Source organism: Streptomyces sp. NPDC091292, from assembly GCF_044757265.1.
In the GTDB taxonomy this organism is placed as follows: domain Bacteria; phylum Actinomycetota; class Actinomycetes; order Streptomycetales; family Streptomycetaceae; genus Streptomyces.
This window is the reverse complement of sequence record NZ_JBIVUQ010000001.1, coordinates 365705-423375: the sequence shown is the minus strand read 5'-3', so window position 1 is coordinate 423375 and position 57671 is coordinate 365705. Positions and strand designations below refer to the sequence as shown.

Genomic DNA, 57671 nt, shown 5'->3' with positions numbered 1-57671 from the left:
ACGACCGCGATCTGCTCGTCAACGAGATCGGGCCGCTGACCCAGACCGCGCCGGTACCGGACGGCCCGCTGCTGCTGCTCGTGGAGGCGGACGGCCCCTGGTCGCTCGCCGCCCGCCCGCTGCCGGTGTTCGACCAGGGCGCCGCCCAGCTCTCCGGCGTCTACCAGGGCCGGGGCCAGGCCACTGTCACCCTGGTCAACCCGTCCCCGGGCAGCCCGGCCCTGCTCGACTACGAGCTGACGGGCGACGGCGCGCTCTTCGGGTACACGGTCGTGGTGCTCGACGAGTACGACGACGAGGACACCTTCCTGCGGGGGCAGAACAACGGCGAGCGGGGCCGCACGCTGCTGTTCCGCGAGGGCGAGAGCGAGCAGCGGCTCCGGATCACGGACGCGCGGGAGTGGAAGCTGCGGCTGGTGCCCCTGGACCAGGCGCCCGCGCTGTCCGGCGCGGTGGAGGGCACGGGAAGCACCGTGTTCCGTTACGACGGTCCGCCCGCGCTCCTCGATCTGCGGCGGCTCACGTCGGACGACGACCCGCTGAGCGTGCACACGGCGCAGCCGGAGGGCCGCAAGGCGATCTCCGCGGACACGACGGGCCGCCGTCCGGTCACCGGGCCGCTGTGGGTGCCGGACACCGGCCACTGCCTTGTCCTGATCACCACCGGGGACCGGACCGGCTGGCGGGCCGAGCCCCAGCCCCTCTCCGGGGCCCCGGTCCTGGACGGGTCCGTGTCGGGCACCGGATACGGCGTGGTGCACAACCCCGGCCCCGAGACCGACGTCATGCTCACGCACCAGGGGCGCGGCACGCTGGACCTGATGGTGCTGTGGGAGCTGGACGCCCGGCTTGAGCCGGTGCGCCGGATCAGCCTGGGCCCGGGGCTCCAGCGGGTGCCGAGCGGGTATCTCCAGGTCCGGACCTCGGGCAAGTGGACCATCGAGGCCCGGAAGTGACACGGGAGTGATCACAGCCCCCGCCCCCGGCCCGTCCCACTCCCCGGGCAATGGATTGGACAGGCGGGCCGGGGACAGACGCATGATGGAAGCGTTCGCCCATGTCGTAGGCGTTGGAGGAGTCACCGTGAGGGTCGGAATCGTCGGAGCCACCGGTCAGGTCGGCACAGTCATGCTCAGGATCCTGGCCGACCGGCAGGTCCCGGTCGACGAGCTGCGCCTGTTCGCCTCGGCGCGCTCGGCCGGCTCCACGCTCGACTGGAAGGGCACCCCGGTCACCGTCGAGGACGCCTCAACGGCCGACTACAGCGGCCTGGACATCGTGCTGTTCTCGGCGGGCGGCGCGACCTCGCGGGCGCTGGCCGAGAAGGTCGCCGGACAGGGCCCCGTGGTGATCGACAACTCCTCCGCGTGGCGCCGCGACCCCGAGGTGCCGCTGGTCGTCTCCGAGGTGAACCCGCACGCCGTGGCGGACCGCCCGAAGGGGATCATCGCCAACCCGAACTGCACCACGATGGCCGCGATGCCCGTCCTCAGGCCGCTGCACGAGGAGGCGGGCCTCGAAGCGCTCGTCGTCGCGAGCTACCAGGCGGTGTCGGGATCCGGGCTCGCCGGGGTCGCCGAGCTGCACGGACAGGTCCAGAAGGTCGCGGCCGACGCGGACAAGCTGACGCACGACGGCGAAGCGGTCGACTTCCCCGAGCCCGCCGTCTACAAGCGGCCGATCGCCTTCAACGTGCTGCCGCTGGCGGGCGCGCTCGTGGACGACGGCTCCTTCGAGACCGACGAGGAGCAGAAGCTCCGCAACGAGTCCCGCAAGATCCTGGAGATCCCGGACCTGAAGGTCTCCGGCACCTGTGTCCGGGTCCCGGTCTTCTCGGGCCACTCCCTCCAGATCAACGCCCGCTTCGCCCGCCCGATCGGTGTGGAGCGCGCGTACGAGCTGCTGGCCGCCGCGCCGGGTGTGGAGATCTCCGAGATCCCCACCCCGCTCCAGGCCGCGGGCCGTGACCCCTCCTACGTGGGCCGTATCCGCGCCGACGAGACCGTCGAACACGGCCTCGCGCTGTTCGTGTCGAACGACAACCTCCGCAAGGGCGCCGCGCTGAACGCGGTGCAGATCGCGGAGCTGGTCGCGGCGGAGCTGAAGGGCGCGTAAGCGCTGCCCCCGGCCCTGCCCCCCGCACCACCCACCCCAGGGGCGGTCCCCCACGACGGGACCGCCCCTTCCCTCGCCCGGCGCGCCCTTCCCTACGCGTGGAAGGATGACCGGCAAATGTCGCATACCGAGGAGATGACCGCGTGCCTGGCACAAACCTGACCCGCGAAGAGGCTCAGCAGCGGGCGAAGCTGCTCACCGTGGAGGCGTACGAGATCGACCTCGATCTCAGCGGTGCGCAGGGTGAGGGAGGAACGTACCGGTCCGTGACCACGGTGCGCTTCGACTCCGCCGAGTCAGGCGCCGCGTCCTTCATCGACCTGGTCGCGCCGACGGTCCACGAGGTCACCCTGAACGGTGACCCGCTCGACCCGGCCGAGGTCTTCGCGGACTCCCGTATCGCCCTGCCCGGCCTGCTCGAAGGCGCCAATGTGCTGCGCGTCGTGGCCGACTGCGCGTACACGAACACCGGTGAGGGTCTGCACCGGTTCGTGGACCCGGTCGACCAGCAGGCGTACCTCTACACGCAGTTCGAGGTCCCGGACGCGCGGCGCGTGTTCGCGTCCTTCGAGCAGCCCGACCTGAAGGCCACCTTCCAGTTCACCGTGAAGGCGCCGTCCGGCTGGACCGTCATCTCCAACTCGCCGACGCCCGAGCCCAAGGACGACATCTGGGTCTTCGAGCCGACGCCGCGGATCTCGTCGTACATCACGGCGCTGATCGTCGGCCCGTACCACAGCGTGCACAGCGTGTACGAGAAGGACGGGCAGTCCGTGCCGCTGGGCATCTACTGCCGTCCCTCGCTCGCCGAGTTCCTCGACTCGGACGCGATCTTCGAGGTCACCCGGCAGGGCTTCGACTGGTTCCAGGAGAAGTTCGACTACGCGTACCCGTTCGCCAAGTACGACCAGCTGTTCGTCCCGGAGTTCAACGCGGGCGCGATGGAGAACGCGGGCGCGGTCACCATCCGCGACCAGTACGTGTTCCGCTCGAAGGTGACGGACGCGGCGTACGAGGTCCGCGCCGAGACCATCCTCCATGAGCTGGCCCACATGTGGTTCGGCGACCTGGTGACGATGGAGTGGTGGAACGACCTGTGGCTGAACGAGTCGTTCGCCACGTACACGTCGATCGCCTGCCTCGCGTACGCGCCGGGTTCGCGCTGGCCGCACTCCTGGACGACGTTCGCCAACTCCATGAAGACCTGGGCGTACCGGCAGGACCAGCTCCCGTCGACGCACCCGATCATGGCCGAGATCAACGACCTGGACGACGTCCTCGTCAACTTCGACGGCATCACGTACGCGAAGGGTGCCTCGGTACTCAAGCAGCTCGTCGCCTACGTCGGCATGGACGAGTTCTTCCAGGGCGTGCAGCGGTACTTCAAGGCGCACGCGTACGGCAACACGCGCCTGTCCGATCTGCTCGGCGCGCTGGAGGAGACCTCGGGCCGCGATCTGAAGAACTGGTCGAAGCTGTGGCTGGAGACGGCCGGCATCAACATCCTGCGCCCGGAGATCGAGACGGACGCGAACGGCACGATCACCGCGTTCGCGGTACGCCAGGAGGCCCCGGCTCTCCCGGCCGGCGCCAAGGGCGAGCCGACGCTCCGCCCGCACCGCATCGCGATCGGCTTCTACGACCTCGACGCGGACGGCAGGCTGGTGCGCGGTGAGCGCGTCGAACTGGACGTCGACGGCGAGCTGACCGCCGTACCGCAGCTCGTCGGCAAGGCCCGTCCGGCGGTCGTCCTGCTCAACGACGACGACCTGTCGTACTCCAAGGTCCGCCTCGACGAGGCATCCCTCGCCTTCGTCACCGAGCACCTGGGCGACTTCGACGCCTCGCTGCCGCGCGCCCTGTGCTGGGCGTCGGCGTGGGACATGACGCGCGACGCCGAACTGGCCACGCGCGACTATCTGGAGCTGGTCCTGTCCGGGATCGGCAAGGAGTCCGACATCGGCGTCGTGCAGTCCCTGCACCGCCAGGTGAAGCTCGCCCTCGACCTGTACGCGGACCCGGCCTGGCGTGAGGCCGGTCTGACCCGCTGGACGGAGGCGACGCTGGCGCATCTGCGGGCCGCCGAGCCGGGCAGCGACCACCAGCTCGCCTGGGCGCGCGCCTTCGCGGCGACGGCCCGTACGCCGGAACAGCTCGACCTCCTGGAGGGCCTGCTCCACGGCGAGCAGTCGATCGAGGGCCTGACCGTCGACACCGAGCTGCGCTGGGCGTTCGTCCAGCGGCTCGCCGCCGTGGGCCGCTTCGACGAGGCGGAGATCGCCGGGGAGTACGAGCGGGACAAGACGGCCGCCGGTGAGCGGCACGCGACCACGGCCCGCGCGTCCCGGCCGACGCCGGAGGCCAAGGCGGAGGCGTGGGAGTCGGTCGTGGAGTCGGACAAGCTCCCGAACGCCGTGCAGGAAGCCGTCATCGGGGGCTTCGTCCAGACGGACCAGCGCGAACTGCTCGCCCCGTACGCGGAGAAGTACTTCGCTTCGGTCAAGGACGTGTGGGACACCCGCTCGCACGAGATCGCCCAGCAGATCGCGGTGGGCCTCTACCCGGCTCTCCAGGTCGACCAGTCCACCCTGGACACCACGGACGCCTGGCTCACCTCGGCCCACCCGAACGCGGCCCTCCGCCGCCTGATCTCGGAATCACGGGCAGGCGTGGAGCGGGCGCTGAGGGCCCAGGCGGCCGACGCGCGCGCGTAAGCCAGGGAGCAGGTCGCCCGGCACACACACCAAGGGCGGCGGCCACCGTGTTCACACGGTGACCGCCGCCCTCGGCGTACGGTTTCGGGTGGGCCGCCGGCCCCGCCGTCAGCCCTGCCGTCAGCCCTGCTTCTGCTGCTTGCGCGACTTGTCGCCGACCACCACGAGGCCCGCGATGAGCAGGAACAGCCCGATCGGGATCGCGACATAGAGGCCGAGCGTCTCGGCCACGCTCAGACCGGGGCCCGGGTCGTCACCGGCGTCGCGGGTCAGCGCGAGCGCGGGAGACGACATCAGCAGCATCATCAGCGTCGTACCGGAAGCCAGGGCGCCGGCGCGCAGGGCGTTCTTCTTGTCCACGGTGCAAACGTAGCGAACCCCCGGACCGGACGCGCGCCCGGGGTCCCGTACACGCCCGGTCACTCCCCGAAGGCTCACTCCCTGAACACTCATTCCTTGAAGGCTCACTCCTTGAAGACGTCCATCAGCGCGTGGAGGCGCGGTGAGGAGGCCAGGTCCTCCAGGGTGACCGGGCGGCCCTCGGCGTCGGCGATGGGCAGACGCCAGTTCGGATACTCGTCCCAGGTGCCCGGAATGTTCTGCGGGCGGCGGTCGCCGACGCCGTCCGGGAGCCAGACGCCGACCATCCGCGCGGGGGTGCGCAGCAGGTACCGGTGGACGGCCCGTACCGCTGCCTCCTCCGCGTCGCCGGACAGCGCGCCGCCCACGCCCTCGGGCATCAGGCCGAGCCGGGAGAACAGGGCCAGCCACTCCCCGGCCTCCGCGGCGGCCTCGGCGCGCTCCGTGGCGAGCGGGCGGGTGAGCAGGCCGAGCCGGTCGCGCAGCTCGACGTGCTCGCCGCTGAGCCGGGCCGCCGTGGACGGCAGGTCGTGCGTGGTGGCGGTGGCCAGGCAGTCCGTACGCCAGCTCTCCGGCGGCAGCGGTCGCCCGGTGCCGTCCCAGTCCCGCTCGAACCAGAGCACCGAGGTGCCGAACACGCCGTGCGCGCGCAGCGCCTCGCGGACGCCGGGTTCGACGGTGCCCAGGTCCTCACCGATGACGAGGGCGCCGGCCCGGTCCGCCTCCAGGGTGAGGACGGCGAGCATGGCTTCGGCGTCGTAGCGGACGTAGGTGCCCTCGGTCGGCGGGCGGCCCTGGGGCACCCACCAGAGCCGGAACAGGCCCATCACATGGTCGATCCGCAGGGCGCCCGCGTGCTGGAACAGGGCGCGCAGGAGCCGTCGGTAGGGGGCGTAGCCGGAGGCGGCGAGGCGGTCGGGGCGCCAGGGCGGCAGGCCCCAGTCCTGGCCGCGCGCGTTGAACGCGTCCGGGGGCGCGCCGACGGACATGCCGTCGGCGAGGTACTCCTGCTGTGCCCAGGCGTCGGAGCCGTCCGGGTGCACGCCCACGGCGAGGTCGTGGACCAGGCCGATCGGCATGCCCGCGTCGCGCGCGGTGCGCTGCGCGGTGCCGAGCTGGGCGTCGGTGAGCCAGGCGAGCCGGGAGTGGAAGTCGACGCGGTCCATCAGCTCGCCGCGCGCGCGGGCGGTCTCCGGGGAGCGCGGGTCGCGCAGCCCTTCGGGCCACTGGTGCCAGTCGGCGCCGTGCGCCTCGGCGAGCGCGCAGTAGGTGGCGTGGTCCTCCAGGGCCTCGCCCTCGCGCGCGAGGAAGTCCCAGTACGCGGCGAGCCTGCCGGGCCCGAGCGGCACCCGTCTGATCAGCTCCAGGGCCTGCCGCTTGAGGTCCCAGACGGCGTCGCGGTCGATCAGCGCGTCCTTGTCGAGGACGGAGGCGCGCAGGGTCGCGGCCCGCTCGGCCAGGTCGTCGGCGCGCTCGCGGTCGGCCCGGTCCAGATACGCGTACTCGGGGATGTCCTCGACCCGAAGATGGACGGGGTCGGCGAAGCGGCGGGACGACGGGCGGTAGGGCGAGGGGTCCGTGGGCGGGCCGGGTACGGCCGCGTGCAACGGGTTGACCTGGATGAATCCGGCGCCGAGCGAGCGTCCGGCCCAGGCCGCCAGTTCGGCGAGGTCGCCGAGGTCGCCCATGCCCCAGGAGCGCCGGGACAGCAGCGAGTACAACTGGACGAGCAGGCCGTACGCGCGGTCGCCGGGGTCGGGGACGCGGGCGGGGGCGACGACGAGGTGCGTCTGCGCGGTGCGGCCGTCGGGCGCGGCGGCCGTGAGGGTGTGCACGCCCGGGGGGAGCGGGGCGGATTCCAGGCCGCCGACGGCGAGGTCCGTGGGCGCCTCGGCGTGTTCCGGTGTGACCTGGACGCGGGTGCCCGACGGGAGTGCCGTGAGCGCGTCGGGCGGGCTGCCGGGCCACCACACGAGGGTGGGCGGCAGGAGCCGTTCGGCCAGTTCGCGTTCGCGGTCGGCGAGGGCTGCCTCGACGGCTTCCGGGGTGCTGACGTCGACGCCCAGGGCGGTCAGGGCAGCGCGCACGGCGGCGTCGGACGCGGACACGGTGTCGTCGGGCGACGGGGCGTACGACGTGGCGACGCCGTAGAGGCCGGCGAGCCGGGACAGGGGCATCTAGGCCACCGACGGGTCCTGGCCTGCGGCCGTCGTGAGGGAGGTGGGCTCGCTGGTCAGCGGGAGGACGTCGGCGAGTGGGGGTTCGCTGGTGAGCGGGGCCGTGTCGGCGAGCGGGGGTTCGCTGGTCAGGGGCGGCTCGGCCCAGGCGCCCTCGGCGGTGGACGTGCCCTCGGCCTCGGAGACTCCGACGGCGGACGAGAAGGGGCAGCGGTCGTCGGACGCCGTGGCCTGGGCGGGGACGACCGCGAGGGTCGGGGCCTGCGGCTCATCCGGATGTTTGGACAGCGCCGAGAGCAGAAGGTGCGCCGATGCGGCCACGGGTGGCCTCCTTGTCGTGGGTGAGGTGCGTGATCCCGGTGCGGTGCGGTGATCCGGATGCGGTGCGGTGATCCGGGGTCAGGCAGGACCTACCCAGGCATCGCCGCCGCAGACGTGTCCCGTCCGATATCCGTCCATCGGTGTCGGTTCATCGGTGTCGGTTCATCGGTATCCCCCGGTGTCGTCCGGTAAGCCTCACTCCCCCGGACCGGGTGATTCCGCGCACAGCCGTCGAGGGTCCGCGCGCACGTCGGCGGGCGACCGTTCGCCGGTGTTCACAGGAACGGTCCCCGGGATGACAAAGGCCCGGATCCGTCAGGCAGAAATGCCGTCGATCCGGGCCATGGCGTCTTCCGCGCCATACGGCTCCAGGTAGGGCAACCAGCGCGGGTCCCTATGGCCCGTGCCGATGATGCGCCACGCGAGACCGGTGGGCGGGGCGGGTTTGTGGCGCAGGCGCCAGCCGATCTCGACCAGGTGCCGGTCGGCCTTGACGTGGTTGCAGCGGCGGCAGGACGCCACCACGTTGTCCCAGGCGTGCTGACCTCCGCGGCTGCGCGGAATGACGTGGTCGACGCTGGTTGCGACGCCACCGCAGTACATGCACCGGCCGCCGTCCCGGGCGAACAGGGCGCGCCGGGTCAGAGGAACGGGCCCCCTGTAAGGGACCCGGACGAACCGCTTGAGCCGGACCACGCTGGGTGCTGGAACAGTGATGGTCGCGCTGTGCATGAAGGCGCCGGATTCCTCCAAGGCGACTGCCTTGTTCTCCAGGACGAGGACGAGAGCGCGGCGGAGCGGTACGACGCCGAGTGGCTCGTACGACGCGTTGAGGACCAGGACATGCGGCACGGATGCCTCCTATTACGCCGGCGGCGCGTGGCTCGCGCCGGGACGATCTGCTGACCAGTCTCCCCTCATGCCTGGTCGTAGCGCCACCACCTCCTGGTAACGGGGTGAAGGAGTTTTCCGTTCCCGGGCCCGCCGTCGGCGTGTCGCACGGCTCCCACCTGTTGTTCCTGGCGGGTTCTCCGGGGCCGGGCGCGCGCCGGGCGCGGGAAATGTGCGGTCGGTCACGCGTATGACCGTCCGGGAGCGGCCCTTTACCGTTCCGCCGCAGGTGAGGAGGGTCTCTCCGTAGAACATGACAACGATCGGCACACGATGCCCCGTTAGTGTGGTGAGCCTGCCCGCGGCGCGCGAGCCCCCGTACCGCCGTCCCCCTGGCGCGGGCAGTCCGCTACGCCTGGAGGTACCTGCCGTGTTCTCGTCCGTCCTGACGGCTGCCGGATCCGATCCGGACCCCGTCACCCTGGAGGACGCCCAGGAGCATGCGACGAACGCCGCGAGCTGGGTCGAGCAGAACTGGTCGACCTGGCTGAGCATCGGGCTGCGCATCGTGCTGATCCTCGCCATCGCCGTGGTGCTGCGGGTGGTGATACGGCGGGCGATCACCAAGCTGATCGACCGGATGAACCGGACCGTGCAGGCCGTGGACGGCACCGCGCTCGGCGGGCTCCTGGTGAACGTGGAGCGGCGCCGGCAGCGCTCGCAGGCCATCGGCTCGGTGCTGCGTTCGGTGGCGTCGTTCCTGATCCTGGGCACGGCCGCGCTGATGGTCCTGGGCACCTTCCAGATCAATCTCGCGCCTTTGCTCGCGTCGGCCGGTGTCGCGGGTGTCGCGATCGGTTTCGGCGCGCGCAACCTGGTGACCGACTTCCTCTCCGGCGTCTTCATGATCCTGGAGGACCAGTACGGGGTCGGCGACACGATCGACGCGGGTGTCGCGTCGGGCGAGGTCATCGAGGTGGGGCTGCGCGTGACGAAGCTGCGCGGCGACAACGGGGAGATCTGGTACGTCCGCAACGGCGAGGTGAAGCGGATCGGCAACCTCTCTCAGGGCTGGTCGACGGCGGGCGTCGATGTGACGGTCCGCCCGGACGAGGACCTGGACCGGGTGCAGGAGAAGCTCATCGAGGTGGGCGCGGCGATGGCCAAGGACGAGCCGTGGAACGAGCGGCTGTGGGGCCCGGTGGAGGTCCTCGGCCTGGACAGCGTGCTGCTCGACCAGATGGTGGTGCGGGTCTCCGCGAAGACCATGCCGGGCAAGTCCCTGAGTGTGGAGCGGGAGCTGCGCTGGCGGATCAAGCGGGCGTTCGACGAGGCGGGCATCCGGATCGTGGGCGGGCTCCCGCTCCAGACGGAGACCGAGGCGGTGGCCGATCCGGCGGCCGGGACGGCGGCACCGTCCGCGTACGCGTCGGCGACCTCACCGCAGTCGCTGGCCGCTTCGCCGATACCGCCGACCAATCTGGCCAAGTAGCCGCCGCAGCCCATAGGCCCGTACGACACTCACACCCCCCGACGCCTCCGCAGGTAACGACTTGGTTGCCGTGGAGGCGTCGGCCGTTGACGGGACTCTTGCGCGCGGCCTACCTTCCTCCCACCGAATAGGAAACTTTCCTAACAGATCTTCGAGTGGGAAGGGCAGGTGTCGTCGCCCATGGCGGGAACGGCCGGAACCCCGGGCACACCGCGCGTCCTGCGCACCATGAACGACCGTGCCGCCCTCGACCTGCTGCTCAGCCAGGGCCCCCTGTCCCGCACCCGGATCGGCAAGCTCACCGGCCTGTCGAAGCCGACCGCCTCCCAACTGCTCGCCCGCCTCGAAGCCGCGGGGCTCGTCCTGGCCACCGGCACCACCGAGGGCCGGCCGGGACCGAACGCGCAGCTCTACGCGGTGAACCCGCACGCGGCCCACGCCGCCGGGCTCGATGTGAACCCCGAGCGGATCCGCGCCGCCGTCGCCGACATCACCGGGCGCACGGTCGGCGAGTACGAACTGCGCACCCCGGGACGCCACTCCTCCGTCCCCGTGGTCCGCCTGGTCACCGACGCGCTCGACGGCGCAGTCAAGGCCGCCGGGCTCGCCCGCGCCGATCTGCACCGCGTCACCATCGGCACCCCGGGCGCCTTCGACCCGAACACCGGCCGCCTGCGGTACGCCTCGCACCTGCCGGGCTGGCACTCGCCGACCCTCCTGGACGAGCTGGCGGCGGCCCTGCCGATGCCCGTCGAGTACGAGAACGACGTGAACCTCGCCGCCATCGCCGAACAGCGCCTCGGCGCGGCGCACGGGCACGAGAACTTCGTCCTGCTGTGGAACGAGGGCGGACTCGGCGCCGCGCTCGTCATCGGCGGGCGGCTGCACCGCGGCTGGACCGGCGGCGCCGGCGAGGTCGGCTTCCTGCCGGTGCCCGGCGCACCCCTGGTCCGCCAGGTGACCCGGGCGAACAGCGGCGGCTACCAGGAGCTGGCCGGCTCCCAGGTGGTCCCCCGCCTGGCCCGCGAACTCGGCATCACCCCGGTGCCGAGCGGCCCGTACGCGGAGGTCGCCGCCGCCCTGATCGCCCAGGCGGCACGGGTGAACGACGGCCCGCACCGACGGCTCCTGGAGATCTACGCCACCGGCCTCGCGACCGGTCTTGCCTCGCTCGTCTCGGTGCTCGACCCGGAACTCGTCGTCCTCAGCGGCGCCCTGTTCACGGCGGGCGGCGAGGCCCTGCGGGAGCTGGTGCAGGCCGAACTGGACGAACTCGCGGCGGTCCGCCCCCGGCTCGTCGTGGGTGAGGTCGCCGAGCATCCCGTGCTGCGCGGGGCGCTGGAGAGCGCCCTCGCGGCCACCCGTGACGAGGTCTTCGACACCTCGCGCTGAACCAGATTTTTCCCGCCCACCCACCCCGATTTGTCCCGCACCGCCCCGTCCGTAGGGAGACACCGCCATGTCCGGTAAGCGCCGGAAGGCGGCGGCAGCGCTCGCCGCATCCGCCTCGATAGCCCTTCTCGCCACGGCCTGTACGGGCCAGTCCAGCTCCGGCGCGACCGACGACGCGTCCAAGAAGACGACGATCACCTTCTGGCACGGCTGGAGCGCCGAGTCCGAGGTGAAGGGCGTCCAGGCGAACGTGGACGCCTTCATGAAGGCCCACCCCAACATCAAGGTGAAGGTCGTCGGCAACATCAACGACGACAAGATCAACCAGGCGCTGCGCGCGGGCGGTTCGTCCGCCCCGGACGTGGTGTCGTCCTTCACCACCAACAACGTCGGCAAGTTCTGCTCGTCGGGTGCCTTCGTCGATCTGGCGCCGTTCTTCGAGAAGTCGGGCATCGACCCGGAGAAGACGTTCCCGAAGCCGATGAACGAGTACACGCAGTTCGACGGCAAGCGGTGCACGGTGCCGCTGCTCGGTGACGCGTACGGCCTCTACTACAACAAGGACGCCTTCAAGGCCGCCGGTATCGACGCGCCGCCGAAGACCTGGTCGGAGTTCGAGGCCGACGCGAAGAAGCTGACGAAGACCAAGGGCGATTCGTACGAGCAGCTCGGGTTCATGCCGAACTACCACGGCTACGAGACGACGACCGAGCACCTCTTCGGGCAGTGGTCGCCGACGTACTTCGACGCCGACGGCAAGTCGAACGTCGCCAAGGACCCAGCGTTCGAGAAGGGCTTCACCTTCCAGAAGAAGCTGGTCGACGGGTTGGGCGGGTACCAGAAGCTGGAGAAGTACCGGGCCACGTTCGGTGACGAGTGGGGCGCCACGCACCCCTTCCACACCGGTCAGGTCGCGATGCAGCTCGACGGCGAGTGGCGGCTCGGGATGGCCGAGGACAGCAAGCCGAAGTTCGAGATCGGCGTGGCTCCGCTGCCGGTGCCCGACGACGAGGTGGACCAGTACGGCAAGGGCTACATCACCGGCACCATCGCCGGGATCGCGTCCACCAGCAAGAAGCAGAACGCCGCCTGGGAACTGGTCAAGTTCATGACCACGGACACGGACGCCGTCGTCAACTTCTCCAACGCGATCCACAACGTGCCCTCGACCATCGAGGCGCTGAAGTCGCCGAAGCTGAAGTACGACCCGCGCTGGAAGACGTTCCTGGACATCGCGCAGAACCCGAACTCCACGAGCACCCCCGCGTCGCCGAACGGCGGCCAGTACCTCGTGTCGATCCAGAACCTGGGCTACGACTACGAGAAGGGCAAGGTCACCGATCTCAAGGCCGGTCTGGAGAAGACCGCCAAGGAGATCGACACGGACATCGCGCAGCAGAAGTAGCCGGGCCCCGCGATGAGCACGTACACGCTCCGTTCGAAGCGCCGCAGGTCGGCGCTCAGAACGCTGGCCTTCATGTCGCCGTGGCTGATCGGCTTCACGGTCTTCTTCGCCTATCCGCTGCTGTCGACGGTCTACTTCTCGCTGATGAAGTACGACGGCTTCCAGCCGCCCACCTGGAACGGCTTCGCGAACTGGTCGTACGTCTTCACCGACTACCCCATGTTCTGGCCGGCCCTGGGGAACACGCTCTGGCTGGTCCTGGTGATGGTGAGCTGCCGGGTCGTCTTCGGGCTCGGCATCGGGCTGCTGATCACCAAGGTCAAGAGGGGTACGGGCGTCTTCCGCACCCTGTTCTACCTGCCGTATCTCGCGCCGCCGGTCGCCGCCACGATGGCGTTCGCGTTCCTCCTCAACCCGGGGACAGGCCCGGTCAACTCGCTCCTCGGCGATCTGGGGCTGCCGCAGCCGGGCTGGTTCAGCGACCCGTCCTGGTCCAAGCCGGCCCTGACGATGCTCGCGCTGTGGGGCGTCGGCGACCTCATGGTCATCTTCATGGCCGCCCTGCTCGACGTGCCGAAGGAGCAGTACGAGGCCGCCGAGCTGGACGGGGCGTCGGCGGTGCAGCGGTTCCGCTTCGTCACGCTGCCGAACATCTCGCCGATCGTGATGTTCGCGGTGGTCACGGGCGTGATCCAGACCATGCAGTACTACACACAGCCGCTGGTCGCGGGGAAGGTCGCGTCGGGCATCATCGGCGGCTCCGGGCAGCAGTTCGAGCCGGGCTACCCCGACAAGTCGACGCTGACCCTGCCGCAGCTCGTCTACAACCTCGGCTTCCAGCGCTTCGACTACGGCTCCGCCTGTGTGATCGCGCTCGTCCTGTTCGCCCTCGCCATGGTGTTCACCGCGCTCCTGATGCGGCGCCGCGGCGGCCTGATCGGGACAGGTGACTGACGCCATGACCCAACTGATCGACCGACCGGCCGAGTTGACGGCACCGCGCGGCGACAGCGAGCGCACCGCGCGCCGCAGGGCGCTCCTGGAGTGGATCGCCGTGCACGCGCTCGGCGTCGCCGCCGCCCTCTTCTTCGTACTGCCGTTCGTCTTCGTCCTGCTGACCTCACTGATGAGCGACCAGCAGGCGCTGACCCGCGACCTGATCCCGCACACCTGGGAGTGGTCCAACTACCGCAAGGTCTTCGACACACCGGGCTTTCTGACCTGGTGGCGCAACACCCTGCTGTACGCGGGCCTGGGCACCGTCCTGACGGTGGTGTCCTCGATCCCGGTGGCGTACGCCCTCGCCAAGTTCCGTTTCCGCGGCCGGAACCTGTCTCTCATGCTGGTCATCTCGATGATGATGCTGCCGCCGCAGGTCATCATCATCCCGATGTACCTGTTCTGGGCGAAGCAGCTGGACCTGTCCGGCACCCTGTGGCCACTGATCATCCCGATGGCCTTCGGCGACGCCTTCTCCATCTTCCTGCTGCGGCAGTTCCTGATGACCATCCCGAACGAGTACATCGACGCGGCGAAGGTCGACGGCTGCGGGGAGCTGCGCACCCTGCTGCGGATCGTCCTGCCGATGGCGAAGCCCGGTATCGCCGCGGTCGCCCTGTTCCAGTTCTTCTACGCCTGGAACGACTACTTCGGGCCGCAGATCTACGCTTCGGAGAACCCGGGTGCGTGGACCCTGAGTTACGGCCTGGAGTCGTTCAAGGGCGCGCACCACACCGACTGGAATCTGACCATGGCCGCGACCCTGCTGGTCATGGCACCTGTCATCCTCGTCTTCTTCTTCGCCCAGAAGGCGTTCGTCGAGGGCGTCACGCTCACTGGAGTGAAGGGCTAGTACATATGAAGCTCACCGTGGTCGGCGGAGGATCGACCTACACCCCCGAACTCATCGACGGTTTCGCACGTTTGAGGGACACCCTCCCGATCGAGGAACTCGTCCTGGTCGACCCCGCCGAGGACCGCCTCGCGCTGGTCGGCGGGCTCGCCCGGCGCATCTTCGCCAAGCAGGGCCACCCGGGGACCATCACCACGACCGGCGATCTCGACGCGGGCGTGGAAGGCGCCGACGCCGTCCTGCTGCAACTGCGCGTCGGCGGCCAAGCCGCCCGTAACGACGACGAGACCTGGCCGCTGACCTGCGGCTGCGTCGGTCAGGAGACCACCGGCGCGGGCGGCCTCGCCAAGGCGCTGCGGACCGTCCCGGTGGTCCTGGACATCGCCGAGCGGGTGCGCCGCGCCAACCCGGACGCCTGGATCATCGACTTCACCAACCCGGTCGGCATCGTCACGCGCGCGCTGCTGCACGCCGGGCACAAGGCGGTCGGGCTGTGCAACGTGGCCATCGGCTTCCAGCGGAAGTTCGCCGGACTGCTCGGCGTCGCGCCCGCCGACGTCCACCTCGACCATGTGGGGCTCAACCACCTCACCTGGGAGACCGGTGTGCGACTCGGGGGTCCCGAGGGCGAGAACCTGCTGCCGAAGCTGCTCGCCGACCACGGCGACGCCATCGCCGGTGACCTCTCGCTGCCGCGCGACATCGTGGACCGGCTCGGCTCCGTTCCCTCGTACTACCTGCGGTACTACTACGCGCACGACGAGGTGGTACGGGAGCTGAGGACCAAGCCGTCGCGGGCCGCCGAGGTCGCCGCGATGGAGAAGGAACTCCTCGCGATGTACGGGGACCCGGCGCTGGACGAGAAGCCGGAGCTGCTCGCCAAGCGCGGCGGCGCCTACTACTCGGAGGCCGCGGTCGACCTCGCCGCCGCACTGCTCGGCGGGGGCGGCAGCCCGTACCAGGTGGTCAACACGCTGAACAACGGCACGCTGCCGTTCCTGCCCGACGACGCCGTCATCGAGGTGCAGGCCGCCGTCCGCACCCAGGGCCCGACGCCGCTCGCCGTGCCCACGCTGGACCCGCTGTACGCGGGGCTCGTCGCGCAGGTCACCGCGTACGAGGAGCTGGCTCTGGAGGCCGCGCTGCGCGGGGGCCGCGACCGGGTGTTCCGGGCGCTGCTCTCGCACCCGCTGGTCGGCCAGTACGCCTATGCGGACGCCCTCACCGACCAGCTCATCGCGCACAACCGGGAGCACCTCGCGTGGGCATGACCGGCACCGTGCCCACCCCCGTGTCGGTCGAGGCGGGGTCCGTGCTCGCGATCGACGCGGGCAACAGCAAGACCGATGTCGCCGTCGTCACGGCGGACGGCCGGGTCGCCGCGAAGGGCCGCAGCGGCGGGTTCCAGCCGCCCGTCGTCGGCATCGAGACGGCCGTCGACGTCTTGGCCGACGCCGTGCTCCCGGCGCTCGCCGAGGCCGGCGTGCACGGCGTCGACCAGGTCTCGGCCTGTCTCGCCAACGCCGATCTTCCCGTCGAGGAACGGGAACTCGCCGAGGCGCTGCGCCGCCGGGGCTGGGGCGCCGCCGTGGAGGTGCGCAACGACACCTTCGCGATCCTGCGGGCCGGCATCGCCGAGCCCCGGGGCGTCGCCGTGGTGTGCGGCGCGGGCATCAACTGCGTCGGCATGCGGCCCGACGGGCGCACCGCCCGGTTCCCCGCGCTCGGCCGTATCTCCGGTGACTGGGGCGGCGGTTGGGGCATGTCCGAGGAGGCGCTGTGGCACGCGGCACGCGCCGAGGACGGGCGCGGCGGGCCGACCGCGCTGGCCCGCACCCTGCCCGCGCACTTCGGGCTCGACACGATGTACGCGCTCATCGAGGCGCTGCATCTGAAACACATCGACCTGGTGCGCCAGCGCGAGCTGACCCCGGTCCTGTTCGCCACCGCCGCCGACGGCGACCCGGTGGCGCGCTCCCTGGTCGACCGGCTCGCGGACGAGGTGGTCGCCATGGCGGTGGTCGCCCTCGGCCGGCTCGACCTGCTGGACGAGCCGACGCCTGTCCTGCTCGGCGGCGGCGTGCTCGCGGCCCGTCACCCCCAGTTGGACGACCGGGTGCACGCCCTGCTCGCCGACCGGGCGCCGAAGGCGGTCCCCCAGGTCGTCACGGCCCCTCCGGTGCTCGGCTCGGTGCTCCTCGGTCTGGACCGGCTCGGCGCTCCGGACGTGGTGCACGCGCGCGTACGGGCGCACTTCGAGAACGGCGGCGCGAACGTCGGCTGACCGGCGGCCGACTGGCGGCGCCGAACGGGAACCGAACAGGCCGCAGACTCGTATTCAAGGAGAGGGGCAGCGCGGGGATCTTGGACCGCGCTGTGCGTTCCGCTCAAGATCCAGTCAATGTCTGTGCGGATGCGGGCCTCTGGGCAATACTTGCGGCCGTGCACTCCTCTCCGCGCCCGACGCGCGGGGCCCGGAGTGACCGGATGGACCTGGGGGAGGTCGAGTGACGTACCCGCCGAACGGCAGCGCGCCGCCGGGACAGGCGACGCCCACGATGCCGGCGGTGCCGCCGCCCGTTCCGCCGTCGGTGCCGTCACCGCGCGGCGGTGCCGTCACGCCCGCGCCGCCGCCCGACGGGCCGCAGCGGCGCACCGCGTGGGCGGAGGGCGTCGATCGGCTGCGGTCGGCCGCGACGACCGAGCCGGGCAGGCTGCGGGTCATCGGCGCCGTCCTGGCGGTGCTCGTGGTGGCGTTCGGGGCGGTCACCGCCTGGCAGATGACGGACCGTTCGGCCGCCGCCGACGACGTACTGAACCGCAGCCAGCCCCTGACGTCGGACGCCGCCGCGGTCTACCGCTCGCTCGCCGACGCCAACACGGCCGCGTCCAGCGGCTTCCTCGCGGGCGGGCAGGAGCCCAAGGACGTCATCGACCGGTACACGAAGGACATCGACACGGCGTCGGAGAAGCTGGCGACGGCCGCGTCGAACACCGGCACGGGCACCCCGTCGGCCGCCGCCATCGCCGAACTGAACAGGCTCCTCCCGGAGTACACCGGGCTGATCGAGCGGGCCCGCTCCAACAACCGCCAGGGACTGCCCCTGGGCGGCGCGTATCTGCGGTACGCCAACGACAAGATGCAGACGCAGATGCTCCCGGCCGCCGAGAAGCTGTACAAGGAGGAGAACGTACGGCTGCGCGGCGACTACAACAGCGCGACGCCGTATCCATGGGCGGCCATCGCGCTGGGTGTCGTCGCGCTCGGCGGCCTGGGGTGGGCGCAGCGCCGCAACTACCGGCGGACGAACCGGGTGTTCAACCAGGGGCTCCTCGGCGCGACGGCCGCGACGACGGTGGTGCTGCTCTGGCTGGTCGTCGGGCACAGCGTCGCGCGCGCCGGCCTCAACGACTCCTACGAACACGGCGTCCGCTCGCTGAACGTCCTGCACGACGCCCGGATCGCCTCGCTGAAGGCCCGGGGCAACGAGAACCTGACCCTGGTCAGCCGGGGCGCCGAGACGGTGGAGGTCGGCGACAAGGTGCTCGACAAGTACGACGTGGCGTACCAGGAGCAGATGAAGCTCCTCGGCGGGCCGAAGGGCACCGACGGACTGCTCGCGCAGGCGCTGGCGCTCGCCAACGACGCGGCGGGCAAGGACCCGGTGGAGAAGGCGACCGGCGCCATGAAGGTATGGCAGGAACGGCATCTGACGGCCCGTGACCGCGATGACGCGGGTGACTACCAGGGCGCGCTGGACAAGATCATCGGCACTGCGGCGGACAAGCCGACCCGCGTGTGCTTCGACGACGTCGACGACGCCCTGGAGACGGCTCTCACCCATGAGCAGACCCAGTTCGACAACGCGGCAAAGGACGGCAGGGGCGCCATGACCGGCCTCGCGATCGGCGCCGCCGTCCTCGGCGTCCTCGCGGCGGCGGGCGCGGTGCTCGGTATCGGGCGCAGGCTTTCGGAGTACCGGTGAAAGGGGGCACTGCGATGGGTGCACGACGCGTACGGGCCGGCCTGCGCGGCTGGGGCGGCGTCGCCGCGATGGCGACGGCACTGGCGTGCGTCCTCACGGCGGTGCTCGTCCTGCTGCCCCTGACGACCTCGGGCGGGGACGGCGACGACAGCGCCTACGGCGGTGGTGTCACCGACGCGACCCGGGCGAAGGCGGACACCTGCAAGCCCGAGGCATCGAGCCTGCGGCCGTCGCCGTCCGACAGCGGCCCCGTCGTCTCCGCGATCCGGGAGAAGAAGCGCCTGGTCATCGGCGTCGACCAGAACAGCTACAACTGGGGCTACCGCGACCCGAACAAGCCGGGCGGCAGTCTGTCGGGCTTCGACATCGACCTCGCGCAGGCGATAGCGGACCAGATCCTCCCGGCCGGCGGCACGGTCCAGTTCCGCGCGATACCCACCAACCAGCGGATACCGGCGCTCCAGAGCGGCCAGGTCGACATGATCGTGCGCACCATGACGATCAACTGCGACCGGCTGAAGCAGGTCGACTTCTCCACGGCCTACTTCAAGACCGGGCAGCAGGTGCTGGCCCCGCGGACCTCCGACATCACCGGCTACAACGCCTCGCTGAAGGGCCGGAAGGTGTGCTCGGCGGCCGGTTCCACCGCCGAGACCGAGCTGAAGAAGGAGTCGTTCGGCGCCGACATCTCCACCACGGTGCCCAACCAGCTCGACTGCCTGGTGCGGCTCCAGCTCGGTGAGGTGGACGCCGTGGTGACCGACAGCGCGCTCGCCGCCGGCCAGGCCGCGCAGGACCCGACGGTCGAGATCAAGGGCGACACCTTCACCACCGAGTACTACGGCGTGGCGATGAAGAAGGGCTCCGACGACTTGGTGCGCCGGGTCAACCAGGTTCTGGTGGACTATCGGAAGCAGCGCTGGCAAGTCTCCTACGACGAGTGGCTGGCGGACGACCTCGGCAAGACCTCCGGACCCCCGGCCCCGCAGTACCGCGACTGACCTGCCTGGACGAAGACGAAAACAAAGACGAAGACGAAAAAGAAGGACCGACAAGAACGGCGAGGTGATCGATGGGCGTCACGGGACCCCCTGGGCCGGTGATGGACCGGGACGAGGTGGACCGTGCGCTGGCGCGGCTCGGCGCGGAGCACGAGGCGATCGAGACATCGCTCCTCGCGCTCCAGGACCACGCCGGCCGCAGGCTGCTCGAAGGCGCCGAACTCACCGGCACGACGCGGGAGCGGTGGGCGGCGACGGAGGGCGCGATCACGCTGCTGTGGTCGTACTTCGACCTGTACACGGACGCCCTGCGCACCGCACGCGACCTGCGCGCCCGCAGACGCTGGCCGAACCAGGACGACCTGGCGGAGCTGACGGACCTGCTGCGCGGCGAGAGCGTCACGGTGCCGGGCGCGCACGGCGCGGCGGGCAGCGCCCCGTCCCCGTCGATCACGGGCCCGGCGAAGCTCAGCGAGCGGTTCACGCTGGAGCGCCTGGTGTCCCGGATGAACGAGCTGTACGCGCAGTCGCTCGACCTGGTCGTCGCGGCGGACGCCGTGTGGTCCGCGCTGCCCGCCCGGATAGACCTCCTGGCCGCCGAGTTGCAGCGCACCCGCCGGCTCGCGCACTCCGTCGGCGTACGCCCGGGAGAGCATCCGTCGGGCGACGACCTGGAGCGCATCACGCGCGCGTTGACCGCGCTGCGCGAGCAGGTGGTGTCCGACCCGCTGGCGTTCTGGCAGCCCGCGCAGGGCAGTTCGGCGCCCGGCGGCGGCCGGCCCGACACCGGACGCTACGACCGGGAGGCGCGCGCCCTGGAGGAGGTGCGCCGCGAGATCGACGCGGTGCTCACCGTCCGGCAGGACGCCGAGAACCGGCTGCTGAAGCTGCGGGACCTGCTGTCCCGCGCCGACCGGACGCTCGCCGAGGCCCGCTCCGCGCGCGGGGAGGTCCTCGCGAAGATCGCCGCGTCCGAGGTGCCCGCCGTCTCGGGCCCGCCGACCGTGCTGAACGAACAACTGTCGACGGCCGCCGAGTACCGCAGACACGGCCAGTGGCACCGGCTCTCGCCGCTCCTGGAATCCCTGGAGCAGCGGGCCGAGGACGAACTGCTGCGCGCCCGCGAGTCGCTGACCGCCGTCACGGCGCCGCTCGCGGTCCGCGCGGAGCTGCGCGGCAGGCTCGACGCGTACAAGGCGAAGGTGGCCCGGCACGGCATGGCGGAGGACCCGCTCCTCATCGAGCGGTACGACGCGGCGCGCCGGATGTTGTGGAGCGCGCCCTGCGATCTGCGCGCGGCGGAGGACGCGGTGGTGCGGTATCAGCGGGCGGCAGCGGACGTGTTGGTGCCGCGGGTGCCCGACCAGGGCGGTCCCGTGGACCGGAGGGGGGACTCGTGAGTCAGGAGCGGAAGTGCCAGCGGCCCGGTTGCCCAGGGGCGTACGAGGACGTGGGCGGCGGGGAGTTGTACTGCGACACCTGCGGGCTCGCGCCGGTCGTCGCGTCGAACGGCATGGTGAACTCGCCGGCCACCGGCATCACCGGCGGTGGCCGGGGATCGCGGGGGTCGGGAGGGTCGTCGCGGGGCTCGGGCAGCGGTTCGTCGGCGGGCAGTTCGCGCTCGTCGGCGCAGTCGGCCCGCTCGTCGCGGTCGTCCCGTTCCTCGCAGTCCCGCAGGTCCGTCTCCGGGCGCCTGTCGCGGTCCCTGTCGGGCAAGCTGTCGTCGCGTTCGGTGTCCGTGCGCAGCTCGGGCTCGGCGGCCGGTGCGAGCGGCCGTGGCCGGCTCGGTGTGGGCCTGGTCGAGGTGCCGGGTGTGCCGCGCCCCGACCCGCGCGCGATGGTCCTGGAGAACCCGGAGGTGCCCGAGCGGAAGCGGTTCTGCTCGCGCTCCGACTGCGGTGCCCCTGTGGGCCGTTCGCGCGGCGAGCGCGTCGGGCGTACGGAGGGGTTCTGCACGAAGTGCGGCCACCCGTACTCGTTCGTGCCGAAGCTGGGCGAGGGCGACGTCGTGCACGGTCAGTACGAGGTCGCGGGCTGTCTCGCGCACGGCGGTCTCGGCTGGGTGTATCTCGCGGTCGACCGTGCCGTGTCCGACCGCTGGGTGGTCCTCAAGGGCCTGCTCGACACGGGTGACCAGGACGCGATGGCGGCGGCGATCTCCGAGCGCCGGTTCCTCGCCGAGATCGAGCACTCCAACATCGTCCGGATCTACAACTTCGTCGAGCACCTGGACCAGCGCACGGGCTCCCTGGACGGCTACATCGTCATGGAGTACGTCGGCGGCAAGTCGCTGAAGGAGATCGCCAACGAGCGGCGGACGACCGGGGGCAAGCGGGACCCGCTGCCGGTGGAGCAGGCGTGCGCGTTCGGCATCGAGGCGCTGGAGGCCCTCGGGCATCTGCACAGCCGCAACCTGCTGTACTGCGACTTCAAGGTCGACAACGCCATCCAGACCGGCGACCAGCTCAAACTCATCGACATGGGCGCGGTCCGCAGAACGGACGACGACGAGTCGGCGATCTACGGCACGGTGGGCTATCAGGCCCCCGAGGTCGCGGAGGTCGGCCCGTCCGTCGCGTCGGACCTGTACACGGTCGCGCGCACCCTGGCGGTGCTCACCTTCGACTTCCAGGGCTACACGAACGTGTTCGTGGACTCCCTGCCCGACCCGGACAACATCGAGGTCTTCCGTACGTACGAGTCGTTCTACCGGCTTCTGGTACGGGCCACCGACCCCGATCCGGCGCGGCGGTTCGCTTCGGCGTCGGAGATGGCCGAGCAGCTGACGGGTGTGCTGCGGGAGGTCGTCGCCCTCCAGACGGGCCGGCCCCGGCCCTCGCTGTCGACGCTGTTCGGGCCCGAAGTGAAGGTCACGGACACGGAGTTGTTCGACAGGGTCGACGGAGAGGTGTCGCAGCTCGGCACGCGCGCGCTGCCGCCGGGCCGCGGCGAGCGGCGCGCCCTGACGGCGGGCACCCCCGGTACCCCTCTCATTGTTGCCGCCGGCACCCCCGACACCGCCGCGAACGGCTCCGCTCCCCGGCTCGTCAAGCCGCTCGCCGCCGCCGCTGCGGCCCTCGCGCTGCCGGTCCCGCATGTCGATCCGAGCGACCCCAACGCGGGCTTCCTCGCGGGCCTCGCGGCCTCCGCGCCCGCCGAACTGATCACGGCGCTGCACGCGGCGCCGAAGAACTCACTCGAACTGCGGCTGCGGGAGCTGCGGGCCCGGCTTGAGATGCGCGAGACGGAGGCCGCCACCGGCGCGCTCGACGCACTGGAGTCCGACCACCCGGACGACTGGCGGGTGGTCTGGTACCGGGGCGTCGGCGCGCTCACCATGGGCGACCACGAGAGCGCGGCCCTGTCGTTCGACGCGGTGTACGACGCGTTCCCCGGCGAGCCCGCGCCCAAGCTCGCCCTCGGTGTCTGCGCGGAGGTCCTGGGCCAGCTCGACAACGCCGCCGAGTACTACCGGCTGGTCTGGACGACCGACCCGAGTTATGTGTCGGCCGCGTTCGGCCTGGCCCGGGTGCAGCTCGCGGCGGGCGACCGGCGCGCGGCGGTGCACACACTGGAGTCGGTGCCGGAGTCGTCGATCCACTACACGGCGGCGCGGGTCGCGGCCGTACGGTCGCGGCTGCGGCGGCGGGTGGCGGCGGCCACGCCCGGCGGTGACGCGCCGCTGCTCGACGATCTGACGGCGGCGGCCGGGCAGGTGGAGGCCCTGGACGGCTTCGGCCTGGACGCCGTGCGCAGGGAGCGCCTGTCGACGGAGGTACTGGGCACCGCCCTCGACTGGGTACTCTCCGGTAGCCAGAGTTCCGCGCCGCGGAGCACGGGCACACGCACCGTGCTGCTCGGCAGCGATCTGGACGAGCGCGGGCTGCGGTTCGGCCTGGAGCGGTCGTACCGGACGCTGGCCCGGCTCGCGCGGGGCGGCGAGGAGAGGATCGAACTGGTGGAGCGGGCCAACCGTTTCCGCCCCCGGACGTGGGTGTGATTGATGTCGCAGAAGCCCCAGTTGGCCGCCGGAGCCACGTGCCCCGGCTGCGCCGAGCCGGTGGACGCGGGTGACCGGTTCTGCGGTGCCTGCGGATTCGACCTGACGGCGGCGCCCGCGCCACCCGACGACCACGCCACGCTCGCGAGGAACGGCGAGGCCGCACCGGCCGCGTCCGTCGAGTGGCCCCAGGCCCCCGAGGTCGACAGCTCCGACGTGCCCGCGCCGGTGCATCTGGCGGCCGAGGTCCCGGGTATCGAGTCGGGCGGCGGGCACCTCCCGGCGACCGGCGGCGACTACGCGCTCCCGGCACCGCCCGCCCACCCACCGGCGCCCCCCGCGCCTCCCGTGCCCCCGGCGCCACCCCTCGCGCCCCCCGCACTGGGCGCCCTGACCCCGCGGTCGGCGCCCGCCGCACCCGCCGCCGACCCCCGTACCGCCGCGCCCACACCGCCCGGCGGCACCCCGGGACCCGCCAAGCAGTGCGTGTTCTGCCCGGTGGGCCAGGTCGACCAGGACGACTACTGCGAGCACTGCGGCAAGGCACAACCGCGCGAACGGGACCACATGGAGCAGGAACTCGACGCGGTCGCGGCGGTCAGCGACCGCGGCCTGCGACACCACCGCAACGAGGACGCGTTCGCCGTCTCGTCGACCGCCCTGCCGGACGGTTCACCGGCCGTCGTCGCGATCGTCTGCGACGGCGTCTCGTCGGCGACCCGCCCCGACGAGGCGTCGCTCGCCGCGTCCCGCGCGGCGAGCGAGTCGCTGCTCGCGGCCCTGCCGCGCGGCACCCACCCCCAGCAGGCCATGTTCGACGCGATCCTCGCCGCGTCCGAGTCCGTCAACTCCCTCGCCGGGGAGCCCGGTACGACCCGCGAACACGCACCGCACCAGAACGCCCCGGCGTGCACCCTGGTCGGCGCGATCGTCGCCAAGGACCTGCTGGTCATCGGCTGGGTCGGCGACAGCCGGGCCTACTGGGTGCCCGTCGACCGCACGGCGCCCGCCGCCCGGCTCACCGAGGACGACTCGTGGGCCGCGCAGATGGTCTCGGCGGGCCTGATGAACGAGGCCGAGGCGTACGCCGACGAGCGCGCCCACGCGATCACCGGCTGGCTCGGCGCGGACGCGTACGAACTGGAGCCGCACACCGCTTCCTTCAAACCGGACCGTCCGGGTGTGGTGGTGGTGTGCACCGACGGACTGTGGAACTACGCCGAATCGGCGCAGGAGATGGCCGACGCGATCCCCGCGGACGCCGCCGACCGGCCGCTGCACAGCGCACAGGTCCTGGTCGGGCACGCACTCGACGGCGGGGGCCACGACAACGTAACAGTGGCCCTGCTGCCGTTCCCGGTCCCCGCGAAGGGGGCAGGATCGGCCTGAGACGGGGGCGGTCGTACGGCGTTCGAGCCGGGGCCTGAGCCCGTCGCGCCGGTGGGGTGGGCCGGCGAGGAATTGACATCGTGCCCAGGCACCCAGGTGCCGTGGGACAGCCAGTGGGAATACTGGGAGAGCAAGGGGGGAGCAGAACCCATGGCCAACTTCTCGAAGTCGACCGTGCCGCAGTTCTCGGTCGACGTGTATCAGAACGAGTACCTGCCCGAGGGCGGGCGCGAGGTCAGCGCGATCGTCACGGTGACCTCGACCGGCGGCGGCACGGTGGGCACCGCCGTGTCCGCACCGCATCTGTACACCGCGGGGCAGGGACCCGACGCGGCCGTGGCGATCATGGTCGACTGTTCGGGCTCGATGGACTACCCGCCGACGAAAATGCGCAACGCGCGCGATGCGACCGGCGCCGCCGTGGACACCCTGCGCGACGGGGTGCACTTCGCGGTCATCGGCGGCACACATGTCGCCAAGGAGGTCTATCCGGGCGGCGGGCGGCTCGCGGTCGCCGACTCCCGAACCCGCGCCGAGGCCCGGCAGGCGCTGCGGAAGCTGTCCTCCGGCGGCGGTACGGCGATCGGGACCTGGCTGCGGCTCGCGGACCGGCTCCTGTCCAGCGCCGACGTGGCGATCCGGCACGGCATCCTGCTGACCGACGGACGCAACGAACACGAGTCACCGGAGGACCTGAAGGCCGCGCTCGACTCCTGCGCGGGCCGGTTCACCTGTGACGCGCGCGGTGTCGGTACGGACTGGGAAGTGAAAGAGGTCACAGGGATCGCGTCGGCCCTGCTCGGCAGCGCCGACATCGTCGCCGACCCGGCGGGCCTGGCCGCGGACTTCACGCAGATGATGGAGACCGCGATGGGCAAGGAGGTCGCGGACGTGGCGCTGCGGCTGTGGACGCCGATGGGCTCCGAGATCAAGTTCGTGAAGCAAGTGGCGCCCACGGTGGAGGAGTTGACGGACCGGCGTACGGAGGTGGGCCCGCGCGCGGGCGACTATCCGACGGGGTCCTGGGGCGACGAGTCCCGCGACTACCACGTGTGCGTGGAGGTGCCGGCCGCCAGCATCGGGCAGGAGATGCTCGCGGCCCGGATCTCGCTGGTGATACCGCAGCCGGACGGCACCACGCAGACCCTGTCGCAAGGGCTCGTACGGGCGGTGTGGACGGACGACATGGCGGCGTCCACGTCGATCAATCCGCAGGTCGCGCACTACACGGGCCAGGCGGAACTGGCCCAGGTCATCCAGCAGGGCCTGGACGCCCGCAAGGCGGGGGACGCCGACGGGGCAACGGCCAAACTGGGCCGCGCCGTTCAGCTCGCGAGCGCTTCGGGCAACGAGGACACCGCCAAGCTGCTGTCGAAGGTGGTGGACGTGGTCGACGCGGCTGCGGGTACTGTGCGACTGAAGGCGAAGGTCGAGGAGGCCGACGAGATGACTCTCGAAACACGGTCGACCAAAACGGTTCGCGTCAAGAAGTAGGCAGTAGTTCAGCAGGTACCAGCGAGCGGCCCGCGGGCCGGAGACGGAGAGGGGGAAGCGCCGACATGCCGACCTGCCCGAACGGACACCAGTCGGGTTCCGACGACTGGTGCGAGGTCTGCGGTCACCGCATGGCCGGTGCCGTACCGCCACCGCCGCCACCACCGCCGGCCCCTGGTTACGGCTATCCGCCGCCGCCCGGCGCGCCCGGCGGCCGGTCGCATCTGTCGGCCGTGCCCGATCCGGCGCCCGAGCCCGAGTTCTGCCCGCAGTGCCACACCCAGCGCGAGGGCGGGGCGCCGTTCTGCGAGGAGTGCCGGTGGAACTTCCTCACGAACACGGCGACTTCGTACACACCGGTCGCCCCGCGTCCGCCCGCCGGCGGGCCCGGGGCCGGGGGTGGCGCCGGGGGTGCGTTCCCGGCGCCGCCGCGGCAGGAGTCGTACGACTACCAGAGTTCCCGTCCCTCGCAGATGAACCGGCCCGCCGAGCCGATCCCGTCGGGGCCGCCCGGACCGCCCGCTCCGCCCGGCTATCCGCAGGAGACCGGCCGCCCGCCGGGACCGCCGCCCCCGCCCGGACCCTTCGGCGGCGGCAACGGCGGTGGCCCCGCCGCCGGTGGCCCCGGCAGCGCTGATGACGACTGGGTGATCCCGCCGCCGTCCACGCCGGTCGGCGCACCGGGTCCCACCATGCCGGGCCCCGGTATGTCAGGACCGGGTATGTCAGGACCCGGAATGCCGGGCGCCACCGATCCGTTCCAGCAGCCCCACCCGTTCCAGCCGCCGGGCCCCGCCGCGGGCGGCTACCAGCCGCCGATGTCGTGGTCCGCGACGATCGGGCCCGACCGTGAGTACTTCATGGCGATGATGCAGCGCTCGGGCCCGGAGGCGGCGGGGCTGAACCTGCCCGCGTACTCGCCCGAGCAGCAGCGCGCGCTCACCGGCAACCAGATCACCATCGGGCGGCGCCGCCACTCCACCGGTGACACCCCGGACATCGATCTGTCGGTGCCGCCGGAGGACCCGGGCGTCTCGCACCAGCACGCGGTCCTCGTGCAGCAGCCGGACGGCTCCTGGGCGGTGGTGGACCAGAACTCCACGAACGGCACCACGGTCAACGGCGCGGACGAACCGATCCAGCCCTTCGTCCCGGTCCCGCTCCAGGACGGCGACCGGGTCCACGTCGGGGCCTGGACGACGATCACGATCCGACGGGGCTGAACTCCGGAAGGCCGGACGGCCCGCTACTCCGGCAGCGGCCACGCGTAGGGGCCGGCCGGGTCGTCCAGCCACGCCCAGGCGTCGGCGCCGTTCACCGTGATGCCGAAGCGTTCCCGTACGGGGCGGCCCTCGCCGTGCCAGAGGGTGAGGGCGTCCTGCGGGTCGAGGCGGCCCGCCGTGAGGGTCAGCAGGAACTGGAACAGCTCGTCGCGCAGGGCCCGCCGGGGCAGCCCGGCCACCCGCACCGGCTCCCCCGGCGGACGCCCGGCGCCCCGCAGCGGCACGAAGTACGCGGGTGTGTGCAGGAACCGGCCCTCCGCGTGTGTGGCGTCCCGTACCTCCAGGGCGATCAGCCCGGTCGCCAGCGGCGCCAGGATCCGAGCGCCCGGCGCGCATTGCGCAAGCCACGCGCGCGGCACCGTGCCGATCGTGCAGGTCGCGATGATCCGGTCGAACGGAGCGCGCTGCGGGCAGCCACGGGCGCCGTCGCCGGTGACGACCGTGGGCGCGTATCCGGCGGCGGCGAGATGCCTCCGCGCCGACTCGGTGATCTCCGGGTCCAGGTCCACCGTGGTGACCCGGCCGCTGCCCACGCGGTGCGCGAGCAGCGCCGCGTTGTATCCGGTGCCCGCGCCGATCTCCAGGACCGTGTCGTTCTCGCCCAGCTCCAGCTCCACCAGCATCTTCGCCATCAGCGAGGGCTGGCTGCTGGACGACAGCAGCTCGCCGTCGCGTACCCGGGTGGCGAGCGGCGCGTCCTGGTAGGCGCCGCGGAGCCAGCGGGCGCGGCGCGCCGGGTCGGGGTCCTCGCCCCACAGCCGTTCGAAGCCGCCGGAGACGCCGACGTAGTAGTACGGCACGAAGAGGTGCCGGGGTACCTCTTCGAAAGCGGTCCGCCAGTCCGGGTCCGCGTCCCAGGCGCCGCTTGCTGCGATCTCCCGCGTCAGCGCTGCGCTGGCTTGATCGGCGAGGGAGTGTTCGGTGCCCATGTGTCCACGGTGCCACGTGGATCGGTGACCGACCCGGGGCCCTGCCCCGGACCCCGCTCCTCAAACGCCGGAGGGGCTGATCGGCGTCGCCCATTCGGCGGTCTGACACCATGGGTCATGTGAATGAGATGACCTTCTACGAGCAGGTCGGTGGCGAGGAGACGTTTCGGCGCCTGGTGCACCGTTTCTATCAAGGTGTCGCGGGCGATCCGCTGCTGCGGCCCATGTATCCGGAGGAGGATCTCGGGCCGGCCGAGGAGCGGCTGAGGCTGTTCCTGATCCAGTACTGGGGCGGGCCGAGCACGTACAGCCAGGACCGGGGCCACCCCCGGCTGCGGATGCGGCACGCGCCGTTCACCGTCGACCGGGCCGCGCACGACGCGTGGCTGAAGCACATGCGGGACGCCGTCGACGAGCTGGGGCTCCCGGCCGAGCACGAGCAGACGCTGTGGAAGTACCTGACGTACGCGGCGGCCTCGATGGTCAACTCCGCCGAGCCGCTCGGCTGAGCCGCTCGCCTGAGCCGACCGCGAATCGGAACCCCGCTATCCGGTATCCGGTCTCAACTTTCCAACATCCGGTCCGTCCCCCCTTCCCGAAACTGTGTTCACTCTGAAAACATCGGGCGGACTTCAGGGGACGTACGGCGTAGAGCGTGAAATGGCGGGGGGCCAATGGTGACGGGGTTCGTACTGGCGCGTGTACGGGCCCATCGGCTGTTGCTCGCCGCCGCGCTGATCGCGGTGGTGTTGACGACCACCGTCCTGTCGACCCTGGCGGCGTTCTCCGGGACCATCGGCGACGCGGCGCTGCGCCACACCCTGCAGACCCGCGACACCGCCGCGACGGCACTCGTCGTCAAGGCGCCGATCGCCCCGGACGCCCGTACCGCCGCCGACGACGCCGTACGCAAGGGGGCCCGCGAGACGTTCGACGGGCTGCCGACGACCGTGGCCACGCTGGTCCGCTCGGGCCCCTACGCCCTGCCGCGCTCCTTGCAGGCACCGGCCGAGCGGGCCGGGAACCCCGACCTCACGCAGCTCGCGGCGCTCGACCCGGCGCGGGTCACGTTCACCGAGGGCCGTGCCCCGCGCGCGGTGGACGGCCGGACCGTCGAGGTGGCGCTGCCGGAGGCCGCCGCCCGGGAGCTGAAGGTCCGCCCCGGCCGGGAACTCACGCTCACGGACCGCCTGAGCGGACCCAAGGTGCGGGTCGAGGTCACCGGCGTGTACCGCCCGAAGTCCGCCGACGACCCGTACTGGCACCTCGACGACCTGCGCGGACGCGGCGTACAGAAGGTCGCGTTCACGACCTACGGGCCGCTGTTCGCCGATCCGTCCGTGCTGAAGGGTGAGCGGGTCAGCGAGGGGCAGACCGCGTGGCTGGCCTCGCCCGACTTCGCGGCGATGTCCACCGGCCGGATCGACGGGCTGCGCGAGGCCGCGCGGGAGGGCGTGCGTGAGCTGCGCAAGGACCCCGCGCTCGGCGGCAGCACCGCCGTCACGACCGCTCTGCCGACCGTCCTCGACCGGGTCGAGCGGTCGCTCCTGGTGTCCCGGTCCACGCTGCTGATCGTCGCGCTCCAACTGGTGCTGCTCGCCGGGTACGCGCTGCTTCTGGTCGCCCGGCTGCTGAGCGCCGAACGGGCCGGTGAGACCGGTCTGTTGCGGGCGCGCGGCGGCTCCCGCGCCCGGATCGCCGGGCTCGCGGCGGCCGAGGCGCTGCTCCTCGCGGTGCCCGCGGCCCTGTGCGCCCCGCTCCTCGCCGGGCCGCTGACCCGGCTGCTCGCCGGTCAGGGCGCCCTGTCCCGGATCGGGCTGCGCCTGGACACCGGGCCCGACGCACTGGTGTGGCTGGTCGCCGCCGGGGTCGCCCTCGGCTGTGCGCTCGCGGTGACGCTGCCCGCGCTGACCTCGGCGGACGGCCCGGAGCGCGGGCGTGCGCGGGCCCTGCCCGCGCCGCTGCGGGCGGGCGCCGACGTGGGCCTGCTGGTGATCGCGGGCGTCGCGTACTGGCAGCTCGACCGGCAGACCTCGGGTTCCGGGGCGCTCGCGGGCGACCGCGGCGGCGGCCTCGGTATCGATCCGCTCCTGGTCATGGCGCCCGCGCTCGCCCTGCTCGCCGGCACCGTCCTGACGCTGCGGCTGATGCCGCCGGTCGCCAAGCTCGCCGAGCGGCGGGCGGCGGGCGGGCGCGGTCTCGCGGCGGCGCTCGCGGGCTGGCAGTTCAGCCGCCGCCCGTTGCGCGGCGCCGGACCCGTGCTGCTGCTGGTCCTCGCGGTGGCGATGGGCATGCTCGCGATCGGCCAGGGCGCCTCCTGGAACCGCTCGCAGGACGATCAGGCGGACTTCCGCGCGGGCGCCGAGGTGCGGGTGGCGAGCGCAGGGTCGGGCGAGCTGGGCCAGGCCGGGGTGTACGCGGCGACGCCCGGTGTGCGCGAGGCGGCGCCCGGCTCACGGACCTCGATCCTGCTGTCCGGCGACCGGCAGGCCACGGTCCTCGCCCTCGACACCGAGCACGCGGCGGACGCGATGCTGCTGCGCTCCGACCTCGCGGACCGGCCCGCCGACAAGCTCGTCGGCGACCTGGGCACCGCGCGGGAGTCGGACCGGACGGCGGGCACGCCCGTACCGAAGGGCACCAAGCGCCTCGACCTGACGCTGCGGCTGGACAGCGCGGAGCGGTCCACCGGGAAACGGCCCCCGTTCACCGCGCCCGTCGAGGCGCCCGATGTCACGGTGACCGTGGAGGACCGCTACGGCACCCCGTACCGTTTCCCGGTCGGTGAGGTGCCCACCGACGGCAAGGCGCACCGGCTCACGCTCGATCTGGTGCGCGCGGCGGGCGGCTCCGCCGGACGGATCGCCGAACCCCTGGCCCTGACCGGGCTCGAACTCACGCTCGTACAGCCGGTGGGCATCAGCGAGGACCACACCCTCACGCTGGAGGGCCTGCGCGCCACGGACGCCTCCGGTACGGGCCGCGCGGTGCCGCTGAGCACGGCGTGGCGGGCGTCGCACCAGATCGGCGGTTCGGACGTGTCGAGCCGGGCCGACGCGCGTCCGACCGCGCCGAAGGTCGGTCGGTCGACGGCGACGGCGCTGTCCGTGTCGTACGGCACGGGGTTCATGCCGGGTGAGTACGGGATGTACACCGCGCCCACCACTCTCACCGTCCAGGTCGCCGTCGACCGGGCGCGGCCTGCCGAGGTCACGGCCGTCGCCACCGACACGTTCCTGTCGGTGACCGGGTCGCGGATCGGGCAGAGCGTCGACGTGTCGTTCGGCGGGACCAATGTGCCGGTCAAGCTGGTCGACCGGGTCCGCGCCCTGCCGACCACCGCCGTCGAGGACCTGATGCAGGCGCCCGCCGCCACGGATGGCGCCGACGGTTCCGACGGGTCCGATGGTTCCGCGCCCGCGGCCGGGCCCGCCGCCATGGACGGCGGCGCGCTGCTCGTCGACCTGCGCGCGGTCAACCTCGCCCTCACCGCGCGGCACAGCCTCGGTATCACGCCCACCGAGTGGTGGCTGACCCCCGAGTCGGGCCGCACCGCCGAGGTCGCGGCGGCCGTGCGCGCCCGCCCCGACATCGACCCGTCGTCGGTCCTGGTGCGTGACGAGATCGCGAACGGGCTGCGCGACGACCCGCTCGGCGCGGGCCCCGAGTCGGCGCTCGCCGCCGCCGCCGTGGCCGCCGCCGCGCTCGCCGCCGTCGGCTTCGCGGTCAGCACCGCCGGGTCGCTGCGCGAACGGGCCGCCGAATTCACCGTGTTGCGTGCCCTCGGCACCCCGCGCCGCCGCCTCGCCCGGCTCGTCGCCGCCGAACAGGGCATCCTCATCACCCTCGCGCTCCTGGTGGGCGTCGCGCTCGGCGCGGTCCTGACCCGGGCCGTGGTGCCGCTCGTCGTGCTCACCGCCCGCGCCACCCAGCCGATCCCGACGGTCTCCGTCGCCCTGCCCCCGGAACGGGTCGCGCTGCTGCTCGCCCTCGTCGCCTTCGCCCCGCTGCTCGTCACGGCGGCGCTGCCCCTGCGCCGCACCGCCGACATGGCCGCCTCTCTCCGCCAGGGAGGCGAGTGATGCGTAACCCGAAGAAGTCCCCCACGGATCCGTCGACATCGCAAGGATCGGCGGGCGTGCGGTCCGGGCGCCGGGTCGTGGTGCCCTGGGTGCGGACCCGGCTGCGGGCCGCGCCCGGCGCCGCCTGCGCGCTGGCGCTCCTGGTCGCGGTGACCGCGTGCCTGGCCGCCGCGTTCCCGCGCGCCGTCGACGCGTACGAGAACGCGGGTCTGCGCCGTACGGTCGCCGAGGCGTCGGCGGGCAGCTCCACGATCCAGTTCACCGCGCCGCAGCCCGGGTTGGGCGTCGCCCAGCAGGACCGCGAGAAGGCAGTACGCGACGCCGCGCTGCACCGCTCGTACGAGGGGGTCGTCGGCGGGCTGCGGAAGCCGCTGACCGCCGACCCCGCACAGTCCTCGTACGGGGTGCGGTCCCTCAACGCCCTGGAGGCGCGCGAGAACTGGCTGGCCCGGCCCAATGGGCTGAACCCCCGGTTCCTGTTCTCGGCGCAGGAAGGGCTCGATACGCACGGGGAGCTGCGGGACGGGCGGCTGCCGCGCGCGGGCACGGAGATCACCGCCGAGTCCCGTGAGGTGGAGGCCGCGGTCACCGCCGAGACCGCGGACCGGCTCAAGATCAAGACGGGTTCCGTGGTCCATGTGCCGGGCGTGCAGCGCGCGGACCTGGCGGTGCGGATCACCGGGATCCTGGAGCCCGAGCGCCCGAAGGAGGCGTACTGGGGCGCCCAGCCGATCATCCGCAGGCCCGCCCTGGTGCCGGTCGCCCCCGACGATCCCTCGTCGCCCCGCTACTGGCTCGGCACCCTGCTGCTCGCGCCCGACGCGGCGCCCGCGCTGCTCGGCACGGCCGCGAGCCCGGAGCGGTTCTGGCACATCGCGCCCGACCCCGAGGCCCTGACCGCACACGATCTGACCGGTCTGAAGGCCGCCGTGTCGGCCACCGTCGACGGCGCCGAACTCCTGAAGATCCGCCAGGTCACCGACATCAACACGGCGGCGGGCACCGACCTCGACGACCTCCTCGACAGCTACGGCCGGCTCCAGGCCGGGATCGCGCCGGTGGTCGCGGTCGCCGCGTTCGGCGCGGCGGCCGTCGCCGGGGTGGTGCTGCTGATGGCGGGCGGGCTCACGGCGGGGCGGCGGCGCGCCGAACTCGCCGTGCTGCGGGCGCGCGGCGGCTCGCTCGGCGGGATCGGGCTGCGGCTGCTCGGCGAGACCGCGGTGGTGGCCGTTCCGGCGGGCGCGCTCGGCCTCGCGGTCGCGCTGCTCGCCGTGCCGGAGGGCCGGATGTCGTACGCGGTGCTCGGCGCCGGAGTGGTCACGCTGCTGGCGTGCGCGGTGCTGCCGGTGCGGGCGATGGCCGTGCACCGGGCCGTGCGGGTGCACACCGCGCGGGACGACGTGACGCACGCGCGGCCCTCGCGGCGGCGGACCGTCGCCGAACTCACCCTGCTCGTCCTGGCGGTGAGCGCCGTCGCGGCGCTGCGCCGGCAGGGCACGTCGGACGGCGGCGAACTCGTCGCCCTCGCACCGGTCCTGGTCGGGGTGATCGCCGCGCTGGTGCTGGTACGGGTGTATCCGCTGCCGCTGCGCTGGCTGGCCCGGCCCGCCGGGCGGCTGCGCGGTGTCATCGGGCATCTGTCGCTGGCGCGGGCGGGCCGGGGCTCGGCCTCGGCCGTGCTGCCGTTGCTGGCGCTGCTCACGGCGCTGACGACGGCGGCGTTCGGTGGTTCGGTGCTGGCGGGTGTGGAGGATGCGCGGGACCGGGCGGCCGTTCTGGAGACCGGGGCCGATGCCCGTGTGGAGGCGCCGGGGCTGCCGTTCGCCGCGACGGCGGCGGCGCGCGTCGCGAAGGTACCGGGCGTCCGCGAGGTGACCCGGGCCGAGATCGACTCCAACGCGCAGCCGGTCAAGAGCGATGCGAAGCTTCCGCTGGTGACCGTGGACGCGGCGGCGTACGCGGGGTTGGCGGGGCGGATGGATCTCGGGGGGTTCCCTGGCGGGTTGTTGACGGCGGGGGCGGAAGGGACGGCGGGGGCGGCTGGGGCGGCCGATGCGGGTCGTGGTTCCGGGCAGGCCGGTGCCGGCGACATCGTTCCGGCGGTCGCGTCGCCCGCGACCGCGGAGCGGCTCGGGACCGAACCCTTCGCGCTGCTCGCCGGCGGGAAGGAGATCACCGTACGGATCGTCGCGCAGCGGTCGTTGACGCCGGCGGTGTCCGGCGCCGAGTTCCTGGTCGTCGACGCGCGTGCGCTGGGCCGGGAGATGCGGCCCACCATGCTGCTGGTGAACGGCGACGGCCTCGACGCCGACACCCTGGCCAAGGCGGCGGGCGCCACGGCCAATGTGCATCTGCGGCAGGACGCCCGCGACCGGTACGCCGACTCGCCGACGCAGACCGGCGCCGAGCGGGTCTATGTCGCCGCCGTCGCCGCGAGCGCCGGCTACGCGGCCCTCGCCCTGCTCCTCGCCCTGGCCCGCGCGGCCCCGGAGCGCGCCGCGCTGCTCGCCCGGCTCCGCACGATGGGCCTCACCCGCCGCGACGGGCGCCGACTCCTCGTCCTGGAGTCCCTGCCGCAGGCGCTGCCCGCCGCGATCGGCGGGGCGCTGACCGGCTGGGCGGCGATCCGGCTGCTCGCGCCCGGCACGGACCTCACCGCCGTGGCCCTGGCCACCGCGTCCGCCACCAACTCACCGCCCGCCGGTATCAGCACCCTCCGCCCCGATCTGTTCTCGCTCCTGCTGCCCGCCGTCGGCGTCGTCCTGCTGACGGTCGGTGTCGCGGTGGCGCAGGCCTGGTGGACGGGGCGCCGCGGAGCCGTACGCGAACTCAGGGTGGGTGACCAGCGATGACGGAACCTCTCCACCAGCCACGGACCGACGAGATGACGGAACCCGTCCACCAGCCACGGACCGACGACCCGGGAGCGCCGTCCATGACCACGCCGACCGACACGACGACCGATACGAAGACCGACACGACACTGGCCGAGCTGGAGCGGCGGGCCACCGCCCGCCGTGACCGGCCCGCCTTCGGCCATGACGCCCTCATCACCTGCGACCGGCTGGTCCGGATCTTCTCCACGGACGGCGTCGAGGTGCAGGCGTTGCAGGGCCTCGATCTGCTGGTCCGCGAGGGCGAGTTGATGGCCCTGGTGGGCGCGTCCGGCAGCGGCAAGTCCACGCTGATGAACATCCTCGCGGGCCTCGACGAGCCGACGGCGGGCGCGGCGAGCGTCGCGGGCCGCGATCTGCTCACGATGGGCGCGAAGGAGCGCCTCGGCTACCGCCGCGATGTCGTCGGCTTCGTCTGGCAGCAGACCGCCCGCAATCTGCTGCCCTATCTGACGGCCGCCCAGAACGTGACCCTGCCCATGCAGTTGCACGGCAAGGGCGCCCCCGGCCGCCGCGCCAAGTCCGAACGCGCCCTGGAACTCCTCGGACTGCTGGAGGTCGCCGAGTGCCGTGACCGGCGCCCGCACCAGATGTCCGGCGGCCAGCAGCAGCGGGTCGCCATCGCGGTGGCCCTCGCCAACGACCCCTCGGTCCTCCTCGCCGACGAACCGACCGGCGAACTGGACTCCCACACCGGCGAACAGATCTTCGCCGCCTTCCGCACCGCGAACGAGCACTTGGGCACCACCGTCGTCATCGTCACCCACGACCAGGCGGTGGCGAGCGAGGTCCGCCGTACGGTCGCCATCCGCGACGGCCGTACGTCCACGGAGGTCCTGCGCCGCACCGAGGTCGACGCCACGACCGGCGAGGAGTCGCTGGTCGCCCGCGAGTACGCGATGCTCGACCGCGCGGGCCGCCTCCAGCTCCCCGCCGAGTACACGGAGAGCCTGGGCATGCGGGACCGTGTCCTCCTCAAGCGCGAGGAGGACCACATCGGGGTGTGGCCGGACGCCGAGGAGAACTGAGCCCCATTTCCGGTTCCGGTTCGCGGGTCAGGTCGGGGTGACCGTCAGCGGGCCGACTCCCGCTCTGCGTACGGCGATCGAGCCGTACGGGGTGCGCAGCCGCAGCCAGGCACCGGCGGCCAGCAGGCTGAGCGGGGCGTCGGGCGGGACGGCACCCGGACCGGGATCCGGAACCGCCGGCGCTGCCGCCGAAGCCGTGGCCGTAGCCGGAACGGCCCGCAGGAAACCCAGCGCCTGCGCCGCGTGGGCCACGCGCACGGGCAGTTCGCTGTCACCGAGCGGACGGGACCAGATCTCCCGCCCGATCCGGTCGAGCACGGCCCGCGTCCGCTCCTCGGGCGCCAACTCCTCCGTACGTGACCGGAATTCGGCGACCGCCCCCGCGACCATCGCCCGCACCGCGCCCGGCGCGGGCAGCCCCGGCTCCGGGTGCCAGCCGCCGCGCGGCGGCAGCACCCCGGCCCAGGGCGGCCCGGTGACCGCGTCCGGCACGGTCGCCGTACCGGCCGTCTCGTCCACCGACTCCAGCAGCTCCCCCGCCGACACGGTGATGTCGAGCGCGGCCTCGATCCCGTGTTCGTACGGCTTCGCCAGGCGTGCCGTACGAATCGCCAGGACCTCGAAGGACGGCGGGCGCCCGAAGACGGCGAGTGTGCCGCCGGACGCCTGGACCCGGACGGCCGCGCCCCGGTCGTAGTGCAGCAGCCGACCGAGGAAGGCGGCGAGATCGGCCGCCTCTCCCGCGTCGGCGAGATGCAGTGTCTGCCTCGGCAGGGCTGGACCGCCCGGCCGGCTCGGGCCCGTCATGCGGCGAGCGCCTCGCCTCCGCCGTCCGTACCACCGTCGTCCAGATACCGCTGGAGGTACGTCTTCTCCTCGGCGGTGATCCGCCGGGGCCGCTGTGCCTCCAGGTTGAACGGCACGACCACGGTGGACGCCCGGACATACACCTCGTCCGAGCCCTCGCCGTCCTTGATCTCGTACGCGATGGTCAGCGAGGCCGCGGTGATCTTCGTGACCCACGACTCGACGACCACCGGTTCGTGCCGGTGGACCAGCGGCCTCACGTAGTCGATCTCGTGGCGGGCCACGACCGACCCGCCCGAGAACGACGGCGAGCCGTCACCCGGCGCCAGCCGGAACATGAAGTCGATCCGCGCCTCCTCCAGATAGCGGAGGAAGACCACGTTGTTCACATGGCCGAACGCGTCCATGTCCGACCAGCGCAGCGGGCAGGAGTACAGATGACGGGTCACGATCGCTCGACCTCAGCCCCGGGTCAGCTTCTTGTACGTGGCACGGTGCGGACGTGTCGCGTCCGCGCCGAGCCGCTCGACCTTGTTCTTCTCGTACGAGTCGAAGTTGCCCTCGAACCAGAACCACTTCGAGTCGCCCTCGTACGCCAGGATGTGCGTCGCGACGCGGTCCAGGAACCACCGGTCGTGGGAGACGACCACCGCGGCGCCGGGGAAGTCGAGGAGGGCGTTCTCCAGCGAGGACAGGGTTTCGACGTCGAGGTCGTTCGTCGGCTCGTCGAGGAGGAGCAGGTTTCCGCCGAGCTTGAGCGTCAGCGCCAGGTTCAGACGGTTGCGCTCACCGCCGGACAGGATGCCCGCGGGCTTCTGCTGGTCCGGGCCCTTGAAGCCGAACGCGCTCACATACGCGCGCGAGGGCATCTCGACCTGGCCGACGTTGATGTAGTCCAGCTCGTCCGAGACGACGGCCCACAGCGACTTCTTCGGGTCGATGTTGGAGCGGTTCTGGTCGACATACGCGATCTTCACCGTCTCGCCGACCTTGATCGAACCGGAGTCCGGCTCCTCCAGGCCCTGGATCATCTTGAACAGCGTGGTCTTGCCCGCGCCGTTCGGACCGATGACGCCCACGATGCCGTTGCGCGGGAGCGTGAACGACAGGTCGTCGATCAGGAGCTTGTCGCCGAACCCCTTGGAGAGGTTGGTGACCTCGACGACGATGCTGCCGAGCCGGGGGCCCGGCGGGATCTGGATCTCCTCGAAGTCCAGCTTCCGCATCTTGTCCGCCTCGGCGGCCATCTCCTCGTACCGGGCGAGGCGCGCCTTCGACTTCGCCTGCCGGCCCTTGGCGTTGGACCGCACCCACTCCAGCTCTTCCTTGAGCCGCTTGGCGCGCTTGGCGTCCTTCTGCCCCTCGACCTTGAGACGGGTCTGCTTGGTCTCCAGGTACGTGGAGTAGTTGCCCTCGTAGGGGTAGGCGCGGCCCCGGTCCAGCTCCAGGATCCACTCCGCCACGTTGTCCAGGAAGTACCGGTCGTGGGTGATCGCCACGACGGTGCCCGGGTACTTGGCGAGGTGCTGCTCCAGCCAGTTCACGGACTCGGCGTCGAGGTGGTTGGTGGGCTCGTCGAGGAGCAGCAGATCGGGCTGTTCCAGGAGGAGCTTGCAGAGCGCGACGCGGCGCTTCTCGCCACCGGAGAGATTGGTGACGGCCCAGTCGCCGGGCGGGCAGCCGAGGGCGTCCATGGCCTGCTCCAGTTGGGCGTCCAGGTCCCACGCGTTGGCGTGGTCCAGGTCCTCCTGGAGCTTGCCCATCTCCTCCATCAGCGCGTCGGTGTACTCGGTCGCCATCTGCTCGGCGATCTCGTTGAACCGGTCGAGCTTGCCCTTCACGCCGGCGACGCCGTCCTGCACGTTCTCCAGGACCGTCTTCGACTCGTCCAGCGGGGGCTCCTGGAGCAGGATGCCCACGCTGTAACCGGGCGCCAGGAACGCGTCACCGTTGGACGGCTGCTCAAGGCCCGCCATGATCTTCAGAACGGTGGACTTGCCGGCGCCGTTGGGCCCGACCACACCGATCTTCGCGCCGGGCAGGAAGTTCAGGGTGACGTCGTCGAGAATCACCTTGTCGCCGTGCGCCTTGCGCGCCTTGCGCATGGTGTAAATGTACTCAGCCAAGAGGAACCGTCCGACCGCTTGAAACCTGCAATGTCAACATGTGACTCCGCCGCGTGAGGGCAGACACACCCATCTTGCCGTACACCCCCGCACCCGGAGAAACCGCCTGGTCCGGACCCTCACGCCCGCCGACGTGGCGCGGCCCCGGTCGCCGCGTGGGGCGGGCCGGGGCCGCTGTGCTCACGGGGTGACCCGGGGGTCACTCTGTGTCGGGGTGCACGGTGGCTGCGGGATCACTCCCCGGCCGGGGACTTCTTGCGGCGGAGGAAGAACACGACGCCGCCGCCGATCAGGACGAGCAGGACCGCGGCGCCCGCGATCATGGGGGTGGCGCTGGAGCTGCCCGTCTCGGCGAGGTCACCGCCGCCGGTACCGGCGCTGGTGCCGCCCGCCGACGCGGGGCTCGGCGCGGACGACGGGGTGGCGCTGCCGCCGCCTCCGCTGCCCTGCGTCTCGCAGTCGAGGACGCCCTTGAACCGCTTCTCGAAGCCGTTCGGACCCGTGATCGTGAAGTCGTACGCCTGGTCCTCCTTGAGCGGGATGGTCACCGTCTCGGTCTTGCCGGCCGCGATGGTGTGCGTGGTGCCCATCAGCTCGAAGGTGAACGCCTCGTCGCCGGTGTTGCTCGCCGTGATGTCCACGCCGCCCTTGGCGCAGTTCTTCTCCGCGGACAGCGCGGGTATCGCACCGGTCTTCGCCCAGTTCGCCGTCGCGGTCGCGGAGACCGTCGACTCGCTGGACCCGGCGAGGATCTGCGTCTGGCTGCGGGTCTCGGAGGCGAAGGCCCGGCCGACCGGGACGGTGGTCGACGCCTGGACGGTCAGCGCCGCCGAACCGTCGGCCGCGTCCTTCGGTATGTCGAAGAACAGCTCGCTGCCGTTGGCCGCCGTGGTGACCGGCTTGCCGTCGGCGTCGACGATCTTCACTCCGCTCGCCGCGGCGTCCGCCGGCGGGACCACGGTGACCTGGTCCGCGTTGGACCGCACGGTCACGGGGCCCAGCTTCTCGCCCGGGTGCCCGGCGACGGCGGACGGCTCCAGGGTCAGCGACGCCTTGGGCTCGGCCAGGTTCTGGGCGCTCTTCTGGAGGTAGTCCGCGAGCTTCTCCGCCTGCGGGTTGACGGCGTCGACGTCCGCGCCGTCCGAGTACCGCCAGATCGCGACCTGCGTACCGGCCGCCGCGTCCTGCTCGGTGAGGCTGTCGGCGCCCGCCTTCTGGGCGAGGGCCGCCAGGTCGTTGACCTGGGGGTAGGAGTTCTGGAGGATCCAGTGGATCTTGCCCGCGTCGGCGTTGCCGTTCAGCGAGGTGCCGCTCCAGGGCGTCTCCTGGTACTTGGCGTCCTTCTGCGTCGGGTTGTGGATGTCGATGCAGTAGGTCTGGAGCGTGCCGCCGTTGTCGACGGACATCTCGAACAGGCCTGCGGAGACGGGCTGGTCGCGCCCGTTGTCATGGATGACGGCCTTGCCGAACGTCTTCAGGCCGCCGAGCGTGGCGGAGGCACCGCCGTGCTGCTGCGGCGCCTCGTCGGCCGCGGCGACGCCCGCGCCGGCCAGGGCGCCGGCGACGACCAGGCCGGACACGACGGTCGCGGCGGCAAGACGGACGGCTCCCCGCCGTGGGGAGGACAGAACAGAAAACACAGAATTCCCTTTCGGGCAGGAACCGTTGACATGGGGGGTATGCGGGTCCCACCAGCAGAATCAGACGCCCCGTGAGCTACGCCCGGCATCCTAGGAGCGCGGCGGACAGAGCAAACTGTGCATACCATCCGAATGCCGTTCCGACTTTGAATCGTTATCGCCGACACCCTGTCCCACCTGGGCTTATCGACAAATCAACGGGTCCGATTCGCCGGTAGTCCGCCGATATCGCGCACATCGTGACGTCGGCTCAGGTGTGTGCCGGGGTCGGCTCTTCGGCGGGCCGGGGCACGGGGTCGATCGCGAAATCCGGTTCGGGCCGCGGCTGTTGTCGCTCCGGGGACGCCGGATCCGCCGCCCGGACGGCGGACGTCCGCCGGAAGGCCGAGGTTCCCCGCGACAGGTCGTGCCCGATCGCGTACGCGTCGATGTCCGCCGACGCCCACTGCGGCCCCCCGCCCCGGGCACCCCCGGTACCCCCCGCACCCCCCGCACCCCCTTCTTCGAATCGCACCTTCAACCGGCCCTGCACGATGACCGGGTCCCCCACCGACAGCGAGGCCGCCGCGTTGGTGCCGAGCCCCTTCCACGCCCACACCGTGAAGAAGTTGGTGTGCCCGTCGACCCACGTGTCCTTCGTCCGGTCCCGGTGGCGCGCGGTCACCGCCAGCCGGAACCTCGCCACCGAACCCGTCGGCATCTCGCGGTACACCGGGGCCGTGGCCACATTCCCCACGACCGTCACCAGCGTCTCGTTCATCGCAAACCCCCTCCGGACCTCGTACGGGCTCGTCCCGTACGGCTGGAATCCAGAGTGCGCGCATCGCGGCGAACCCGCTGAGCCCTGTGGACCACCGGCCAGTTGTGGACAACTCCGTCACCCGAAGGAGGCGCTCCGCCCGCACGAACCGCCCCCGGAACACCCGGCCACCCCCGGAACACCCGCCCAGCCCCAGCTATCCCCGGGAACCCCCGGCGGCCACTTCCACCACCTCCGCCCCCTCCCCCTCCCCCTCCCCCACGGCAGCCCCGCCCACCACACCGACCGCCGCCCCCGGGACGGGCACCCCCGGGACCGGCACCCCCGCGACCGCCCCGGTCGTCACCCGCACATACTGCTCACGCACCTCCTGGTACCGCAGAAGCTCCGCCGCGACCGGGTCCAGGACCCTCGCCCGACCGCACCCGGCCGCCGCCTCACGCAGTCTGCGTTCCGCCGTCTCGCCGTATCTGCGGGCCGGGCCGCGCGCCGCCAGCCGGCAGGTCCACTCCACGAGGGGACCGCCGACGATGCCGCAGACCATCAGCAGGACGGGCACGCCCAGGTTGGGCGCCGTGATCCGGACGATCTGCGCGGCCAGCCAGAGTCCGCCGACGATCTGAAGGATCGTCATCAGCGCCTGGGCCAGGACCGCCACGGGCCACCAGCCCGGCCGCGGGGGACGCCCCGTCGGCACCCCCGAGCGCACCGCGAGCAGGTCCAGCGCCTCGGAAAGCCCCGCCGATCCCCGTACCGCCGCCTCACGTACCGCCTGGGCCCAGGGCGCGGGCAGTCCCGATGCCGCCTGGTCGGCGACCGTACGGACCGCCTGCTCCACGCGCTGGCGCGCGGTGGCCTCCTCCTCGGCGGGCGTCAGGGCCACCGGCCACAGCATGCGGGGTTCACGCCGGGACTCGTACCAGCGCCACAGCCTGAACCACGGTGTCCCGCACGCCTTGCCCGCGTGCCGCAGCCACGCCCGTTCGGCGGCCTGGCCCGCGGCCACCGCGCCGACGGCCTCCGCGAGGTGCGACGAGAACTCGTCGCGCGCCTCCTCGGTGAGCCCTGGGCGGCGCGCGGCGGCGTAGACGGGCCGCAGGCGCGCCGCCGCCGCGTCGACGTCGGCGGCGATACGGCGGGCCGGGGCGCCGCGCTCCACGAGGAACTGGTCGAGCGCCTCACGCAGTTGGTCGAGCCCGTCGCCGGTGAGCGCGGACAGCGCGAGCACGGTCGCGCCCGGTTCCTCGTACTCGCCGAGCGCGATGCCGTCCTCGTCCAGGAGGCGCCGCAGATCGTCCAGTACCTGGTCGGCGGCGTCGCCGGGCAGCCGGTCGACCTGGTTGAGCACGACGAACATGACCTCCGCGTGGCCCGCCATGGGGCGCAGATAGCGCTCGTGGAGGATCGCGTCGGCGTACTTCTCGGGGTCGACCACCCAGATGACGGCGTCCACGAGCGCGAGGACGCGGTCGACCTGTTCGCGGTGGGCCACGGACGCCGAGTCGTGGTCGGGGAGGTCGACGAGCACCAGGCCGCCCAACTGGGCCTCGGCGTCCGGGCTCTGGAGGGGCCTGCGGCGCAGCCGGCTGGGGATGCCGAGCCGGTCGAGCAGGCCGGCGGCGCCGTCCGTCCAGGTGCACGCGATCGGCGAGGACGTGGTGGGGCGGCGGACGCCGGTGTCCGAGATGGTGACCCCGGCGAGCGCGTTGAAGAGCGTCGATTTACCGCTGCCCGAAGCGCCCGCGACGGCGACGACGGTGTGCCGGTCGGAGAGCCTGCGCCGCGCCGACGCCTCGTCCAGGACGCGGCCGGCTTCGGCGAGGGTTCCCCGGTCGAGCCGCGCGCGGGACAGGCCGACGAGTTCGCGCAGGGCGTCAAGCCGGCCGCGCAGTTGCCCGTCGTAGACGGCGCCCGCGCCGGGCTGGTGCGGGGGCACATACGCGGGCGCGTGCGCGGGGACGGCGTCGCGGGCGGTCGCGGCGGCGAGCATGTCGGCCTCGGACGCGCGGCGGGCGATCAGCCCGTCGCCCCAGGCCGGTTCGCCCTCCTCGCGCGCGTCGCCGCCGCCGCCGGATTCCGCGGATGCGGCGTCGGGCCTCTCCCCGGCGCCCCGCGTACCGGTCTTCGCGCGCGGGGACCCCGTTTCGGCCTCGGACCCGCCACCGGCCCCGACCGCCCCGGAACCGGCAGCCCCGGCGGATTCGGATTCCGTACGCGACACCACGTCGGTACGCGATTCGGCATCCGCACGCACCACAACGTCCTTACGCGCCACCACGTCCTTATGCGCCACGGCGTCCTTACGGGAGGGCGCCTCCCCACCGCCCCCACCGCCCCTGCCGTCTCTACCGCCGGGGGCGTCCTCGTTCCTGGCTCGGTCCGGTTCCTGGTGGTCGGTGTGATCCGCGTGGTCGGTCACGGCAGTCACCGCGGTCACCTCTCCTTCTGCAGTACGGACAGCGCGGCGATGAGTTCGGCCTGGGGATCGGCGTGCACCCCTAGGGCGTCGAGCGGTGCCAGACGGCGCTCCCGCTCGGTGTGGAGGACCTTCTCGACGTACTCGGCGAGCAGCCGCCCGCCCTTGTCACGCAGCCGGAGCGCACCCTGGGCGCCCAGGCGCTCCGCGAGCGTCTCGCCCGCGCTGCGGCCCCGCCGGCCGCCGAGGAGCGTGGTGGCGAGCAGCGCGGCGACGGCGTCCGGGTCGGGGGCGGTACTTCTGGCGGCCCTGGCGATCCTGTCGGCTCTGTCGGCCCTGTCGGACTTCTCGGCCTTGTACAGTTCGCGGACCTCTTCCTCGGCGTACTCCTCCATGACGCGCCGCCAGCGCCGTACGGCCATGCCGATGCGGTGTTCGGCGCTCTCCAGGGCGGGGTCACGGTCCGTCAGACCGGCCGCCCCGGCGGCGGATTCGTGCCGCCAGCGTTCGTCGATCCGCTCGTCGGCCGCCGCCACGCCGCACAGCAGGAGTGCGCCCAGGCTCTCCACGAGGGCGTCGAGGAGTTCACCGGCGCCGCAGTCGAGGGGATAGCTGCGCCATCGTTTGAGCGCGTCCCCGGAGAGCACGGCGCCGCCCTTCAGACGGCCCTTCACGCGCGCGTGCTCACTTTCGTACGTTTCCTCGGCGACGGCCGTGAGCCGGACGGCGGCGGCGTGCTGGGCGGCGACCGCGCCGGCGAGTTCGGGCACTCGCGCACGGAGGGAATCGATCACCCCATTGGCCGTACGGACGAGGGCCTGGGCGCGCGCCGTGGGCTCCTGGGCGCGGTGCGTGAGCCACGCGCGCAGGGGGGCGACCGCGGTGGACGGCAGCAGTCCGCCGCCGCCCGCGGACTCCGGCAGCTCGGGCACGGTGAACCGGGGGACCTCGCCGAGCCCGGCCTTCGTGAGCAGGGCGCCGTACTGCCGGGACACCTCCGAGACGACCTGGTGGGGGACGCGGTCCAGGACGCTGACCAGGGTCGCGTTGTACTCCTTGGCGGTCCGCAGCAGGTGCCAGGGGACGGCGTCGGCGTACCGGGCGGCGGTCGTGACCATGACCCAGATGTCGGCGGCACAGATGAGCTGGGCGGCGAGGAAACGGTTCTCGGCGACCAGGGAATCGATGTCGGGCGCGTCCAGGAGGGCGAGTCCGACGGGGAGGGCGGTGGCCGTCTCGATGCGCAGTTGCCGCTCGGGCGCGGCGGTCGTGCCCCCGCGCGCGTGGGGCCGCCCGTCACGGATGGCGGTACGGGTGGTGGGCCGCACCCCATGGGGCCCCACGGTGAGGGAGTCCTGCGGGGGCACCCACACGCGCGTGAGGTCGGGAAGGACCCGCATGCCGCTGAACCAGTGATGGTCGTCCGGATGGCAGACGAGCACGGGCACGCGCGTGGTGGGCCGCAGAACGCCCGCCTCGCTCACCTGGCGCCCCACGAGGGAGTTGACCAGGGTGGACTTGCCCGCGCCCGTGGAACCGCCGATCACGGCGAGCAGGGGTGCTTCAGGCGCCTTCAGGCGGGGCACCAGATAATCGTCGAGCTGTGCCAGCAGTTCCCTGCGGTTGGCACGCGCGCGTGGCGCCCCCGCGAGAGGGAGCGGAAAGCGTGCGGCGGCGACACGCTCGCGCAGGGCGGAGAGTGCATCGAGCAGTTGAGGCCGTACGTCCAAGGTCACCACATGCGAAGAATGCCCAATTTAGGCGGCATTCTGAAGCATATGACTGTTCCTGCGCGCCGATAGGACACAAGGGGCGGAAGGTGCGACTGGGGCGCAGGCATAACGAGTGCACAACACCCGGGGCGTGAGGCGGCAAAAGCAATGCACGAACCGTACCCGCCTGCGATTATCAGGACCGCTTCACCGAACCTCCACATCGAGCCACGGAGGTGAAGCGCAGGGGACAGGACCCAAGGAGCCCTATCCTTGTCCCCGGCAAGGTCACGGACCGGCCCCACACCGGGCTCCAGGCCACCGGCCACCACCCGGCCCCCGTAGCTCAGTGGATAGAGCAGGCGCCTTCTAAGCGCTTGGCCGCAGGTTCGAGTCCTGCCGGGGGCGCGCTCTACGCGCGATGCACGGCGGCCCTCCTCCGGGAGGGCTTTCGGCTCACGGAAGAACCCTGACCGAGGCTGCCTGCACGCTAGCGGGGACGCCGTAGCGGCGAGATAAACCCGTCAGGCGGCAATCCGTACGCGATCACCCGCCCCCGCGCAGTGACGTCCCCCCTTCACCCGGCCCCGCCCCTGCCCGGACGGGCACCGCCCTGACCTGCCGGATGTCACAACTCCCGTCTCCTGGGCCACTGTTGATGCGTCCGAGAGCCGTGCGGGGAACGTCTCCCCGCCCAGGGATGAGGAGGCCGCGGGGTGGATCCTGTGGTGGTCGGGGCCGCTGTGACCGTGCTCGTCAGCGGGGTGAGCGGTCTGGTGAAGATCGCTCACCGGTGGCTGAGCACGGAGGTCGAGTTGGCGCGCATCGCCGACGCCGGGGTGACCGAGCGGGTGCGGTGCGCCGCGCCCTGGGGGTCCCTGGACGAGTCGGTACGGGGGCGCCGGGTGCGGGTGGACCGGGCCGGCGACCCGAGCGGGGGTGGGTGCGGTGGAGGATGCGGTCAGGTCTGAGGTGGGCGTCGCGGAACCACCGGCGGTCACCGGCCTCCCTTCGTCCGCCGCCGACGGCGACCTGTTGGAGACGGGTTCCGCCGACCCGTACGAGGTCGCGTCCGTCGCGCTCCCCGGCCGGGAGCTGGCCGAGGCGCTGCACCACGCGCAGTACCCCGCCCTGGTCCGGTTCCTGCTGCTGAACGGCGCGTCCTGGGTCGAGGCGCAGGACGCGGCGCAGGACGCCTTCACGCAGATGTGCGCGCCCGGCCTGTCCATCGCCTATCCCAAGGCGTGGCTGCGCCGGGTGGCGTGGCGGTCGTGGGTGCGGCAGCAGGTGAAGCCGGAGGACGCGTGCGCCGAGCCGCCGGAGCCGCGCGCGGTGCTGCGCTGGCGGACCCCCGCGCAGGCGGCCGAGATCGGCGAGGAGGAACGCCGGGTCATCGCGCTGCTGCTGCGGCTGCCGTCCAAGCAGCGGGCCGCCATGGCGTGGCACCTGGACGGCTTCACGACCGAGGAGAGCGCTCGCGCGATGGGCACCACGCAGGCGGCGGTGCGGCAGAACCTCACCCGGGCGAGGGCATCCCTGAAGGCGGGGCTCGGCCTGGGCGGGGAGGCGGGCGACGGTGGCGGGACGGGCGCAGGTGGGGGGACAGGCGCAGGGGCGGCGGAGCGGTACGAGGGATGGGAGGAGGAAGGATGACCGGGACCACCGGAGAGACGGGAGAGACCGGAGAGACCAGGGAGACCAGGGGGGCCGGAGAGACCACGCCCGGCGGGAACACGGTGCTGGACATGCTGCTGGCCTCCGCCCACAGCCACCTGGCCGTCGCCGTGAGCGACCGCCTGACGGGCCAGGGCGGCATCCCCGAACTCCGCGACCCCGATCTCGCCCTGGACCGGCTGCTGTCCGCCGCGCACCGCACCCTCGGCCACACCGTCGCGGAACGGCACAGCCACGAGACCCGGTTGGCCCGCGAGAAGAGGGGAGGCACCTCGTACGCGCTGCTCGCCGCGAGCGGCACCCTCGCGAACCGCCCGGCGGCCGTACGGCTCCGCTACCGGCGCGACGCGCTGCGCATCGCCCGTACCTACTGGCCGCGCGACCTGGTGGACGTCCTGCGCACGGGACTGCGGCTCCTGCATGACCTGGAGACCACGGCGGACGCGCCGCCTCCACCCGGACCGCCGGACCACCCACACCACGCGGTGCGGGGCTTGAACGCGGCGCTGCGCGAGGTGTTCCTCCTGCCGGGCCCCCGCCGCCGCCCCGCGAATCTGACCGGCACCGACTACCCGGCGGCCGTCGAGGCGTTCCTCGCGCCCTACGCCGAGCAACTCCGCTACGACGCCCAGAACGCCCGGGAGTTCCTGAACGAGGAGCTGGCGCCGCTGCTCGCTCCCGCCCCGGAGGGCCCGGCGGGCAGCTTCCCCGGGCCCGGCGCCGACATGGTGGCGCAGGACCTCGCGGACGACCTGGAACTCGCCTGCGGCCAGGCGCTCGCCCTGTCCCAGGCGGCCACCGAGGTGGAGCGGCTGAGCAGCGACTTCGTGGGCGCGGATCTGCGCGGCGCCAATCTGGACGGCGTACTCCTGGAAGGCATCCGCTGGGACGCGGCGACGCTGTGGCCCGCACGCTGGGAGGAGCTGATCCGCCGCGTGTCCCTCCCGGCGGACGGCGACGACGGCGTCCTGGTGATCACGGCGGAACCGCACGAGTCGGCGATCCCGGCGGACAAGTGAACCGTCGGATGAGCACCTGGTCCATGCCGGAACCCGCGCCCCGCCCGGTCCAGTCCCGCAACCGCGATCCCTCAGTCCACCGCCCTCAGTCCACCGCCTCCGTGGACGGCGCCAGGACGGCGATGTGGGACGGGCCCGGGAGGCGGGTGGCATGGGTCGGTTCGTACGTCTCGGCCAGGGCCGCGCAGATCAGGGCGACCGCGATGGCGCCGGGGTCCGCGACCCCGGTGGCGTGGTCGCCGACGTAGCTGGAGCGGCCCCGGCGGGCCGTGAGCCCGGCCGTGCGGTGGGCGCCCTTGACCGCCGCCAGGGCCGCCGCCGTGAGGGGCGCCGCGCGGCGGGACCTGGCCGACGCCGTGAGGGATTCCGCGGCCGGGACCAGCGCGTCGAGCAGCGTACGGTCGCCGACGCGTGCCCCGCCGATCCGGCCGATGTCCTCGGCCGCCGCCGTGCACGCCGCCGCGAGTGCCGCCGTGTCGGCGTGCTCCTCGTCGCCCAGCGCCACCGCCAGATGCTGGAAGAGGATGCCGAACAAGGGGCCGCTCGTGCCCCCGACATGGGTCGTGAAGGCCTCCGCGAGCGCGGTCATCCCGGCCGTTCCGTCCTCGCGCGCCCGCGCCACCGCCCGGGTCACCCCGGAGGTGAAGTTGTCCCCGAAGTCCCCGTCGCCCGCCCGCTGGTCGAGGTGCGTGAGGTCGGCGTGCACGGTGGCGCAGATCGCCCCGAGCCGTTCCAGGACGTCCCGGCGCCCCCGCGTCCGCGTCCGCCGTACCGGAGTCCGCCGTACGAAGTCGGGTCCCGTCGTCCGCGCGGTGGGCGGGGCCGTCGCGCCCGGCAGGTGCAGCGGGGTCCTCGCGGGCGCGCACCACAGGTCCAGCCAGCCCGGCGACAGCGCCGTCAACGTGAGGGAGAAGCCGGACGTGTCGAGCGCCGCCGTGTACGTGCCCGCGGCCACCACCGCGACCTCGACGCCCTGTTCGACCAGGCAGGCGTGCGCGAGCGCGCTGATCGCCCGCAGCTCCAGTTCGGTGGTCGCGCCGAGCCCGTTGACCAGCAGGATCACGCCCTCGCGCCCCGCCGTGACCGAGTCGAGGAGGTCCGTCAGCATCCGCCGTACGACGAACTCCGTGGGCCGCAGCGAGTTGATCGTGCGGGCGCCCCGCTCCCCGTGGATTCCGGCGCCGTAGTCGATCTCCTGCCCGAGCGTGAACGCCGTGCGCCGCGTGGACGGAGACGTGTGCGCCCTGGCGGCCACGGCGAGGCTGCGGGAGCAGGCCGCGATCCGGGTGCCGAGGTCCGCGAGGCCCGCCAGATCGGTTCCCCGGTCGGCCGCCGCGCCGAGCAGCTTCTCGACCACGACGGTCGCCGCAGTGCCGCGCCGCCCGGCCGCCGAACCGCTGGTCGCCACGTCGTCGTCCACGACCACCTGCGCCACCTCGTAGCCCTCCGCGCGCAACTGGTCCGCCGCGAGGGAGAAGTTGACCCGGTCCCCGGTGTAGTTCTTCACGATGTGCAGCACACCGCCGTCCGACGCGCCCGCCGCCGCCATCGAGGCGCCGACGATCTGCCGCGCGTGCGGCGACGCGAACACCTCGCCCGGCGCGACGGCGTCCAGCCCGCCAGGCCCCAACAGGCCGGTGTGCAACGGCTCGTGGCCGCTGCCGCCCCCGGACACCAGCCCCACCCGGCGCACCGGGGCACGGTCCCGTGACCAGAGGAACAGCGGGTCGTCGCAGAGCGCGATGTGCGGATGGGCGAGCGTGAGCCCGCGCGCACCGTCACGGGCGGCTTCGGGGGTGAGGAAGTGCGTCATGGTGGGTCCCGTCCGTAGATCGGTGGATTCCGTAGTGGAGTGGGCGGTGGATTCCGTAAGGGAGTGGGCGAGGGAGGCGTCAGGCGCGTGGTGACGGCTGGACCACGTAGCCCGGGGCCGGGAGCCTCGTGGCGTGCTGCGGCTCGTACACGTCGGCCAGCGCGCAGTACAGCAGCGCGATGGCGATGGCTCCGGGGTCCGGTGTGCCCAGGGCGCGTTCGCCGACGTAGCTGGCGCGGCCCCGGCCGCCGAGCATCGCCGCGGTGGCCCGCGCGCCGGTGATCGCGGCCAGCGCGGCCGTGGTGATCGCGTCGTCGGCGTCGCGGGGCGCGTCCGTCAGCGCGCGGGCGGCAGGCGCGAGGGCGTCGATCAGCGTACGGTCGCCCGTCGTCGCGCCCCCGGCCCGCCGGATCGCGTCCAGGGCCCGCGTACTGGCGTCGGCGAGCGCGGGAATCGCGGGGCGTTCGCCGCCGGGGTGGGCCCCGGTGACGGCGGCCAGCCGGTCGAAGAGGATGCCGAGCAGCGGCCCCGCGCTGTCCCCGACCTGGTCGAGGAAGACGGCAGCCGCCGCGCCGAGCCCGTCCTCGCCGGTCCGGTCGACCCGTTCGACGGCGAGCCGCAGCCCGCCGCGCAGATTGGCGCCGAAGTCGCCGTCCCCCGCGGCCTGGTCGAGCCGGCCGAGCGCGTCGTGCACCTGCCGGGTGATCTCGGCGTACCGGTCGAGCGCGGCCCGGGACCCGCGAGGGCGATCCGTGGACGGCTCGGGACGCGGGGTTGCTACGGGGGCCTGGGGCGGTTTCCGTACGGAGGTACCGGCGTCGGCGTGGGCGCCTTCGCGGTCCTCGGTGCCGTGCCAGAGTTCGAGCCACCCCGGCTCCAGCGCGGTCAGGGTCAGCGAGAACCCGGCCGTGTCGAGCGCGGTGATGTACGTACCGGCCAGTACTGCCGCCACCTTCTCGCCGCGCGCCGCGAGTTGGTCGCCGGCGATGGCGGCGATGGCTTGGAGTTCGAGGCGTGTGGTCGAGCCGAGGCCGTTGACTACGAGGAGGAGGCCGTTCCGGGCGGCGGTGGGGTCGGCTGTGGGGTCGGCTGTGGGGTTTGCGCCCTCCGACAGCAGGTCGTCCAGCATCCGGCGGACCAAGGCCTCAACGGGCGGCCGGGGCAGGGTGCGCGCCCCGCGTTCGCCGTGGATGCCGACGCCGTAGTCGATGTGGTCGGCGGGCAGCGTGAACGCGGGCCGCAGCGTGTCCGGCGAGGTGTGCGCGCGGGCGGCGACGGCGAGGCTGCGTGAGCGCTCGACGACGCGCCGGCCGAGGTCGGTCAGCGCCTCCAGGCCGTCGCCCCGGTCGGCGGCTGCCCCGAGGATGCGCTCGACGGCGACGGTGGCGGCGGTCCCCCGGCGCCCGGCCCCCGTACCCGTGCTGGCCACGTCCTCGCCGACCCGTACCTCCGCGACCGTGACGCCCTCCGCGCGCAGCCGTTCGGCGGCGATCGAGAAGTTCAGGACGTCCCCGGTGAAGTTCTTGACGATGTGCAGGACGCCCGAGGGGCCGGCGACGTCGTGGGACGCGGCGACGATCTGGCCGTTGTGCGGCGACGCGAAGATCTGCCCCGGGCAGACCGCGTCGAGGCCGCCGCGCCCCAACAGACCCGCGTGCAGGGGCTCATGGCCGGAGCCGCCGCCGGAGACGAGCCCGACACGGCGCGCGGGATGCGGGTCGGCGGCCGTCAGATAGAGCGGGCGCTCGCTGAGCCGGATCGCGGACGGATGCATCCGGGCCAGGCCCCGGCAGGAAGCCAGTACGGGGTCGTCCTCCGGCAGGAAGTAGCTCATGCGTGTCCTTGGTGACGGTATGTCAGGGATGCTGGGGTCCTGGGGTGCTGCGGGAAAGCCCACTTCGGCCTTCTGGAGGCTCACTTCGGGTCGCCTCGGATCACTTCGGATCACTTCGGGTCCGGAGGCGCCGGGATCGCCAACTCCGCCCATGCCCTGGAGCGTTCCGGCGTGGTCTCCCGCCCCGAGTGGACGGCCAGCGCGCCGGTGATCTGCAGGCCGCGCCCGTGGTGTTCCCGGCCAGGCCAGGCGGCGGCCCCGGCGCACGGCCCCGCGTCGTGGACCTCGACCCGCAACCACCGCCCGTCCCGCAACAGGACGAGTTCCGCACGAATGGCACCCCGGGCGTGCAGCAGGGCGTTGGACACGTACTCGGACACGACCAGCTCGACATCCGGGACGACGGAGGCGCACACCTGCCACTCCCTGAGCGCGCCGCGCGCCCAGATCCGGGCGCACCGGGCGGCGGTGGGGTGCCGTCCCAGATCCGTACGGGCGACGGCGAGGGCGACGCTGTCGGTCATGGTCATACCTGCTCGCTTCTCCTCGGGGCCCGTTGCCGGGGTGGGCCTGCTCACAGTGCGCGTTTCGAGGAGGTCAAGAACGGCACGCGGGAGTGCCGGAACTCTGCCGTTCCGGTCGCGCGTATGGCACCCTGACACCCCTCCCACCTACGGGACCGAACCGGGAGTAGTCGCGGCGACCACACAGCGCGACCGGCCGGGGAGACCGGGAGGAAATCACCAATTTTACGGGGGCTTTACTTGACGGCTGAACGAAGCGGGGAGCAACGGGGAGCCGACGGAGGCGTACGCGGAGACGAACGGGACGCCGATGTCGGCGCGATGCTCCGCGAGTGGCGCAAGCTCCGGGACCCCGCCCGCATCCCGGGACTCGACGGCACGCGGGGCGCCCGCAGCTATGTGACCCAGCTCGACATGGCCACGCTTCTCGGCGTGAGCGAACGCTGGTACTGCTATCTGGAGCGCGGCGAACGCCGCCAGTACACCCGGCGGATGATCGACGGTGTGGTCCGCGTCCTCGACCTCTCCCCCGCCCAGGCCGACGTCCTCTACCGCTTCACGCGCCACGAACCGGCGTACGAACCGGCGTACGAACCGGCGTACGAGCAGGGCTCCGCCGCCGTGCCCGATCCGCTGCTCGTCGACCTGGTGCGGCGGCAGCGCGACTGCGTCAGCTTCCTGGCCGACGGCGCGTGGGACGTGCTCGCGTGCAACGAGGTCGCCGGGCTGCACTGCCCGTGGGTCGCCCGGGACGGCGCCAATGTCCTCGAATGGGTCTTCGGCCCGGACTCGCGCTATCAACTCCGGGACTGGGAGGGGAGTTGGGCCCTGCCGCTGTTGTCCGACGTACGGCTCGCCTGGCAGCGCACCCCGCACAACGCCCGCCTCGACACCGTGGTCCGGCACCTCCGCGCTCAGCCCGGCGTCCCGGCCCTCTGGCGCCGCACCGCCCACACCCCAGGCCCGCACACGGCCCCCCGCCCGATGTTCTTCCCCCTGATCTCCCCGGAACCGATCACCCTCCGCATCCTGACGATGGGCCCGTACGGCACGGTCGGCCCCTATGGCCGCGGCGAGTTGAGATGGACGGTCATGACACCGGTGGACCCGGCGGTCCGCTTCGTCTGAGGGCGCGGACGGGTCAGTTCCCGTACAGCTCCTCGATCTCCGTCGCGTACTTCTTGACCACGGCGTGGCGTTTGATCTTCAGGGACGGGGTGAGGAGGCCGTTGTCCTCGGTGAACTCGCCCTGGATCACGGTGAAGCGGCGGATGGATTCGGCGCGGGAGACGGCCTGGTTGGCATAGTCGACGGCCTTCTGGAGGTCGGCTAGCAGGTCCGGGTCGGTGAGCAGGGCGGCGGGCGGGGTCTGCCGGTCGCGCCGCCGTACGGAGAGCCAGTGGGTCAGGGCCTGCGGGTCCAGGGCGATCAGCGCGCCGATGTAGTCCCGGTTGTCGCCGACGACGAGGCACTGCCCGACCAGCGGGCGACCGCGCAGCCGGTCCTCCAGGACGGCGGGCGACACGTTCTTGCCGCCGGTCGTGATGAGCAGGTCCTTCTTGCGGCCGGTGATCGTCAGATAGCCGTCGTGGTCGAGGGACCCGAGGTCGCCGGTGGCGAACCAGCCGTCGTCCAGCACCTGGTGGGACGCCTCCGGGTTGTTCCAGTACGCGTCGAAGACGATGCCACCCTTGATCAGCACCTCCCCGTCGTCCGCGATCCGCACGGCCGTACCCGGCACCGGGAGGCCGACGGTCCCCGGGCGCGGTCTCAGGGGCGGGGTGAGGGTGGCCGCCGCGGTGGTCTCGGTGAGGCCGTAGCCCTCGTAGACGAGGATCCCGGCGGCGTAGAAGAAGAAGTTCAGGCGGGGGTCCAGCGGGGAACCGCCGCTGATCGCGTAGCGCAGCCGGCCGCCCAGCTCGCGCCGGATACGCCGGTAGACGAGCAGGTCGTACAGGGCCCACGCGGCGGTGAGACGGAACCCCGGGCCAGGGCCCGTGCCGAGGAACTTCCGCAGATACGCCTCGCCGAAGCGCACCCCGACCCGGTCGGCCCGCTCGAAGGAGGCGCCCCGGCCCATCCGCTCGGCGGTCGCCCGGCCCGTGTCGTGGATCCGTTCGAAGAGATACGGCACGCCGACGAGGAACGTCGGCCGGAACGACCGCATCTCCGGGCGGAGTTCATCGGGCTTGACGCTCGGGAAGTGGCCGATCTCTATCCGCGCGAGCAGGCACGCGATCTGGAGGGAGCGGCCCAGGATGTGCGCGAGCGGCAGGAACAGGAGCGTCGACGCGACCTGGCCCGTGACCTCCTTGAACACCGGATGCAGCAGATCGACGGTGTTGGCGGCCTCGGCGTGCAGATTGCCGTGGGTGAGGACGCAGCCCTTGGGGCGGCCCGTGGTGCCGGAGGTGTAGCAGACGGTGGCGATCGTGCCGGGACCGAGCGCGGCGCGCCGCTTGGTGACCTCCTCGTCGGGTATCTCCCGGCCGAGCGTGGCAAGTTCGAGGATCGCGCCCGCGTCCAGCTCGAACAGCCGGGGCCGTTCCGACACGGGCAGCGGCGCCACGGCACCGGTCACCGTACGGATGTTGTCGGGTGTCTCGGCGATCAGGAACCGCGCGCCCGAGTCCCGGACGATCCACTCGATCTGGTCGGCGGACGAGGTCGGATACACGGGCACGGTCTGGCCGCCGGCCGCCCAGATCGCGAAGTCGAGCACGGCCCACTCGTAGCGGGTACGGGACATCAGCGCGACCCGGCCGCCCGGCGCGAGGCCCGCCGCGATCAACCCCTTGGCGGTGGCGGCGACTTCGCGGGCGAATGCTGCGGCCGTGACGGGCCGCCAGCCGGCGCCCTCCTTGCGGCGCACCACGACGTCGTTCGGCGCCTCGGCGGCGTTCGTGAACGGCAGGTCGGCGATGCTGCCGGTGACGGGCGGGGCGGCCAGGGCCGCCACCCTCGTCTCGCGTACGGTGCCGTCCGCGTCGCGGGTCAGCCCGGCCACGAAGCGGTCGGCGAGGTGGGAGCGCTGTGCGGCCCGTTTCAGATCCTTGCGTACGCCCATGACGGCTCCCGGTGGCGGCGACGTTGCCTTTGCGGAGGGGCTTGGTTGGCGCGGAGCTTCCTGACTCGACCGTCAACTTACTCACGCGTAGGGAACCGTCAATGGTGCGTGCACGATGCTAGGGCTGAGGTTGGGGCTCGGGCTGGGGTTGGGGAAGCCATGCCTCGCCGTCGAGGACGCGGTCCATGCCCAGCCACACCATGTTCATCAGCCGCAGCGTGATGCGTTCGGGTGATTCGTCGGGGTGCCGGTCCACCCAGTCGGTGAGCGAGTCCGCGGCGCCGACGAGCGCGTGCGCCACGAAGTCCGCGTCCTCGTCGCCGAGCCGGTCGCCGCGCTCGCTCTCGGCGATGCCGTCCCGTACCAGGCGGGCGACCTCGGTCATCACCGCGCGCCGCGCCTCGGCGACGGCCGCCGCTATGGCCTCGGTCAGCTCGGACGCCTGACGGTGCAGGACGACCCAGCTGTCGCGGTGTCCGGCCACGAAGGAGAAGAACGCGGACAGGCCCGCGTACAGCCGCAGTTCGGGGGAGCCGCCCTCGCGCGCGGCGCCCTGGAAGGCGTCGACCAGGCGGCCCGACTCGCGCCGCAGGCAGGCGAGGAACAGCCCTTCCTTGGAGTCCAGATAGAGGTAGACCATCGGCTTGGAGACACCGGCGAGTTCGGCGATCTCGTCCACCGACGCGGCGTGGTAACCGCGCTTGGCGAAGACGTGCACCGCCACGTCGATCATCTGCTGTTCCCGCACCTGGCGAGGGAGTCTGCGCCGTCGCCCCTCGGATGTCCCGCTCACCCGGCCACCCTACGGTGCGCTAGACAGGTTCGGTGATCAAGGAAAACTTCCCTGGGGAAACCACTCGTGGGTATGCCCGTAGGTATGCGCGTGGGTACGCGGTGCTCGGCGCCGTTCTGGTCGGGCTGTGGGGTACGACGGCGACCGCGCCCACCGCCTCCGCGTCGCCGGGTACGGCACGGGGCGCCGCTGTCGTCCGGTCGTCCATCGACCCTCTCGTCCATCTCCTCACCGAACGCCTGCTCCTCGCCGACCGGGTCGCCGCCGCCAAATACGGCACCGGGTCACCGATCGAGGACCCGGTCCGGGAACGCCGCATCCTGGACGACGTGGCGGCCCGCTCCCCCGCCCTCGGCCTCGACCCGGCGCACACGGTCACCGTGTTCCGGGACCAGATCGAGGCCGGCAAGGCGGTGCAGCGGGAACTCTTCGCCCACTGGGACGCGCACCCCGGCGAACGGCCCACCGAACGACCCGACGAGCGGCCCGACTTGGCGCGGGACGTACGCCCTGCCCTCGACCGCCTCACCACGGAGGTGCTACGCGCCCTGGCGGGGACCCGCGACGCCCGGAACGCCCCGTCCTGCGCCGCCCGGGTCACCCGGGCGGCCACCGCGACCGCCTACCGCCACCGGCTGGACGCACCCCACGCCCGAAGCCTCGCGTACGCCGTGCGCTCCCTGTGCACGGCCTCCACCACCGGCTAGGAAACGACGTCCTTGCGCCGGAAACCCCGGAACG

The 57671-nt window shown here is 72.5% G+C and carries 44 protein-coding genes and 1 tRNA gene (2 of these 45 running past the window's edge); 27 read left to right on the top strand and 18 right to left on the bottom strand.

Annotated features, from left to right (window positions below; all coding sequences use genetic code 11):
• The 3 genes from ACIQNU_RS01795 to pepN form a co-directional block, all read left to right on the top strand.
• Positions 1 to 956 carry the end of a TerD family protein gene (locus ACIQNU_RS01795; RefSeq protein ID WP_401359715.1) on the top strand. 1159 nt of this gene lie to the left of the window's left edge, so only the last 956 of its 2115 coding nucleotides appear in the window; its start codon lies off the left edge, out of view; its stop codon occupies positions 954 to 956.
• A gap of 127 nt (positions 957 to 1083) precedes the next feature.
• Positions 1084 to 2115, top strand: a complete 1032-nt coding sequence (locus ACIQNU_RS01790) for an aspartate-semialdehyde dehydrogenase (protein WP_401359713.1) — start codon at positions 1084 to 1086, stop codon at positions 2113 to 2115.
• A gap of 143 nt (positions 2116 to 2258) precedes the next feature.
• Positions 2259 to 4829: an aminopeptidase N gene (gene pepN, locus ACIQNU_RS01785; RefSeq protein ID WP_401359710.1), complete on the top strand. Its 2571-nt coding sequence runs from the start codon at positions 2259 to 2261 to the stop codon at positions 4827 to 4829.
• A gap of 120 nt (positions 4830 to 4949) precedes the next feature.
• On the opposite strand, the gene ACIQNU_RS01780 is transcribed toward pepN, so the two are convergent.
• The 4 genes from ACIQNU_RS01780 to ACIQNU_RS01765 form a co-directional block, all read right to left on the bottom strand.
• Complete coding sequence (locus tag ACIQNU_RS01780; RefSeq protein WP_401359707.1) at positions 4950 to 5189, bottom strand: hypothetical protein; 240 nt, start codon at positions 5187 to 5189, stop codon at positions 4950 to 4952.
• A gap of 104 nt (positions 5190 to 5293) precedes the next feature.
• Positions 5294 to 7366 carry a 4-alpha-glucanotransferase gene (gene malQ / locus ACIQNU_RS01775; RefSeq protein ID WP_401359704.1) on the bottom strand — a complete coding sequence of 691 codons (2073 nt, stop codon included), beginning with the start codon at positions 7364 to 7366 and terminating at the stop codon, positions 5294 to 5296.
• On the bottom strand, positions 7367 to 7687 hold the full coding sequence (locus tag ACIQNU_RS01770) for a hypothetical protein (protein ID WP_401359702.1): 321 nt from the start codon (positions 7685 to 7687) through the stop codon (positions 7367 to 7369).
• Between the two features lie 315 nt (positions 7688 to 8002).
• Entirely contained in the window at positions 8003 to 8539 is a 537-nt protein-coding gene (locus ACIQNU_RS01765; protein ID WP_389881583.1) for an HNH endonuclease, read from the bottom strand.
• A 409-nt stretch (positions 8540 to 8948) separates the two neighbouring features.
• Here ACIQNU_RS01765 and ACIQNU_RS01760 point away from each other — a divergent pair, with 409 nt between their 5' ends.
• The 14 genes from ACIQNU_RS01760 to ACIQNU_RS01695 all read left to right on the top strand — a co-directional run bounded on the left by ACIQNU_RS01760 (position 8949) and on the right by ACIQNU_RS01695 (position 27752).
• Positions 8949 to 10010, top strand: coding sequence for a mechanosensitive ion channel family protein (locus tag ACIQNU_RS01760; RefSeq protein WP_401359698.1), 1062 nt, complete (start codon positions 8949 to 8951; stop codon positions 10008 to 10010).
• 180 nt (positions 10011 to 10190) lie between these two features.
• Positions 10191 to 11402 (top strand): ROK family transcriptional regulator, encoded by a 1212-nt coding sequence (locus ACIQNU_RS01755; protein WP_401359696.1) that lies wholly within the window; start codon positions 10191 to 10193, stop codon positions 11400 to 11402.
• A gap of 67 nt (positions 11403 to 11469) precedes the next feature.
• Entirely contained in the window at positions 11470 to 12807 is a 1338-nt protein-coding gene (locus ACIQNU_RS01750) for an ABC transporter substrate-binding protein (RefSeq protein WP_401359694.1), read from the top strand.
• Positions 12808 to 12819: 12 nt separating this feature from the next.
• Positions 12820 to 13761, top strand: coding sequence for a carbohydrate ABC transporter permease (locus ACIQNU_RS01745; protein WP_401359691.1), 942 nt, complete (start codon positions 12820 to 12822; stop codon positions 13759 to 13761).
• Between the two features lie 4 nt (positions 13762 to 13765).
• Positions 13766 to 14659, top strand: a complete 894-nt coding sequence (locus ACIQNU_RS01740) for a carbohydrate ABC transporter permease (protein ID WP_401359690.1) — start codon at positions 13766 to 13768, stop codon at positions 14657 to 14659.
• Between the two features lie 5 nt (positions 14660 to 14664).
• Complete coding sequence (locus ACIQNU_RS01735; RefSeq protein WP_401359688.1) at positions 14665 to 15930, top strand: 6-phospho-beta-glucosidase; 1266 nt, start codon at positions 14665 to 14667, stop codon at positions 15928 to 15930.
• Positions 15927 to 16943, top strand: a complete 1017-nt coding sequence (locus tag ACIQNU_RS01730; protein WP_401359686.1) for an N-acetylglucosamine kinase — start codon at positions 15927 to 15929, stop codon at positions 16941 to 16943. The genes ACIQNU_RS01735 and ACIQNU_RS01730 overlap by 4 nt, the downstream gene beginning before the upstream one ends.
• A 223-nt stretch (positions 16944 to 17166) precedes the next feature.
• Positions 17167 to 18645: a hypothetical protein gene (locus tag ACIQNU_RS01725; RefSeq protein WP_401359684.1), complete on the top strand. Its 1479-nt coding sequence runs from the start codon at positions 17167 to 17169 to the stop codon at positions 18643 to 18645.
• Positions 18646 to 18659: 14 nt separating this feature from the next.
• Positions 18660 to 19646, top strand: a complete 987-nt coding sequence (locus ACIQNU_RS01720; protein WP_401359681.1) for a glutamate ABC transporter substrate-binding protein — start codon at positions 18660 to 18662, stop codon at positions 19644 to 19646.
• Positions 19647 to 19717: 71 nt separating this feature from the next.
• Positions 19718 to 21046, top strand: coding sequence for a hypothetical protein (locus tag ACIQNU_RS01715; protein WP_401359679.1), 1329 nt, complete (start codon positions 19718 to 19720; stop codon positions 21044 to 21046).
• Entirely contained in the window at positions 21043 to 23646 is a 2604-nt protein-coding gene (locus tag ACIQNU_RS01710) for a tetratricopeptide repeat protein (RefSeq protein WP_401359676.1), read from the top strand. The genes ACIQNU_RS01715 and ACIQNU_RS01710 overlap by 4 nt, the downstream gene beginning before the upstream one ends.
• The gene (locus ACIQNU_RS01705; RefSeq protein ID WP_401359674.1) at positions 23647 to 25035 is read left to right on the top strand and encodes a protein phosphatase 2C domain-containing protein; all 1389 of its coding nucleotides are present in this window, start codon (positions 23647 to 23649) and stop codon (positions 25033 to 25035) included.
• A gap of 150 nt (positions 25036 to 25185) precedes the next feature.
• Complete coding sequence (locus tag ACIQNU_RS01700) at positions 25186 to 26529, top strand: VWA domain-containing protein (protein WP_401359671.1); 1344 nt, start codon at positions 25186 to 25188, stop codon at positions 26527 to 26529.
• 65 nt (positions 26530 to 26594) lie between these two features.
• The gene (locus ACIQNU_RS01695; RefSeq protein WP_401359669.1) at positions 26595 to 27752 is read left to right on the top strand and encodes an FHA domain-containing protein; all 1158 of its coding nucleotides are present in this window, start codon (positions 26595 to 26597) and stop codon (positions 27750 to 27752) included.
• Between the two features lie 23 nt (positions 27753 to 27775).
• Here ACIQNU_RS01695 and ACIQNU_RS01690 read toward each other — a convergent pair whose 3' ends face one another.
• Positions 27776 to 28741, bottom strand: coding sequence for a methyltransferase domain-containing protein (locus tag ACIQNU_RS01690; protein ID WP_401359667.1), 966 nt, complete (start codon positions 28739 to 28741; stop codon positions 27776 to 27778).
• Between the two features lie 110 nt (positions 28742 to 28851).
• Here ACIQNU_RS01690 and ACIQNU_RS01685 point away from each other — a divergent pair, with 110 nt between their 5' ends.
• The 4 genes from ACIQNU_RS01685 (at position 28852) to ACIQNU_RS01670 (ending at position 36745) form a co-directional block, all read left to right on the top strand.
• Positions 28852 to 29250 (top strand): globin, encoded by a 399-nt coding sequence (locus ACIQNU_RS01685; RefSeq protein WP_401359665.1) that lies wholly within the window; start codon positions 28852 to 28854, stop codon positions 29248 to 29250.
• A gap of 165 nt (positions 29251 to 29415) precedes the next feature.
• Positions 29416 to 32823 (top strand): FtsX-like permease family protein, encoded by a 3408-nt coding sequence (locus tag ACIQNU_RS01680; protein WP_401359662.1) that lies wholly within the window; start codon positions 29416 to 29418, stop codon positions 32821 to 32823.
• Entirely contained in the window at positions 32823 to 35675 is a 2853-nt protein-coding gene (locus ACIQNU_RS01675; protein WP_401359660.1) for an FtsX-like permease family protein, read from the top strand. Before ACIQNU_RS01680 ends, ACIQNU_RS01675 begins: the two co-directional genes overlap by 1 nt.
• A gap of 83 nt (positions 35676 to 35758) precedes the next feature.
• The gene (locus tag ACIQNU_RS01670; RefSeq protein WP_401362362.1) at positions 35759 to 36745 is read left to right on the top strand and encodes an ABC transporter ATP-binding protein; all 987 of its coding nucleotides are present in this window, start codon (positions 35759 to 35761) and stop codon (positions 36743 to 36745) included.
• Between the two features lie 27 nt (positions 36746 to 36772).
• Here ACIQNU_RS01670 and ACIQNU_RS01665 read toward each other — a convergent pair whose 3' ends face one another.
• The 7 genes from ACIQNU_RS01665 to ACIQNU_RS01635 form a co-directional block, all read right to left on the bottom strand.
• Positions 36773 to 37552: a hypothetical protein gene (locus tag ACIQNU_RS01665; RefSeq protein ID WP_401359658.1), complete on the bottom strand. Its 780-nt coding sequence runs from the start codon at positions 37550 to 37552 to the stop codon at positions 36773 to 36775.
• Positions 37549 to 38001 carry an acyl-CoA thioesterase gene (locus ACIQNU_RS01660; protein ID WP_401359656.1) on the bottom strand — a complete coding sequence of 151 codons (453 nt, stop codon included), beginning with the start codon at positions 37999 to 38001 and terminating at the stop codon, positions 37549 to 37551. Before ACIQNU_RS01660 ends, ACIQNU_RS01665 begins: the two co-directional genes overlap by 4 nt.
• A 12-nt stretch (positions 38002 to 38013) precedes the next feature.
• Positions 38014 to 39678 (bottom strand): energy-dependent translational throttle protein EttA, encoded by a 1665-nt coding sequence (gene ettA, locus ACIQNU_RS01655; RefSeq protein WP_401359654.1) that lies wholly within the window; start codon positions 39676 to 39678, stop codon positions 38014 to 38016.
• Between the two features lie 233 nt (positions 39679 to 39911).
• On the bottom strand, positions 39912 to 41318 hold the full coding sequence (locus ACIQNU_RS01650; RefSeq protein WP_401359652.1) for an LAETG motif-containing sortase-dependent surface protein: 1407 nt from the start codon (positions 41316 to 41318) through the stop codon (positions 39912 to 39914).
• A 250-nt stretch (positions 41319 to 41568) separates the two neighbouring features.
• The gene (locus tag ACIQNU_RS01645; RefSeq protein WP_401359649.1) at positions 41569 to 42078 is read right to left on the bottom strand and encodes a single-stranded DNA-binding protein; all 510 of its coding nucleotides are present in this window, start codon (positions 42076 to 42078) and stop codon (positions 41569 to 41571) included.
• Between the two features lie 196 nt (positions 42079 to 42274).
• On the bottom strand, positions 42275 to 44506 hold the full coding sequence (locus ACIQNU_RS01640) for a GTPase (RefSeq protein WP_401359647.1): 2232 nt from the start codon (positions 44504 to 44506) through the stop codon (positions 42275 to 42277).
• A gap of 5 nt (positions 44507 to 44511) precedes the next feature.
• Positions 44512 to 46233: a dynamin family protein gene (locus ACIQNU_RS01635; protein ID WP_401359645.1), complete on the bottom strand. Its 1722-nt coding sequence runs from the start codon at positions 46231 to 46233 to the stop codon at positions 44512 to 44514.
• 308 nt (positions 46234 to 46541) lie between these two features.
• Here ACIQNU_RS01635 and ACIQNU_RS01630 point away from each other — a divergent pair.
• The 4 genes from ACIQNU_RS01630 (at position 46542) to ACIQNU_RS01615 (ending at position 48899) form a co-directional block, all read left to right on the top strand.
• A tRNA-Arg gene (locus ACIQNU_RS01630) sits at positions 46542 to 46614 on the top strand.
• Between the two features lie 308 nt (positions 46615 to 46922).
• Positions 46923 to 47177: a hypothetical protein gene (locus ACIQNU_RS01625; RefSeq protein WP_401359643.1), complete on the top strand. Its 255-nt coding sequence runs from the start codon at positions 46923 to 46925 to the stop codon at positions 47175 to 47177.
• Positions 47155 to 47859: an RNA polymerase sigma factor gene (locus ACIQNU_RS01620; RefSeq protein WP_401359640.1), complete on the top strand. Its 705-nt coding sequence runs from the start codon at positions 47155 to 47157 to the stop codon at positions 47857 to 47859. Before ACIQNU_RS01625 ends, ACIQNU_RS01620 begins: the two co-directional genes overlap by 23 nt.
• Positions 47856 to 48899, top strand: a complete 1044-nt coding sequence (locus ACIQNU_RS01615; RefSeq protein ID WP_401359638.1) for a hypothetical protein — start codon at positions 47856 to 47858, stop codon at positions 48897 to 48899. The genes ACIQNU_RS01620 and ACIQNU_RS01615 overlap by 4 nt, the downstream gene beginning before the upstream one ends.
• An 85-nt stretch (positions 48900 to 48984) precedes the next feature.
• Here ACIQNU_RS01615 and ACIQNU_RS01610 read toward each other — a convergent pair whose 3' ends face one another.
• The 3 genes from ACIQNU_RS01610 to ACIQNU_RS01600 form a co-directional block, all read right to left on the bottom strand.
• Entirely contained in the window at positions 48985 to 50712 is a 1728-nt protein-coding gene (locus ACIQNU_RS01610; protein WP_401359636.1) for a dihydroxyacetone kinase subunit DhaK, read from the bottom strand.
• Positions 50713 to 50791: 79 nt separating this feature from the next.
• Positions 50792 to 52546, bottom strand: a complete 1755-nt coding sequence (locus ACIQNU_RS01605; RefSeq protein WP_401359633.1) for a dihydroxyacetone kinase subunit DhaK — start codon at positions 52544 to 52546, stop codon at positions 50792 to 50794.
• A 110-nt stretch (positions 52547 to 52656) separates the two neighbouring features.
• Positions 52657 to 53076, bottom strand: coding sequence for an ATP-binding protein (locus ACIQNU_RS01600; RefSeq protein ID WP_401359631.1), 420 nt, complete (start codon positions 53074 to 53076; stop codon positions 52657 to 52659).
• A gap of 234 nt (positions 53077 to 53310) precedes the next feature.
• Here ACIQNU_RS01600 and ACIQNU_RS01595 point away from each other — a divergent pair, with 234 nt between their 5' ends.
• The gene (locus tag ACIQNU_RS01595; protein ID WP_401359628.1) at positions 53311 to 54198 is read left to right on the top strand and encodes a hypothetical protein; all 888 of its coding nucleotides are present in this window, start codon (positions 53311 to 53313) and stop codon (positions 54196 to 54198) included.
• Between the two features lie 13 nt (positions 54199 to 54211).
• On the opposite strand, the gene ACIQNU_RS01590 is transcribed toward ACIQNU_RS01595, so the two are convergent.
• Entirely contained in the window at positions 54212 to 56137 is a 1926-nt protein-coding gene (locus ACIQNU_RS01590; protein WP_401359626.1) for an AMP-dependent synthetase/ligase, read from the bottom strand.
• 118 nt (positions 56138 to 56255) lie between these two features.
• Positions 56256 to 56930 carry a TetR/AcrR family transcriptional regulator gene (locus tag ACIQNU_RS01585; protein WP_401359624.1) on the bottom strand — a complete coding sequence of 225 codons (675 nt, stop codon included), beginning with the start codon at positions 56928 to 56930 and terminating at the stop codon, positions 56256 to 56258.
• Positions 56931 to 57031: 101 nt separating this feature from the next.
• On the opposite strand from ACIQNU_RS01585, the gene ACIQNU_RS01580 reads away from it, so the two are divergent.
• Positions 57032 to 57637, top strand: a complete 606-nt coding sequence (locus ACIQNU_RS01580) for a chorismate mutase (protein WP_401359621.1) — start codon at positions 57032 to 57034, stop codon at positions 57635 to 57637.
• Here the strand turns inward: ACIQNU_RS01580 and ACIQNU_RS01575 are convergent.
• Positions 57634 to 57671 carry the final stretch of an ABC transporter permease gene (locus ACIQNU_RS01575; protein WP_401359618.1) on the bottom strand. The gene runs 832 nt beyond the window's last position, so only the last 38 of its 870 coding nucleotides appear in the window; the start codon falls outside the window, past its right edge; its stop codon occupies positions 57634 to 57636. The genes ACIQNU_RS01580 and ACIQNU_RS01575 overlap by 4 nt on opposite strands.

What these genes read in the sequence shown, in the direction of transcription:
- malQ (WP_401359704.1), bottom strand. Translation starts at nt 7,366, where the DNA reads ATGCCCCTGTCCCGGCTCGCCGGCCTCTACGGCGTCGCCACGTCGTAC.
- ACIQNU_RS01755 (WP_401359696.1), top strand. Translation starts at nt 10,191, where the DNA reads ATGGCGGGAACGGCCGGAACCCCGGGCACACCGCGCGTCCTGCGCACC.
- ACIQNU_RS01750 (WP_401359694.1), top strand. Translation starts at nt 11,470, where the DNA reads ATGTCCGGTAAGCGCCGGAAGGCGGCGGCAGCGCTCGCCGCATCCGCC.
- ACIQNU_RS01745 (WP_401359691.1), top strand. Translation starts at nt 12,820, where the DNA reads ATGAGCACGTACACGCTCCGTTCGAAGCGCCGCAGGTCGGCGCTCAGA.
- ACIQNU_RS01740 (WP_401359690.1), top strand. Translation starts at nt 13,766, where the DNA reads ATGACCCAACTGATCGACCGACCGGCCGAGTTGACGGCACCGCGCGGC.
- ACIQNU_RS01735 (WP_401359688.1), top strand. Translation starts at nt 14,665, where the DNA reads ATGAAGCTCACCGTGGTCGGCGGAGGATCGACCTACACCCCCGAACTC.
- ACIQNU_RS01730 (WP_401359686.1), top strand. Translation starts at nt 15,927, where the DNA reads ATGACCGGCACCGTGCCCACCCCCGTGTCGGTCGAGGCGGGGTCCGTG.
- ACIQNU_RS01720 (WP_401359681.1), top strand. Translation starts at nt 18,660, where the DNA reads ATGGGTGCACGACGCGTACGGGCCGGCCTGCGCGGCTGGGGCGGCGTC.
- ACIQNU_RS01715 (WP_401359679.1), top strand. Translation starts at nt 19,718, where the DNA reads ATGGGCGTCACGGGACCCCCTGGGCCGGTGATGGACCGGGACGAGGTG.
- ACIQNU_RS01700 (WP_401359671.1), top strand. Translation starts at nt 25,186, where the DNA reads ATGGCCAACTTCTCGAAGTCGACCGTGCCGCAGTTCTCGGTCGACGTG.
- ACIQNU_RS01695 (WP_401359669.1), top strand. Translation starts at nt 26,595, where the DNA reads ATGCCGACCTGCCCGAACGGACACCAGTCGGGTTCCGACGACTGGTGC.
- ACIQNU_RS01690 (WP_401359667.1), bottom strand. Translation starts at nt 28,741, where the DNA reads ATGGGCACCGAACACTCCCTCGCCGATCAAGCCAGCGCAGCGCTGACG.
- ACIQNU_RS01685 (WP_401359665.1), top strand. Translation starts at nt 28,852, where the DNA reads ATGGGTCATGTGAATGAGATGACCTTCTACGAGCAGGTCGGTGGCGAG.
- ACIQNU_RS01680 (WP_401359662.1), top strand. Translation starts at nt 29,416, where the DNA reads ATGGTGACGGGGTTCGTACTGGCGCGTGTACGGGCCCATCGGCTGTTG.
- ACIQNU_RS01675 (WP_401359660.1), top strand. Translation starts at nt 32,823, where the DNA reads ATGCGTAACCCGAAGAAGTCCCCCACGGATCCGTCGACATCGCAAGGA.
- ACIQNU_RS01670 (WP_401362362.1), top strand. Translation starts at nt 35,759, where the DNA reads ATGACCACGCCGACCGACACGACGACCGATACGAAGACCGACACGACA.
- ACIQNU_RS01665 (WP_401359658.1), bottom strand. Translation starts at nt 37,552, where the DNA reads ATGACGGGCCCGAGCCGGCCGGGCGGTCCAGCCCTGCCGAGGCAGACA.
- ACIQNU_RS01645 (WP_401359649.1), bottom strand. Translation starts at nt 42,078, where the DNA reads ATGAACGAGACGCTGGTGACGGTCGTGGGGAATGTGGCCACGGCCCCG.
- ACIQNU_RS01615 (WP_401359638.1), top strand. Translation starts at nt 47,856, where the DNA reads ATGACCGGGACCACCGGAGAGACGGGAGAGACCGGAGAGACCAGGGAG.
- ACIQNU_RS01610 (WP_401359636.1), bottom strand. Translation starts at nt 50,712, where the DNA reads ATGACGCACTTCCTCACCCCCGAAGCCGCCCGTGACGGTGCGCGCGGG.
- ACIQNU_RS01605 (WP_401359633.1), bottom strand. Translation starts at nt 52,546, where the DNA reads ATGAGCTACTTCCTGCCGGAGGACGACCCCGTACTGGCTTCCTGCCGG.
- ACIQNU_RS01600 (WP_401359631.1), bottom strand. Translation starts at nt 53,076, where the DNA reads ATGACCATGACCGACAGCGTCGCCCTCGCCGTCGCCCGTACGGATCTG.
- ACIQNU_RS01590 (WP_401359626.1), bottom strand. Translation starts at nt 56,137, where the DNA reads ATGGGCGTACGCAAGGATCTGAAACGGGCCGCACAGCGCTCCCACCTC.